The 56,346-nt window shown below is 67.4% G+C and carries 52 protein-coding genes and 1 other RNA gene (2 of these 53 running past the window's edge); 25 read left to right on the top strand and 28 right to left on the bottom strand.

Annotation, left to right across the window (positions count from 1 at the left end; genetic code table 11):
• The 11 genes from AC5RVS_RS14600 to smpB form a co-directional block, all read left to right on the top strand.
• On the top strand, positions 1-148 hold the 3' portion of the coding sequence (locus tag AC5RVS_RS14600) for an ABC transporter ATP-binding protein (RefSeq protein ID WP_494108667.1). It extends 782 nt beyond the left edge of the window; the window shows 148 of its 930 coding nt (coding positions 783-930); its start codon lies beyond the left edge, outside the window; its stop codon occupies positions 146-148.
• The gene (locus AC5RVS_RS14595) at positions 145-1,020 is read left to right on the top strand and encodes a branched-chain amino acid ABC transporter permease (protein WP_494000186.1); all 876 of its coding nucleotides are present in this window, start codon (positions 145-147) and stop codon (positions 1,018-1,020) included. Before AC5RVS_RS14600 ends, AC5RVS_RS14595 begins: the two co-directional genes overlap by 4 nt.
• Entirely contained in the window at positions 1,017-2,246 is a 1,230-nt protein-coding gene (locus tag AC5RVS_RS14590; protein ID WP_494108666.1) for a branched-chain amino acid ABC transporter permease, read from the top strand. Before AC5RVS_RS14595 ends, AC5RVS_RS14590 begins: the two co-directional genes overlap by 4 nt.
• Positions 2,243-3,838, top strand: coding sequence for a class I adenylate-forming enzyme family protein (locus AC5RVS_RS14585; RefSeq protein WP_494108665.1), 1,596 nt, complete (start codon positions 2,243-2,245; stop codon positions 3,836-3,838). Before AC5RVS_RS14590 ends, AC5RVS_RS14585 begins: the two co-directional genes overlap by 4 nt.
• Entirely contained in the window at positions 3,835-4,476 is a 642-nt protein-coding gene (locus AC5RVS_RS14580) for a TetR/AcrR family transcriptional regulator (RefSeq protein ID WP_493989190.1), read from the top strand. The genes AC5RVS_RS14585 and AC5RVS_RS14580 overlap by 4 nt, the downstream gene beginning before the upstream one ends.
• Positions 4,469-5,221, top strand: coding sequence for a 3-hydroxybutyrate dehydrogenase (locus tag AC5RVS_RS14575; protein WP_494108664.1), 753 nt, complete (start codon positions 4,469-4,471; stop codon positions 5,219-5,221). Before AC5RVS_RS14580 ends, AC5RVS_RS14575 begins: the two co-directional genes overlap by 8 nt.
• Positions 5,218-6,201: an alpha/beta fold hydrolase gene (locus AC5RVS_RS14570; RefSeq protein ID WP_494108663.1), complete on the top strand. Its 984-nt coding sequence runs from the start codon at positions 5,218-5,220 to the stop codon at positions 6,199-6,201. Before AC5RVS_RS14575 ends, AC5RVS_RS14570 begins: the two co-directional genes overlap by 4 nt.
• 88 nt (positions 6,202-6,289) lie before the next feature.
• Positions 6,290-6,991, top strand: coding sequence for a cell division ATP-binding protein FtsE (ftsE, locus tag AC5RVS_RS14565; protein WP_493979073.1), 702 nt, complete (start codon positions 6,290-6,292; stop codon positions 6,989-6,991).
• The gene (gene ftsX / locus AC5RVS_RS14560) at positions 6,988-7,902 is read left to right on the top strand and encodes a permease-like cell division protein FtsX (RefSeq protein ID WP_493989193.1); all 915 of its coding nucleotides are present in this window, start codon (positions 6,988-6,990) and stop codon (positions 7,900-7,902) included. Before ftsE ends, ftsX begins: the two co-directional genes overlap by 4 nt.
• 88 nt (positions 7,903-7,990) lie before the next feature.
• Entirely contained in the window at positions 7,991-9,382 is a 1,392-nt protein-coding gene (locus AC5RVS_RS14555) for a peptidoglycan DD-metalloendopeptidase family protein (RefSeq protein WP_494108662.1), read from the top strand.
• Positions 9,383-9,471: 89 nt separating this feature from the next.
• Positions 9,472-9,945 carry an SsrA-binding protein SmpB gene (gene smpB / locus AC5RVS_RS14550; protein ID WP_127511404.1) on the top strand — a complete coding sequence of 158 codons (474 nt, stop codon included), beginning with the start codon at positions 9,472-9,474 and terminating at the stop codon, positions 9,943-9,945.
• A 61-nt stretch (positions 9,946-10,006) separates the two neighbouring features.
• Here smpB and AC5RVS_RS14545 read toward each other — a convergent pair whose 3' ends face one another.
• The gene (locus AC5RVS_RS14545; RefSeq protein ID WP_494108661.1) at positions 10,007-11,146 is read right to left on the bottom strand and encodes a carboxylate-amine ligase; all 1,140 of its coding nucleotides are present in this window, start codon (positions 11,144-11,146) and stop codon (positions 10,007-10,009) included.
• Between the two features lie 136 nt (positions 11,147-11,282).
• On the opposite strand from AC5RVS_RS14545, the gene ssrA reads away from it, so the two are divergent.
• Positions 11,283-11,652, top strand: a transfer-messenger RNA (tmRNA) gene (gene ssrA, locus AC5RVS_RS14540).
• Positions 11,653-11,869: 217 nt separating this feature from the next.
• Here the strand turns inward: ssrA and AC5RVS_RS14535 are convergent.
• From AC5RVS_RS14535 to AC5RVS_RS14510, 6 genes are all read right to left on the bottom strand, one after another.
• Positions 11,870-13,063 (bottom strand): heparan-alpha-glucosaminide N-acetyltransferase domain-containing protein, encoded by a 1,194-nt coding sequence (locus AC5RVS_RS14535; protein ID WP_494108660.1) that lies wholly within the window; start codon positions 13,061-13,063, stop codon positions 11,870-11,872.
• Positions 13,064-13,421: 358 nt separating this feature from the next.
• Positions 13,422-13,814, bottom strand: coding sequence for a hypothetical protein (locus AC5RVS_RS14530; protein ID WP_494108659.1), 393 nt, complete (start codon positions 13,812-13,814; stop codon positions 13,422-13,424).
• Positions 13,814-14,029, bottom strand: a complete 216-nt coding sequence (locus AC5RVS_RS14525) for a hypothetical protein (RefSeq protein WP_494108658.1) — start codon at positions 14,027-14,029, stop codon at positions 13,814-13,816. Before AC5RVS_RS14525 ends, AC5RVS_RS14530 begins: the two co-directional genes overlap by 1 nt.
• 507 nt (positions 14,030-14,536) lie before the next feature.
• Positions 14,537-15,673: a sensor histidine kinase gene (locus AC5RVS_RS14520; protein ID WP_494108657.1), complete on the bottom strand. Its 1,137-nt coding sequence runs from the start codon at positions 15,671-15,673 to the stop codon at positions 14,537-14,539.
• Positions 15,670-16,392 (bottom strand): response regulator, encoded by a 723-nt coding sequence (locus AC5RVS_RS14515; RefSeq protein ID WP_494108656.1) that lies wholly within the window; start codon positions 16,390-16,392, stop codon positions 15,670-15,672. The genes AC5RVS_RS14520 and AC5RVS_RS14515 overlap by 4 nt, the downstream gene beginning before the upstream one ends.
• A 361-nt stretch (positions 16,393-16,753) precedes the next feature.
• Complete coding sequence (locus tag AC5RVS_RS14510) at positions 16,754-19,243, bottom strand: S8 family serine peptidase (RefSeq protein ID WP_494108655.1); 2,490 nt, start codon at positions 19,241-19,243, stop codon at positions 16,754-16,756.
• A 289-nt stretch (positions 19,244-19,532) separates the two neighbouring features.
• Between AC5RVS_RS14510 and AC5RVS_RS14505 the strand changes: the two genes are divergently transcribed.
• On the top strand, positions 19,533-20,171 hold the full coding sequence (locus tag AC5RVS_RS14505) for a hypothetical protein (protein ID WP_494108654.1): 639 nt from the start codon (positions 19,533-19,535) through the stop codon (positions 20,169-20,171).
• A gap of 151 nt (positions 20,172-20,322) precedes the next feature.
• Here AC5RVS_RS14505 and AC5RVS_RS14500 read toward each other — a convergent pair whose 3' ends face one another.
• From AC5RVS_RS14500 to AC5RVS_RS14490, 3 genes are all read right to left on the bottom strand, one after another.
• Positions 20,323-20,694: a hypothetical protein gene (locus tag AC5RVS_RS14500; protein ID WP_494108653.1), complete on the bottom strand. Its 372-nt coding sequence runs from the start codon at positions 20,692-20,694 to the stop codon at positions 20,323-20,325.
• A 170-nt stretch (positions 20,695-20,864) separates the two neighbouring features.
• The gene (locus tag AC5RVS_RS14495) at positions 20,865-21,938 is read right to left on the bottom strand and encodes a M28 family metallopeptidase (RefSeq protein WP_494108652.1); all 1,074 of its coding nucleotides are present in this window, start codon (positions 21,936-21,938) and stop codon (positions 20,865-20,867) included.
• Between the two features lie 83 nt (positions 21,939-22,021).
• Positions 22,022-26,167 (bottom strand): Pls/PosA family non-ribosomal peptide synthetase, encoded by a 4,146-nt coding sequence (locus tag AC5RVS_RS14490; protein ID WP_494108651.1) that lies wholly within the window; start codon positions 26,165-26,167, stop codon positions 22,022-22,024.
• 638 nt (positions 26,168-26,805) lie between these two features.
• On the opposite strand from AC5RVS_RS14490, the gene AC5RVS_RS14485 reads away from it, so the two are divergent.
• Positions 26,806-27,300 (top strand): AfsR/SARP family transcriptional regulator, encoded by a 495-nt coding sequence (locus AC5RVS_RS14485; RefSeq protein WP_494108650.1) that lies wholly within the window; start codon positions 26,806-26,808, stop codon positions 27,298-27,300.
• Positions 27,301-27,365: 65 nt separating this feature from the next.
• Here the strand turns inward: AC5RVS_RS14485 and AC5RVS_RS14480 are convergent, their stop codons facing one another.
• The 12 genes from AC5RVS_RS14480 to AC5RVS_RS14425 all read right to left on the bottom strand — a co-directional run bounded on the left by AC5RVS_RS14480 (position 27,366) and on the right by AC5RVS_RS14425 (position 37,597).
• Positions 27,366-28,466 (bottom strand): carboxylate-amine ligase, encoded by a 1,101-nt coding sequence (locus AC5RVS_RS14480; RefSeq protein ID WP_493989200.1) that lies wholly within the window; start codon positions 28,464-28,466, stop codon positions 27,366-27,368.
• Between the two features lie 123 nt (positions 28,467-28,589).
• Positions 28,590-28,994, bottom strand: coding sequence for a fluoride efflux transporter FluC (locus AC5RVS_RS14475; protein WP_494108649.1), 405 nt, complete (start codon positions 28,992-28,994; stop codon positions 28,590-28,592).
• A complete protein-coding gene (locus AC5RVS_RS14470; RefSeq protein ID WP_494108648.1) occupies positions 28,991-29,449 on the bottom strand; it encodes a fluoride efflux transporter FluC in 459 nt (152 codons plus the stop codon). The genes AC5RVS_RS14475 and AC5RVS_RS14470 overlap by 4 nt, the downstream gene beginning before the upstream one ends.
• Entirely contained in the window at positions 29,446-30,171 is a 726-nt protein-coding gene (locus tag AC5RVS_RS14465; protein ID WP_494108647.1) for a metal-dependent transcriptional regulator, read from the bottom strand. Before AC5RVS_RS14465 ends, AC5RVS_RS14470 begins: the two co-directional genes overlap by 4 nt.
• Positions 30,172-30,210: 39 nt before the next feature.
• Positions 30,211-31,104, bottom strand: coding sequence for a metal ABC transporter permease (locus tag AC5RVS_RS14460; RefSeq protein ID WP_494108646.1), 894 nt, complete (start codon positions 31,102-31,104; stop codon positions 30,211-30,213).
• On the bottom strand, positions 31,091-31,870 hold the full coding sequence (locus tag AC5RVS_RS14455; protein WP_494108645.1) for a metal ABC transporter ATP-binding protein: 780 nt from the start codon (positions 31,868-31,870) through the stop codon (positions 31,091-31,093). The genes AC5RVS_RS14460 and AC5RVS_RS14455 overlap by 14 nt, the downstream gene beginning before the upstream one ends.
• Complete coding sequence (locus tag AC5RVS_RS14450; protein ID WP_494108644.1) at positions 31,867-32,778, bottom strand: metal ABC transporter substrate-binding protein; 912 nt, start codon at positions 32,776-32,778, stop codon at positions 31,867-31,869. Before AC5RVS_RS14450 ends, AC5RVS_RS14455 begins: the two co-directional genes overlap by 4 nt.
• 64 nt (positions 32,779-32,842) lie before the next feature.
• On the bottom strand, positions 32,843-33,601 hold the full coding sequence (locus AC5RVS_RS14445; protein WP_494108643.1) for a class I SAM-dependent methyltransferase: 759 nt from the start codon (positions 33,599-33,601) through the stop codon (positions 32,843-32,845).
• Positions 33,602-33,626: 25 nt separating this feature from the next.
• Complete coding sequence (gene hisN, locus AC5RVS_RS14440) at positions 33,627-34,511, bottom strand: histidinol-phosphatase (RefSeq protein ID WP_494108642.1); 885 nt, start codon at positions 34,509-34,511, stop codon at positions 33,627-33,629.
• A gap of 67 nt (positions 34,512-34,578) precedes the next feature.
• The gene (gene rsgA, locus AC5RVS_RS14435; RefSeq protein ID WP_493989209.1) at positions 34,579-35,682 is read right to left on the bottom strand and encodes a ribosome small subunit-dependent GTPase A; all 1,104 of its coding nucleotides are present in this window, start codon (positions 35,680-35,682) and stop codon (positions 34,579-34,581) included.
• Between the two features lie 2 nt (positions 35,683-35,684).
• The gene (aroA, locus tag AC5RVS_RS14430) at positions 35,685-37,010 is read right to left on the bottom strand and encodes a 3-phosphoshikimate 1-carboxyvinyltransferase (protein WP_494108641.1); all 1,326 of its coding nucleotides are present in this window, start codon (positions 37,008-37,010) and stop codon (positions 35,685-35,687) included.
• A 5-nt stretch (positions 37,011-37,015) separates the two neighbouring features.
• Positions 37,016-37,597 carry a DoxX family protein gene (locus tag AC5RVS_RS14425; RefSeq protein WP_493989211.1) on the bottom strand — a complete coding sequence of 194 codons (582 nt, stop codon included), beginning with the start codon at positions 37,595-37,597 and terminating at the stop codon, positions 37,016-37,018.
• A gap of 327 nt (positions 37,598-37,924) precedes the next feature.
• Here AC5RVS_RS14425 and AC5RVS_RS14420 point away from each other — a divergent pair, with 327 nt between their 5' ends.
• Together AC5RVS_RS14420 and rsrA are read left to right on the top strand one after the other, a co-directional pair.
• Positions 37,925-38,629, top strand: coding sequence for a sigma-70 family RNA polymerase sigma factor (locus AC5RVS_RS14420; protein WP_493989212.1), 705 nt, complete (start codon positions 37,925-37,927; stop codon positions 38,627-38,629).
• On the top strand, positions 38,626-38,889 hold the full coding sequence (rsrA, locus tag AC5RVS_RS14415) for a mycothiol system anti-sigma-R factor (protein WP_493989213.1): 264 nt from the start codon (positions 38,626-38,628) through the stop codon (positions 38,887-38,889). The genes AC5RVS_RS14420 and rsrA overlap by 4 nt, the downstream gene beginning before the upstream one ends.
• Positions 38,890-39,016: 127 nt before the next feature.
• On the opposite strand, the gene AC5RVS_RS14410 is transcribed toward rsrA, so the two are convergent.
• The 5 genes from AC5RVS_RS14410 to AC5RVS_RS14390 form a co-directional block, all read right to left on the bottom strand.
• A complete protein-coding gene (locus tag AC5RVS_RS14410; protein WP_369299106.1) occupies positions 39,017-39,091 on the bottom strand; it encodes a 50S ribosomal protein bL37 in 75 nt (24 codons plus the stop codon).
• Positions 39,092-39,181: 90 nt separating this feature from the next.
• A complete protein-coding gene (locus AC5RVS_RS14405; protein ID WP_493989214.1) occupies positions 39,182-39,778 on the bottom strand; it encodes a PadR family transcriptional regulator in 597 nt (198 codons plus the stop codon).
• Positions 39,778-40,602, bottom strand: coding sequence for a DUF4097 family beta strand repeat-containing protein (locus AC5RVS_RS14400; protein WP_494108640.1), 825 nt, complete (start codon positions 40,600-40,602; stop codon positions 39,778-39,780). Before AC5RVS_RS14400 ends, AC5RVS_RS14405 begins: the two co-directional genes overlap by 1 nt.
• A 197-nt stretch (positions 40,603-40,799) precedes the next feature.
• Complete coding sequence (locus AC5RVS_RS14395) at positions 40,800-41,399, bottom strand: GDSL-type esterase/lipase family protein (protein ID WP_493989216.1); 600 nt, start codon at positions 41,397-41,399, stop codon at positions 40,800-40,802.
• Between the two features lie 85 nt (positions 41,400-41,484).
• A complete protein-coding gene (locus AC5RVS_RS14390) occupies positions 41,485-45,294 on the bottom strand; it encodes a multifunctional oxoglutarate decarboxylase/oxoglutarate dehydrogenase thiamine pyrophosphate-binding subunit/dihydrolipoyllysine-residue succinyltransferase subunit (RefSeq protein WP_493989217.1) in 3,810 nt (1,269 codons plus the stop codon).
• Positions 45,295-45,691: 397 nt separating this feature from the next.
• On the opposite strand from AC5RVS_RS14390, the gene guaB1 reads away from it, so the two are divergent.
• The 6 genes from guaB1 to AC5RVS_RS14360 all read left to right on the top strand — a co-directional run bounded on the left by guaB1 (position 45,692) and on the right by AC5RVS_RS14360 (position 53,031).
• On the top strand, positions 45,692-47,146 hold the full coding sequence (gene guaB1 / locus AC5RVS_RS14385) for a GMP reductase (RefSeq protein WP_494108639.1): 1,455 nt from the start codon (positions 45,692-45,694) through the stop codon (positions 47,144-47,146).
• 393 nt (positions 47,147-47,539) lie between these two features.
• Positions 47,540-48,883 carry a hemolysin family protein gene (locus AC5RVS_RS14380; protein WP_493989219.1) on the top strand — a complete coding sequence of 448 codons (1,344 nt, stop codon included), beginning with the start codon at positions 47,540-47,542 and terminating at the stop codon, positions 48,881-48,883.
• Positions 48,883-49,941: a hemolysin family protein gene (locus AC5RVS_RS14375; protein WP_493989220.1), complete on the top strand. Its 1,059-nt coding sequence runs from the start codon at positions 48,883-48,885 to the stop codon at positions 49,939-49,941. Before AC5RVS_RS14380 ends, AC5RVS_RS14375 begins: the two co-directional genes overlap by 1 nt.
• A gap of 273 nt (positions 49,942-50,214) precedes the next feature.
• Entirely contained in the window at positions 50,215-51,228 is a 1,014-nt protein-coding gene (locus AC5RVS_RS14370; protein WP_494108638.1) for a metal ABC transporter solute-binding protein, Zn/Mn family, read from the top strand.
• Positions 51,229-51,340: 112 nt separating this feature from the next.
• Complete coding sequence (locus AC5RVS_RS14365) at positions 51,341-52,135, top strand: metal ABC transporter ATP-binding protein (RefSeq protein ID WP_493989222.1); 795 nt, start codon at positions 51,341-51,343, stop codon at positions 52,133-52,135.
• Positions 52,136-52,137: 2 nt separating this feature from the next.
• Entirely contained in the window at positions 52,138-53,031 is an 894-nt protein-coding gene (locus AC5RVS_RS14360; protein WP_494108637.1) for a metal ABC transporter permease, read from the top strand.
• On the opposite strand, the gene AC5RVS_RS14355 is transcribed toward AC5RVS_RS14360, so the two are convergent.
• Positions 53,028-53,471, bottom strand: coding sequence for a Fur family transcriptional regulator (locus tag AC5RVS_RS14355; RefSeq protein ID WP_494108636.1), 444 nt, complete (start codon positions 53,469-53,471; stop codon positions 53,028-53,030). The two genes, AC5RVS_RS14360 and AC5RVS_RS14355, sit on opposite strands and share 4 nt — an antisense overlap.
• A 129-nt stretch (positions 53,472-53,600) precedes the next feature.
• Here AC5RVS_RS14355 and AC5RVS_RS14350 point away from each other — a divergent pair, with 129 nt between their 5' ends.
• The 3 genes from AC5RVS_RS14350 to AC5RVS_RS14340 form a co-directional block, all read left to right on the top strand.
• The gene (locus tag AC5RVS_RS14350) at positions 53,601-54,260 is read left to right on the top strand and encodes an MBL fold metallo-hydrolase (RefSeq protein ID WP_494108635.1); all 660 of its coding nucleotides are present in this window, start codon (positions 53,601-53,603) and stop codon (positions 54,258-54,260) included.
• Positions 54,261-54,369: 109 nt separating this feature from the next.
• A complete protein-coding gene (locus AC5RVS_RS14345; RefSeq protein WP_494108634.1) occupies positions 54,370-55,203 on the top strand; it encodes a sulfurtransferase in 834 nt (277 codons plus the stop codon).
• A 109-nt stretch (positions 55,204-55,312) separates the two neighbouring features.
• Positions 55,313-56,346, top strand: partial view of an NAD(P)-dependent alcohol dehydrogenase gene (locus tag AC5RVS_RS14340; protein ID WP_493989227.1) — the 5' portion only. It continues 127 nt past the right edge of the window; 1,034 of the gene's 1,161 nt are visible here — the first part of the coding sequence; the start codon lies at positions 55,313-55,315; its stop codon lies off the right edge, out of view.

Here is a 56,346-nt window from a genome sequence, read left to right as displayed (position 1 = left end):
CGAAGGCGGGCACGGCGACGAGGTCGCCCCCGCCGCCGGCGGACACCGCGGCGATGCCGACGGCGGCGCCCGGCACGGCCGGGACGCGGCCCCCGCCGCCGCCTCCCGCGCCGAGACCGGCACCGACCCGAACGGGGTGCACAAGTGAGTACCATCGTCCTGCTGACCGTCACCGGCCTGGGTTTGGGCGCGCTCTACTTCCTGGTGGCCTCCGGGCTGAGCCTGATCTACGGGCTGATGGGCGTGCTGAACTTCGCGCACGGCTCCTTCCTGACGCTGGGCGCGTTCGCCGGCTGGGAAGTGGCCCGCCGCGCCGGCGCCGACAACTGGTGGACCTTCCTCGGCTCCCTCCTGGTGGGCGCCGTCGTGGGGGCCCTGTTCGCCGCCTTCACCGAGTTCGTGCTGATCCGCAAGCTGTACGAGCGGCACATCGAACAGGTCCTGGTCACCGTCGGCCTCTCGCTGGCGTCGGTCGCGCTGTTCGACGGGATCTGGGGCACCGACCCGGTCTATATCTCCGGACCCGAATGGTTCAGCCAGACCACCAGAATCCTCGGCGCCGACATCGCGAACGACCGCTTCGTGGCCATCATCGCGGCGGTGTTCGTGCTGCTGGGCCTGGTGTTCTTCCTCAAGCGCACCCGCTACGGCATGATCATCCGCGCCGGCGTGGAAAGCCGCTCCATGGTCACCGCGCTGGGCATCGACGTCCGCAAGGCGTTCACGCTGGTCTTCGCCATCGGCGGCGCCGCGGCCGGCCTGGGCGGGGTGCTGGCCAGCCACTACTTCGGCTACGTCTCGCCGCTGCTGGGCGGGTCGCTGCTGATTTTCGCCTTCATCGTCACCGTGATCGGCGGCCTGGGGTCGCTCACCGGCGCGGCCATCGCGTCAGTGGTGGTGGCGCTGCTGCAGCAGTTCGCGAACTTCTACCTCAACGGCACCGGGGATTTTGTCGTCGTCGTGGCCCTGGCCCTTGTCCTGCTCTTCCGGCCCTCCGGCCTGCTCGGGAGGAAATCATGACCACCAGCAAGACCGACCCGCAGTCGGACGCGCAGCCGAATCCGGGCCCCGCAACTGCCGGGCACACCGAGACCCCGGGCGCCACCGGCGCTAGGACGCTGCGGCGCGGGCAGAACGGCAAGGACGACGGCGGCGCTGCCGCCGGCGGAGTCCGCGGGCTGCTCAAATGGGCCGCCGGGGGAGCGGCCGTGGTACTGCTGGCCCTGCTGCCGCTGCTGAACCTCTCCCTGCCCGGCGTGCTGCCCGGGCCCACCTACACCCCGGGGTCGCTGCAGCTGATCGCCATGTGCATGCTGATGGCCGCCGCGGCGCTCAGCTACCACCTGCTGCTCGGCGTCACAGGCCTGCTGTCCTTCGGCCACGCGCTGTACTTCGGCGCCGGGGTCTACGGCCTCGGCGTCATCCTGGACACGTTCGACCTCCCGCTGTTGCCGGCCATGGGCCTGACGCTGCTGCTGGTCATCGTGCTGGCCCACGTGGTCGGTGCGGTCGGCCTGCGCGTGACGGGCATCCCGTTCGCCATGGTCACCCTGGCCTTCGCGGAGGCCGGCCACCTGCTGGTGGGCCGCAACCCTGGCCAGGCCACCGGCGGTGAAGAGGGCCTGACCCTGGCCACGGAGAACCTGCCCGAGGCCCTGCTGGGCGTGGCCAACACCCGCAACCTGTACTGGCTGGCGCTGATCGTGCTGCTGGTGGTCTTCGCCGTCGTCAGCTGGGTGCAGTTCAGCCGGGCCGGCCATGTGGCCGCGGCGGTCCGGGAGAACGAGCTGCGCGTGCGGGTCATCGGGCTGCAGCCCTATCTGGTCAAGCTGCTGGTGTTCGTGGTCGGCGGCGTGCTGGCTTCGGCGGTGGGCATGGTCTACCTGTTGCTGCAGTCCGGTGCCGTCCCGCGCAGCCTCTCGGCCGACTTCACCATCACCCTGCTGGTCATGGTGGTGCTCGGCGGCGTGGGCTCGCGCTGGGGAGCGGTCATCGGCGGCGTCTTCTACACGCTGCTGGACCAGCGGCTGACCGCGCTGGCGCAGTCGGAGGCCATTGCCAACCTGCCGGACATCCTGCGGATCCCGCTCTCGGAGCCGCTGTTCATCCTCGGTACACTGTTCATCCTGGTGGTCCTGTTCCTGCCCGGCGGCATCACCGGCGCGGTGCAGAGGGCCACCCTCAGCCGCGGCCAGCGCCGCCAGGCAGCCGCCCGGCAGCGCGAAATCCTGGAGAAAGCCGAGTGAACCTGCACCCCCATCCGCCAGCCGGCGGTCTCCATACCCTCGGCCGCTGGACCGCCGACCGTGCGGTGTCCACCCCCGACCGGGTGGCGATTGACGACCGTGGGGTCAGCCTGCGCTACCGCGACCTCGATGCCCGGGCCGTCGCCCTCGCCGCGAAGCTGCGCGCCGCGGGCTACGGCGTGGGGGACCGGATCGCCACCCTGACCGGCAACTCCGCGGACCACGTGGTGCTGTTCTTCGCCTGCGCCAAGGCCGGCCTCGTGCTGGTCCCGCTGTCCTGGCGGCTGTCTCCAGGGGAGATCGCCGAGCAGCTGCAGCTGGCCGACCCGGCGCTGCTGCTGGTGGAGGATGAATTCGATGCGCTGGCCGCGGCGGCCGCCACGATGCTCCCGCTGCCGCCGCGCACGGCGGCGTTGGGGCCCTCGGGAGTGGAGCGGCACGTGCCCTGCCCTACCCGGCGGCTGGCCAGCGCCGTTGCACCCGTGCAGCGGGAAGTGCGCGACGACGATGCCCTGCTGATGATTTTCACCTCCGGTACCGAGGGGCCGAGCAAGGCGGCCATCCTGACCCACGCCAATTGCTTCTGGACCAACCTCTCGCTGTCGCGGACCATGGAGCTCTCCAGTTCCGACGTGGTGCTGGCCGCATTGCCGCAGTTCCATGTGGGCGGCTGGAACATCCAGCCGCTGCTGGGCTGGTGGACCGGCGCCACGGTGGTGCTGGAGCGAACGTTCGACGCGGGCCGGATGCTGCAGCTGATCGCCGAGCGCAGGGTCACCACCATGATGGGCGTCCCCACCCAGTACGCCATGCTGGCCGAGCACCCCGGTTTCGCGTCCGCCGACCTGTCCAGCCTGCAGCACGCCATCGTGGGCGGGGCGTCCATGCCCGCGCCGCTGCTGCGGATCTGGCACAAGCGGGGGGTGGCCCTGAGCCAGGGCTACGGCCTGACCGAAGCCTCGCCCAACGTGCTCTGCCTGCCCAACGAAGACGCGGCCTCCATGATCGGCTACGCGGGCAAGCCCTACCCGCACGTCAGCGTGGCCGTGGCGGACCCGGTCACCGGCCAGATCCTCGACGGCGCGGCCACCGGTGAGCTGCTGGTCTCGGGACCGGGCGTGTTCGCCGGCTACTTCCGGAACCCGGAGGCCACCGCGGCGGCGCTCGCCGGCGGCTGGCTGCGCACCGGCGACCTGGTGGAACGCACGGCGGACGGCTTTTTCCGCATCGTGGACCGGATCAAGGACCTCTACATCTCCGGCGGCGAGAACGTGGCCCCGGCCCAGGTGGAGCAGGTCCTGCTCTCGCACCCGGCAGTGGCCGAGGCCGCCGTCGTCGGGGTTCCCGACGAACGCTGGGGCGAGACCGGGCTGGCCTACGTGGTGGTCCGGCCGGGCCGGATCACCGATGCCGAGGAGCTGGCCGAACACTGCAGGGCGCAGCTGGCCGCCTTCAAGGTCCCCGGCCGTTTCGCCTTTGTTCCCGCGCTGCCGCGCACGGCATTGAACAAGGTGGTCCGGGGGAGGCTGCGGGAGGCCGCCGGCCGCCCCGGCCGCCACCCGCTGACTGCAGGATCGGAGCAGGAATCATGAGCGCTGCACCACGCACCGCCCGGGGTACCCGGACGCGGGCCAAGCTGCTGGAGGCGGCGGAAGCGGTGTTTGCGTCGGTGGGCTACCACGACGCCTCGATCGTCAAGATCACCGAGCAGGCCGACGTCGGGCTGGGCACCTTCTACCTCTACTTCCAGGGCAAGCAGGCCATCTTCGACGAGGTCGTCGAGGACCTCAACCGGCGGGTGCGCCATGCGATGACCGAGGCGGCCAAGTCGGCGGAGAACCGGCTGGAGGCCGAGCGGGCCGGGTTCAAGGCGTTCTTCCGCTTCACCGCCGAACACCCCGCGCTCTATCGGATCATCCGGCAGGCGGAGTTCGTGTCGCCCGGCGCCCTGCGGATGCACTACACGCGCATCGTCAACGGCTACATTGAGGGACTGAAGGCGGCGCAGGCCACCGGCGAGGTCCGTCCGATGGACCCGGACGTCGCGGCGTGGGCGCTGATGGGCATCGGCGAACTGATCGGCATGCGCTGGGTGCTCTGGGAGGACGACGCCGGTGCGCAGCCGGTCCCGCGGGAAGTGCCCGACCACGTATTCGAAGAAATGATGCAGTTCATTGAGCGGGCGCTGGCGCCCGGACAGCAGACGACGGAAGGACCCACCCATGGCTGACAAGACTCTGACGGGCCGCAGCGCCATGGTGACCGGCGGGGCCAGCGGCATCGGCGAGGCCTGCGCGCGGGCCCTGGCCGACCGCGGCGCGAAGGTCACCGTCGCCGACCTGGACGGCGCGTCCGCCGAACGGGTGGCGCAGGAGATCGGCGGCGTCCCGTGGCAGGTGGACCTCAGCGACACCCGGGCGCTGGAAACGGCCGCGGTGGACACCGACATCCTGGTCAACAATGCCGGGATCCAGCGGATCAACCCGATCGAGGAGTTCGATCCGGAGGCCTTCCGGCTGATGCTCCGGTTGATGCTCGAATCCCCGTTCCTGCTGATCCGCGCGGCGCTGCCGGGCATGTACCAGCGCGGTTTCGGCCGGATCATCAACGTCTCCTCGGTGCACGGGCTGCGGGCCTCCGCTTACAAATCCGCGTACGTCTCCGCCAAACACGGCCTGGAAGGCCTCTCGAAGGTCACCGCGCTGGAGGGCGGCGCGCACGGCGTGACCAGCAACTGCATCAATCCCGGTTACGTCAAGACGCCGCTGGTCGAGAAGCAGATTGCAGACCAGGCCCGGATGCACCAACTGCCGGCGGAAGAAGTGGTCGCCAAGGTGATGCTCACCGAGAGCGCCGTCAAGCGCCTGGTCGAGCCGCACGAAGTGGCCTCGCTGGTGTGCTGGCTCGCCGGCCCCGACGCCGGCATGGTCACCGGCGCGTCCTACACGATGGACGGCGGATGGTCCAGCCGATGAGCGCCGAACCGGCGGCCCTGCCTTACGCCGCACTGGACGTCCCCGTCCGCGGCGGCAGCCTGCGCACCGGCGTGTGGGGACCCCGGGACGCGCAGGCACCGGCCATCCTGGCCGTGCACGGGGTGACGGCCTCGCACCGCACGTGGGGCCTGCTGGCGCAGGAGCTCGACGGCGTGCGGGTGATCGCCCCGGACCTGCGCGGACGCGGGCGCAGCAATGGGCTGCCCGGCCCGTTCGGGATGGCCGCGCATGCCGACGACCTCGCGGAGGTGCTCGCGGCGCACGGCGTGGGCCGCGCCGTCGTCGTCGGCCATTCCATGGGGGCCTTCGCCTCCGTGGTGCTGGCCCGGCGCCACCCGCGGTTGGTGGAGTCCCTGGTGCTCGTGGACGGCGGGCTGCCGCTGCAGGTGCCGGCCGGGCTCAGCGACGAGGAGGTCATCCAGTCGGTGCTGGGCCCGGCGGCCGAACGGCTGGCCGCGACGTTCCCCAGCCGGGAAGCCTATCGGGACTTCTGGCGGGTGCACCCGGCCTTCGCCGAGCATTGGAACGCGCTGGTGGAGGACTACGTGGACTACGACCTCGCCGGCGAGCCGCCGCTGTTGCGGCCGGCGACGAATTACGAGGCGATGGCTCGCGACACCGCCGACCTGAACAGCGGCGCCGTCCTGATGGACGCGCTGGAATCACTCGATGTCCCGGCGGTGCTGATGCGGGCCCCGCGCGGACTGCTGAACGAAGACGCGGGCCTCTACACCCCCGGATACGTGGACGGCTGGGCGCGGCGGCTGCCCGCCCTGCGGGTCCGCGAGGTGGCCGAAACCAACCACTACACCATCGTCATGGACCGCCCCGGAGCGGCGGCGGTGGCGGAGGCCGTCCGCGACGCCCTGGCCGGCCGGGCGGCCAACCAAGCGGCCGGACAGGCTGCCAACCAAGCGGCCGGACAGGTGAAACGACACACCGGCGGAGCTGCAGGATAAACTCAAGACTGCGTGCCTATAGTCGAAAGGCTGAGGTTTCTTCCCCCAAGCACAAGCCCTCGTCCTCGGCCTGAGGCACAAAGTAGTCATGATTCGATTCGATAACGTCACCAAGATCTACGACCAGAACTCTCGTCCGGCCCTGGACAAGATCAGTCTGGAAATCGACCGCGGCGACTTCGCGTTCTTGGTCGGCTCGTCCGGGTCCGGGAAATCCACGTTCATCCGCCTGGTCCTGAAAGAAGACCGCGCCACCCGTGGCTCGGTCTACGTCGCCGGCCAGAATGTAGCCAACATTCCCAGCTGGCGCGTGCCCAAGCTGCGCCGCGGCATCGGCGTCGTGTTCCAGGATTTCCGGCTGCTGCCCAACAAGACTGTCTTCGCCAACGTGGCGTTCGCCATGCAGGTGATCGGACGCAGCCGGGCGGTCATCCGCGAGACGGTGCCCGAGGTGCTCAAGACCGTGGGCCTGGAAGGCAAAGACCACCGCATGCCGCACGAGCTTTCCGGCGGCGAGCAGCAGCGCGTCGCCATCGCACGCGCCGTCGTGAACAAGCCCGGGATCCTGCTGGCCGACGAACCCACCGGCAACCTGGATCCGACCACCTCGTTGGGGATCATGAAGGTGCTGGACCGGATCAACCAGAACGGCACCACCGTGGTGATGGCCACGCACGACAACGTGATCGTGAACGAAATGCGCAAGCGCGTGATCGAGCTGCGCGACGGCGTCCTGGTCCGCGACCAGTCCGAAGGCATCTACCTGGGCGAACCGGAGGAGGCCAAATGAGACTGGCTTTTATCCTCGGCGAAATCGGTTCCGGCCTGCGCCGCAACCTGTCCATGGTGGTCTCCGTGGTGCTGGTGACCTTCATTTCGCTCAGCTTCGTGGGCGCGGCCGGCATGCTGCAGATGCAGATCAACCAGATGAAGGGCTACTGGTACGACAAGGTCCAGGTGGCCATCTTCCTGTGCGTTGACACCTCGACGACGGCAAGCTGCGCGGCCGGCCCCGTGACCGACGAGCAGCGTGCGGAAATCGAGGCCACGCTGACCAGTCCGGCCGTGGAACAGTACGTGGACACCTACCTGTACGAGTCGCAGGACGATGCGCTGGGCCACTTCCGCGACCAGTTCGCGAACTCCCCGATCGTGGACTCGGTGACGGCCGACCAGCTGCCGGAGTCCTTCCGCGTCTCGCTGGTGGATCCGCAGAAGTACGAGGTCATCAACGAGATCTTCTCCTCGCTGCCCGGCGTCGAAGTAGTGGTGGACCAGCGCGAGATCCTGGAAAAGGTCTTCAGCGTCATGAACATCGCCTCGCTCGTGGCGGTGGGCATCGCCGTCGTGATGATCGTCTGCGCCATCCTGCTGATCGCCACCACCATCAGGCTTTCCGCCTTCAGCCGTCGCCGGGAAACCGGCATCATGCGGCTGGTCGGCGCCTCCAAGGCCGTGATCCAGCTGCCCTTTGTGCTGGAAGGGGTGATCGCCGCCGTGCTCGGGGCACTGCTGGCCTCGGTCACCCTGTGGGCCGTGGCGCACTTCTTCATCGGCGACTGGCTGGCCAGCCAGTACCCCGACACGGCCTTCATTTCCTCCAGCACCATGCTGGTGATCGGTCCCGCGCTGGTGCTGCTGGGCGCCGTCCTGGCCGGAATATCGTCCCTTTTGACCCTGCGCCGCTACCTTAAGGTCTAGACTCATGACACGTGCACAGAACTTGACATTGGGGAGCCAGGCTGTGAGCCGTACTAAGCCGCGGAAGAGATGTCTTCCGCAAGGGATTTTGAGCGCCGCCATGGCCGCCCTGCTCGCGTTCTCGCTGGGCTCCGCCGGCCCCGCCCAGGCAGACGACCTCGACGACCGCAAGGCCGCCCTCGACCAGGAAATCCAGCAGATCGAATCGTCGCTGGAGTTCCTCAACGCCGACATCATCGAGGCGGTCAAGGAACTGAAGCAGCACCAGAGCCGGCTGCCGGCGGCCCAGCAGAAGCTCGCCGAGGCAGAGGGCCGGGTGGACGCCGCCGCCAACAAGGTCGCCGCACTGGCCCAGCGCGTGGACCTTGCGCTGCAAACCAAGGACAAGATCAACCAGCAACTGGCCAGCGACGCCGCGGAGCTGAAAGAAACCAAGAAGGTCATCGGCCAGATCGCCACCCAGGCCTACAAGCAGGGCGGGGTGCCGTCCAACCTGTCGCTGTTCTTCGGTTCCGACGGCGACGCCGGCCTGGCCAGCACCATCGACTTGGCGGACCAGGCGCTGCGCAGCCAAAACGCGGCACTGGACAAGCTGGCCCAGCAGAACGCCACGAATGTGAACTCCCAGGCGCGGCTGGAAGCCGTGGAGGAGGAGATCCGGGACCTGAAGGCGCAAGCCGAGGAGGCGCTGGCGGCCGAGCAGGTCGCCCGCGACGAGGCGGCCGCCGAAAAGCAGAAGGTTGACCAACTGATCGCCGAGACCTCGGCGCTTTCGGACAGCCTGCAGGCCAAGAAGCCGCAGATCGAGCAGGAGCTGGCCAAGACCGAGCAGGCCCAGAACCAGGTGCTCTCGCAGATCAAGGAGCGGCAGGAACGGCTCCGCCGCGAGGCGGCGGAGAAGGCCAGGCGCGAGGCCGAGGAGCGGCGCAAGGCCCAGGAAGCCTGGGAGCGGGAACAGGCGCGGATCAAGGCAGCACAGCAGGCGGCGCGCAACAGCGGCCAGCCGGTGCCGCAGCTGGTCCCGAGGGTGCCGCCGCCCCCTCCGGCCAGCCAGGCGCCGTCGTCCTTTGGATTGATCTCCCCGGTGAACGGGCCGATCACCTCCGGCTACGGCTGGCGGCCCACTCCGGCGGGCACGATGGACTTCTACGGCACCGGAGGCTACATGCACAGCGGGATCGACTACGGTTCCGCCTGCGGCACGCCGGTCTACGCGCCGGCCGCCGGCACGGTGGCGCGCGCGGACAGCACGGTCTGGGGCGGCGGCAACAGCGTGACGATGAGCCACGGCGTGGTCGGCGGCAACGCGCTGGACACGAACTTCTACCACATGACCCGTTATGTGGTGTACGCCGGCCAGAGCGTCGGCCGGGGCCAGTTGATCGGCTACGTGGGCAGTACCGGCAACTCCACCGGTTGCCACCTGCACTTCGAAACCATCGTCAACGGCAGCTTCGTCAATCCGATGAACCTGCTCTAGGCGTCCGCCGCGGCACTTGGCGCGCTGCGGCGCACCCAAATGCCGCGGCGCCGCTATAATGGAACGTTCCGACGACGAAGGAGTACCCCGTGCCCAGAGAAAGTGGCCGAAAGGTAGTGGCCACCAATCGAAAGGCCCGGCACGACTACCACATCATGGATACCTACGAGGCTGGCATGGCCTTGATGGGCACCGAGGTGAAGTCTCTGCGCGAGGGCCGTGCGTCGCTGGTGGACGGCTTCGCCATCTTCTACAACGATGAGTTGTACCTGGAATCCGTGTACATCCCGGAATACCTCAACGGGAGCTGGACCAACCATGCCGCCCGCCGCCGGCGGAAGCTGCTGCTGCACCGGGCCGAGCTGGAGAAGATCGCCCGGCAGACCCGGGAATCGGGCTACACCATCGTGCCGCTGCAGCTGTACTTCAACGACGGCCTGGCCAAGGTGGAGATCGGCGTCGGCCGTGGCAAAAAGGACTACGACAAGCGCCAGACGCTGCGCGAGAAGCAGGACAACCGCGAGGCCCTGCGCGCCATGCGCGAAAAGAACCGCGGGGCCTGAGGCACTGCCGCTACACCGCTGTCCCACCCCATGCGGCGCAGGGGAAACCCGGTGCGTGGCATCAGTCCGCCGTCAGGGACCGGCGCACCAAATTCAGCCACCCCGGTAGGCCGCCGCTGGCCAGCGCCTTCCGCTGGCGCTGCGCACCGTTTCCCTCCAGCCGCAGCCGTGCGGCCTGCTCGCGGACCCAGCCGCGGTCCCCGTGTTGCTCCAACGCCTCATCGATGTGGCGCAGCAACAGCTCGAGGACATCGAACGCGGGCCAGAGGGTGGCCGAATCCAGATGCACCAGTTTCTCCGACAACCCGAACCGGGCCGCCTGCCAGAGCGCCACGTCCAGATGTTCCGGATAGAAGTTGGTGACGGGGCGACCGGCGACGACGGCGGCCTGCTCGGTGGCGACCAGCGCCCGGACCAGCCCGGCCAGCAGCACGCTGTCGGCCGCTGTGAGCTGGCTGTCGGCGGCCCGGATCTCGATGGTGGGGTAGTGGTCTGCCAGTCTGGCCAGCCAGGAGAGGTGCCCGGGATCGGGTACCACCCCGGAGGCGTACAGCTGCCGCACGCGGACGCCGTAGTCGTGCAGGTCCGCGAAGAACGGCGGGCAGCCCTGGACCTGCCAGCGGCGGTACAGGATGGTGCGCCAGCTGGCGAAGCCACTGTCCGCATGCCGCCAATACGGTGAGTTGGCGGCGACGGCGGTGAGCAGCGGGAGCCAGGGCCGCAGCCGGTTAAGGACCTGCAGCCGCACCTCCGGATCCGCCACTTCCACGTGGATGTGCATACCCGTCACGTACTGGTCGGCGATGAGGGCCGGGGCGCGCTCGGCAATGCTGCGGTACCTGGGGGTGTCGGTCACGGATGCCGGGCGCAGGTCGGCGTCGAAAATCACGCCGATGCCGGCCGCGGCCGACCCTGTTGCGGCGGCGCTGCGGGCCAGCTCGTGGCGGAAGTCCAGCAGGGCTTCTGCGGCCTCGGACAGCTGGCGGCACACCGGGGTCGAGGTTTCCACCTGGCAGTCGAGCAACTCGTAGCTGACCCATTCCGGGGCGGCTCCCAGGCGCAGGTTGGCCCGCACCGCCGGGCCGGTCGTCACCGGAAAGGCAGTGCGGGGGTCCATCAAGAGGAATTCTTCTTCGATGCCGAACGTTGCCGGGGTGAGCGCCGGCGTCGGTGGCGTGCCTTGGGCTCGGCCCACAACCATGGTTCGAGGGTAAATCCCGCGACCGCACGCTGGCTACGCCGGAGCGGCAGGAATACATCGGTGCCGGCATGGGTTACACTGGATGGTCCGGACAGGTAACTGCCCGGCACCAATGGTTATTTTGATAACTACATACGGGGATGACAGGTTTCGACGATGTTAGTCGCGCCAGGGGAAGCGGGCCGAGGATGCAGAGTTATCTCGGAAACGCTCTCTGCAAACCAATAAGTGCCGAATCTAAGCGCACTGACTTCGCTCTCGCTGCCTAAGTAGCATTGCAAGTCCGTCAGCCCGGGGTCGCTCTCGCCCCGGATGCTGGCGTCATTAAGAGGGCCACTGCTGAATACCTTCGCCGTTGGGGTATTCGGGACATTTAGACGGCTGGGCCCGGGTCAACCACCTGTTTGCGGGATGGTTGGGGCCAAGAAAACCCGAAGCAAACTGCGCCCGGAGAAGTCCTGGCAACACAACATCGGACGGGGGTTCAATTCCCCCCATCTCCACTGATTTGGCCCCGGTTCTCCGGGGCTTTTTCTTTGCCCGTTGACACGGGGCCGGTTTTCGTTGACACGGAGAAAGGGGCAGGAAAGGCATACTGCATCATCTGCTGCTCCTCCATGAAGGCCGGGTCGATGATGAGAGCCCAGGCTGCGAGGGCCTGGCTTGGTATTGCACCGCGCTCTGGCCCTGGTTCGGTATGCGCCCCGGGCAAAAGGTCTCGAATCACCGGGGAACCGTTCCCGATGCTCCGGTGGTCCCGGACGATCCATCGTCCACGAGCTGCCGGAAGTTTTTGGCGGCCGCAGCAACCGGTCTTTCCAAGGGGCCTTGTCCCAGCCACCGGCTCCAGATCAGGCCGAACGCCATGGCGACTGCAATATGGATGATGAACCACAGGACGGGTTCCTCGTAGTGCACCTTGAGGCTGAGCGCGAGCAGGTGCGCGGAGTAGAGGGTTAGGGTCATCGACCCCATCGCGGCGAGGGGTGTCAGCCAGCGTGCACCCGCCAGCTCGACCAGGAGGAACACACCAGTCACCATCAGGCCGATGCCGAGGCTGCTGGCGATCGCCAGCGGCGTGTTGGTGTGCGGTGTCGCAATGGCTAGCCACCACGAGGACGAATCCGGAATGGTCCCGAATCCCCACACGATCTCATGGTCCAGTTCTTCCCCCGACATCCCGCTGGCAGCCACCAACTGCTGAAAGCCTCCCATTGCATACAGCAGGAGTGCCGAGGCCACATTGGCCAGGATCGCCAGCCCGGCGCCGATCCCGGCGAGATAGCCTTGCACCTTGGGCTTTCGCAGATCCAGTCGTCCGATTCCCAGCCCGGTCAGGATGTAGCACATGTACATCAGTGCCGGATATGAGCCGGTCAGCAGTAGATCCGAGGCCACACCGGCCGGCTCGAAGAAAAGATGCTCCACCGAGGGGTTGAACGTCGACGATGTCGGAAGCATTGGATCCAGCTTCTGCAGCAGGATCGGTGAGACGATGCCGAAGGCCGCTGCACTGATGAACAATATTTTGGGCCGCAGATGGAGGAACGGAATGGCCAGCAGGAAGAACACGGAATAGTAGAGCAAAATGCCGTAGGCCGGGGGGTCCTCCTGCGGCATGAAAGCCCCGATCACCAGGGCTATGACTCCGATCAGGAGGGCCCGCACGAACAGTCCCAGGCGGTTCCCCACCATCCTTCGCCCCGGGTGCGGTTTGTGCCCGCCGGTGGACAGGGCCAGGCCCACTCCGGCCAGGAGGGCGAACAGCGCAGCGGAGTCGCCGGAGAACAGAAGCCACGACAGTGTCGGCTCGTGGGTTTCCTCGTCCGCCGCTGGCAAGATGTGAATGGCGATGAGCCCGATGAGGGCCAGGCCGCGGGCCGCGTCGACGCCGATCAGCCGCCGCCTGTTCTGCATCAACTTAGCGTCTGCAGGACCAACGTAGCGTCCCTGCCTGTCCGGAATAGAGCCCATCTTCGTCCTTCTCTCTTTCGGTGTGTCCACCGCGGGGTGCTCGTGTCTTCCGCTCTTCGCAAAACGGTCGCAGATGGCCTCGAACAGCTGTTCCAGGCGTTCCCCCGGCTGCCGGCGAACACCTCGGTCGCCGCGCAAGGACGAGGAAACCACCGTCCCGGTTCACCGGCCTGTCGGGAGACGTCGGGGACACGGGCTGCGGTGGCCGGCCTCTTAGAACCTCTTCGTCATTCGTTTCTCGTTCACTTCCTCGTGGGGTGGAGTGCGGCACCCTTCAGCGAGGCGCGCCTCCTGCGGGGTCCTACGGATCCAGTCCACCGTGGCGGGAGAGAAACACTCTGGCCCCGACCACCGGGATCCAGCCCCCGACCATCGGCACGACAGTGGCCTCGGTGCCGTTCACCGCTACCACCTCGGCCTCGACACGGGGCTCGAAGCAACCAGGCCGCCGGGGGCCGGGGACGGTTTCCCAGCCGGAGATAGCCACCACGTCCCCGACGATGACGTCGAGCCCCCGGATGATGGCGTGCCGCCCTTGGGAGGAGACGACGGTGCCGTGGGCGGCCGGGGCGGCCAGACCGTGGCCGGCCGGCGCGACAAGGCCGTGGGCGACCCGGGCGGCTAGATCGGCGGCGGCGTGGTCCTCGTGGATGCGACGCTCCGGCAGCAGGGAGCCGATACTGAACGCGGCCATCAGACGGCCCACCCGTCAGGATGGGGGGAGATTGAGGCCGCAGACTGGGCAGTGGCGTCGTCGATGTCCCGGCGCAGGAATCCCTCGATCTCGGCGCGCGCGGCGTTGACGCCCGCCGGAGGCAGACCGACGGCTAGGCCGCCGACGTTGCCCTGGGTGCGGGAGTCGGCGGCAGCGAGTCTTTCTCCGGCACCGACGATTGCGATAGTGGACATGCTCTGCGCTCCTTCTATGAGGGGTCTCACTGAGAGCCCGCATGCGGTCCTGGCTGTCACATTCGTGCGCACCGGTGCGCAGGGTGAAGGTCATTACTCGGGTGACCCACACAGTCCGAGTGGACGAGGCCGGCAGGTCCTGAACGGGACCCGCATCATCAGAATGGCAAAGGCACTTTGCGCTGGCGTTGCGTAATTCTCACAATGCTCTCAAGGATGACCGCGATGTAAGCAGTCATGGATCTGCCGCCCTGCTGGTCACGCTGATGTCTTATGGACACGCGCGAAGAGCCGGCCATGATCCCGCCTCAAGGCGGTGTTCACGGTGACGCTCTGGCGCATACGTCCGTGACGAGGGGCGCCAGACAGTGCTGATAGCGGACTCGCTCACGTGACGTGATGGCCGAGCACTACGCGTCCATCGAGGTGCTGAGCTTCTTCTCCGGACGCCGAGGAGCCCATGGGCCTCGGCCTAGGGGGCCGGATCGTCGAGGAGGTTGTGCTGGCTCAGGAACGCACGGAGCGGGGCAAGAGCAACTCGAAGCGCGCTCCACGGCCCACGCCTGCGCTGTTGGCCTGAAGTCTCCCGCCATGGGCCTCCACCAGTGCCCTGCTGATCGACAGACCCAGGCCCGATCCGGGACCGGATTCCCTCCCGGCACGGGCTCGATAGAACCGGTCGAAGACATGGGGCAGATGTTCAGGCGGAATCCCGTCCCCGGTGTCCGTCACGGCGATCGTTACCGCGTCCTGGGCGTAGTCGGTGTGCACCGTAATCCTCCCTTTAGCAGGGGTGTGGCGCAGTGCATTAACCAGCAAGTTACCCAGCACCTGGCCGATCCGCTCCCGGTCCATAAGCACTGGCCCTGTGTCCGGTCCGGACGTAGTGATGCTGAGCGTGATGTCCTTAGCCGCGGCTTCGTGCTGTACCGAGGCGACTGCCTCGGCGACCACCTCCGCCGGATACTGCGGAACCAATTGGAGATGGACGAGACCTTCTTCGGCCTGGGCCAGCAGTCGGATGTCCCCGGCCAATCGTTCGAGCCGGCCAGTTTGTGAGTACAGGATGCGGGTAGTCTCCTCATCCATCTCCAGCACCCCGTCCTCGATCGCCTCCACATGGGCCTTGATGCTGGCGAGCGGGGTGCGCATCTCATGAGCCAGATCGGCCAGCATCTGGCGCCGCGTGGTGTCCACCGCCGAAAGCCGGGCGGCCATGTCACTGAAAGAGGACGCCAGGGTATCGAACTCCGGGCCCAATCCTGGCGATGTGAGCTGGACCTGGTAGTCGCCCGAGGCCACCTGCTCGGCGGCAGAGCTGAACGCCGTCAGTGATCGGCCTATCGTCCGGTACAGGTAGACGCTGAGCCATACAGCGATAAAAAGGGCCGGAAGCCCCCCGACAATCACGGCACTGAGGCTGACCTTGCGGAAGGCGCCCTGCAGGATTTCCTCACCGACACGCGCCGCCTCCCGGGCATGGCCGGACACCGCCAGCTCATGGGAGAACATCGACGGGCCGAACCACAGGACCGTCAGCAGCGTAAGGACCAACCCCACCAGCAGCACCAAGGCCTGCGCCAGCATCAACCTCAGCGTCAGCGGTTGCCAGGAGGTCACAGTAGGCGTTGGTGCCCTCTTCATAGTCCATCTCCCATCCGGTACCCGACCCCGCGGGCCGTATGGATGAACCGGGGGGCGGCGGCGGGATCGCTGAGCTTCTTGCGGATCCGCCCGATGTGAACGTCCACGAGGTGCTCGTCCCCGTTCCACTCTGCGTTCCAGATCATGTCGACCAGCTGCCGACGGCTGAGCACCTGCCCGGGATGCTCCACCAAGGTGGTAAGCAGATCGAACTCGATCCGAGTGAACGGTACCGGTTCCCCGTCCACGTGGACCTGGCGTGCGGCACGGTCCACAACAAGATTCCCGATCGTCACGGTCCGATCGACCGACGTTGGCTCGGCTCTGGGTGCCGAGTCGAGTTGGTACATCCGGCGCAACCTCGCCTGCACCCGGGCCAGTAGTTCACGCTGGCTGAACGGTTTTGTCATATAGTCATCGGCCCCCACCGACAGCCCCATGACCTTATCCACCTCATCATCCCGGGCCGTGAGCATCAATACGTGGCAGTCGGAGAACATACGCACCCGTCGACAGACCTCGATACCGTCCAGCCCCGGTAGTCCCAAATCCAGTACCAGAACATCCGGTGCGAAAGCCCGAACCGCCTCCACCGCCTCCGCCCCGTCATGGCACACCGTCACCTCCAGCCCGAACTTGCGCAGGTACTTTTCCACTACACGGGCCAAAGTGACCTCATCATCGACCACCAGTACGCGGCCTGCTCGAACTACAGACATAAAAGACTCCTTAGCGTGCAGCAGGCCCAATAGCTGCTCAGGCGCAAGAACCGCTCGTTGCCGCTCCGCGTGTACGACCATTGTGCTGGAGAATCGAGGACCAAGACAGCAATGACCGAAACCGACCTGGCGGTGATTGATTTCCGACATTGACTGATACGCGACAGAGCCCATTACCTACACTGATTTAGTCCGGTTTGCCGGGGCTTTTCTTTGCCCGCATGGACCGGCACCTGCCGACGACGGTGAAGCCCGCCTGAGTAAGGTAAGCACGGGATGAACCGGTCCGGCCTGGGATTTCCGGAGCCGGATTGTTCCGCGTGGTGGCTGGTACATGCTTCCTGGCCTCGGCTGTCTCGCGCTATCGAAGGCGTGCGGTGGAGAGCGAGTACCTGTTGGCCGTGTTGTACCCGGTCTTGGATCCGGTGACCCGCACCTTGATCGTGTCGTACCGGTCCGTGGCGGTGAGCCGGTAGGTCTTGCCGGTGGCGGCGCGGATGGCCGTGCCGGAGCGGTACCACTGGTACTTCAGCGTGGTGCCCGCCGTCCAGGTGCCTGGATACGCGGTCAACGTGTAGCCGGGCCGCAGTGTGCCCTTGATTACCGGTGTGGACGTGCGCAGGGTGCCCTTTGCAATCACGGACGTTTTGGCCGAGTTACGGCTGAGGCTGGTGTAGCCGCTCTTGGATCCGGTCACACGGACGGCGATCTGCTTGCCGGCGTCGGCGCCGGTGAGCACATAGGTGCGTCCCGTAGCCCGTGAGATCGCCGTCGTACCGCGATACCACTGGTACCTCAGCGTGGTGCCCGAGGGCCATGTCCCGGCATTGGCGATCAAAATGTGGCCGACCTTCTTCGTGCCGGTAACAGTGGGGGTGGCCCCGGCGAGGGTGCCGTAGGCGATGGTCCCGCTGGGGTCGGAGGCCGTGGCGACCGGTGTGTAGCCCGGGGCGGTGCCGGTGACGCGGACGGTCAGGTATCTGCCGGCGTCGGCCGCGGTCAGGACATACCGGCTGGCGGTGGCCCCACTGATGGCTGCACCGGACCGGTACCACTGGTACGCAAAAGTTGTGCCGGCAGTCCAGTTGCCCGGGACTGCGGTCAATGCGTAGCCGACCTTGCGGGTTCCGCCGATCGCGGGCGGGGAGCTGGCCAGCAATCCCGAGGCGATCTTGGGCGTCGTGGCGGAGGTGTTGCTGCCGGCGGCGTAGCCGTCCTTGGTCACGTGGACCTTCAGGGTGAACGTGTGCCCGGCGTCGGCACCGGTCAGGGTGTACGTGCGGCCGGTGGCCCCGGGGACAAGGTTTCCGCTGCGGTACCACTGGTAGGCGACGCTGACCGGTTCCGGCCCCCAGTCTCCCTCAGTGCCGTACAGGACGTTGCCGACGCGCATGACTCCTGAGATTTTCGGGGGACTATAGGGGACGGGGCTGAAGTCGAGGGACGAGGTGGCGTCGACAAGCCCGGCTCCACATCCTTCGGCACACGTACCGGGAAGCGGGCGGGACTTTCTTTTGAGCTGTTCCTCGATCTGCGCCGACGTCCAATTCGGACGTGCGGCAAGGATCAGGGCCGCCACCCCGGCGACGTGCGGTGCGGCCATCGACGTGCCCTGAAGGTAGGAGTAGCCCTCGGCGCCCGGGGTGGTCGTGCCTTGGTTGTATGTGGAGGCGATACCGTTGCCCGCTCCGGTGCTCCTGTCGCCGCCGGGGGCGGTCACGTCGATCAGGGTCCCGAAGTTCGAATATGGGGCCCGATCGCCTTCGCGCCCGCTTGCGGCCACCGTAATGACGTTCTTGCAGTTCGCCGGGGTGGACAGGGACGCATCCTTGTTCTCGTTGCCGGACGCCACCACGACGGCGGAGCCGGCATTCACGGCGATGTTCACAGCTGACTGGAAGGTGGCGGAGCACAGTCCGGAGCCGCCGAGCGAGAGGTTGATGACGCGGGCCGGGTTGCCATTGAGCGCGAGGTCTGCGACTTTGCCACCTGCCGACCAGATCACGGCGTCGGCGATATCGGACATGTAACCGCCGCACGCTCCGAGCGCGCGGACTGGGAGAATTTTCGCACCGGGGGCGACACCGGCCACGCCCTGACCGTTGCCGGCGACGGCGGCGATGGTGCCGGCGACGTGGGTGCCGTGCCAGGAGGAGTCGGAGGAGTCGTTGTACCCGCAATCACCGGCGCCGTACCAGTCGCCTTCATCCCGGGGGTCCGGGTCCCGGCCGTTGCCATCGCGCGCAGAGGCCGGGTCGGAGATCATGTCGTAGCCGGGCAAGACGTTCGCGTTGAGGTCGCTGTGGTCGGTGATGCCCGTGTCGACGACGGCGACGGTGACGCCATCGCCGCGGCTGACGTCCCAAGCTCCCGGCACGCGCATCCCGGCCTTGTCCTCGAAGAAGCTCCACTGCAGGCCGTAGTGCTCGTCGTTTGGGGCCGCTGCCGGTTGCATGCGCTGATCCGGTTCGGCGAATTCAACGGCCGGGTCCGCCTCAAGCCCGGCGACCAGTTCCCTGGCCTCGGTGTCACTGAGGGCCTTGCCGGTGGTGATGACCCGGGCCCCGGTGGCCGTGGCGCGCAGTTCCTTCACACTGACGCCCAGTTCCTTGGCGGTACGCCCGTAGGCCTTCCCGCGGCTGGCGGAGCTGCTCCCGGCCCTGTCCCTGAACTTCACGACGAACCGGTCGGTTGGCATGTCGCGGGGGGGCAGGTACTTGGACGTGGAACCGGCCAGTTCCGATTCATTGGAGGCCGAGGCCGGCAGTGCGGAGAACGTTGCGCCGAGGACCGCGGCCGCGGTGAACGAGGCCAGTCCGGCGAGGAGGCGGCGGGGCAGGGGCGAAGGCATGGGTGTCATCCTTACGGGCTGGGTCCCGGGAAGTTGGTGCAGGACAGACGGGATGCGACGTTGCGCCCACGAGTAGTGTAACGATTATCCGAGGGTTTGCAGCGCCCCCTGCCAAGGGCTCATTGGTCACCACACGGTCGTGGCGGAGTGTGACGGACTCCCGAAAGCCTGTAAAGACCTCAGTCCGGTTTGGAGGCCAATAGGTGGTTATTCACCCCTTCCGCTTGCAGGCCCCTCCGCTCCCGATGTAACGATTGAGTTGCAACATCCCCAACGATTGGAGCAACACATGTCATCGTTTGCTAAGACCAAGGCCCGGCAGTTGGCCGCTGGAGTTTTCGTGGCAGGCGTGGTGACTGCCGGAGGCGCAGGAGCCGCTTCTGCTGACGAACCACAGGATTCGTTGGTTGCCATCACGGCCGAGGACGTAACCATCGTGCCGGCCCCGGTCGAGGAAGCTGAACCGGTCGTCGAGGACGGTCCCGCGGAGGAAACCCCGGCTGAGGAGCCGGCTGCCCCGGCACCGGTCGAGGACGAAGCCCCGACCCCGGACGAGGGTGAAGAGCCCGTCGAGCCTGTGCCCGGGGAAGACCCGGTAGAGGAACTTCCGGTTGAGGAACCGGCTCCGGTGGAGGAAGAGCCTGCACCGGCACCTGTTGAGGAGCCGGTTGTGGAAGAACCGGCACCCGCTCCGGTTGAGGAACCGACCCACGCCTGGAAGGCCGTCAAGGCCGAGACCGACGCCGCGTGGAAGTCGGCAAAGACCGAGGCTGACGCCGCGTGGAAGTCCGCAAAGGCGGAGGGAAGCGCGGACTGGAAGGCCGTCAAGGCCGAAGGAAAGGCCGACTGGAAGACAGCCAAGGCTGAAGGAAAGGCCGTGTGGAAGGCGGCCAAGGCCGCCGAGAAGGGCACCGGCGAGACCGAGTAAGCCCGCCCGGCTCCGCCATCCGGGGCGGCCTCCCTGCGGGGAGGCCGCCCCTTTGCGTGCCGGAAGGAATGCCGGCCGGGTTCGGCGCCGGTTCCGGTGGCGAAGCGCTTTTTCTTAGCCTCTCGGCCGGCCGATGGCCCGCCGTCAGGGGTCAGTCGCCGGGAAGCGCCACGTCGACGATCCCGATGAACCTGGTGCCGATGCCGTCATACTCGCTGCGGACCCATCCTGCCGGCGCCCCGGGGAGCTCCCCGGGATCATGGTGCCGACAGTAGACAAAGGTGAATTCCGGCCACCATTTCTTCGGCCGGACAGACTCGGTAAGGCCGCATATGGTGCACTGCAGCGCTGTCCAGACAGGCCGCCCGCCGGTGCGGTTGGCGCGCGACTGGGCCAGCCAAGCCGGTGGGTTAGCGTCAATCGCGGCGAGTTCCTCCTCGGTTATGCGCGACGGGATGCCGTGGCGTTTCGCCATCTCCGGTGGAATATCGAGGAACTGGGCTGCTTCACGTCTGGTAATCATCACCTACCACCATGGACCGGGAGCCCAGCTGCAGCAACTTCGTACCGTGCGCCGGCGCCCACCGCACCGGTCCGCGCCGCAGTATCACCGGGTCGCCGTAGTTGCCGGAAGCAGAACATGTTGCAGCCCGTTGACGGCTACCGGACTGCGCGCTCCTTCAGGGCCAAAGCTCATTCCGTTTCCAGAAAGGCCGTACTTGGTTGCGGCTGGAAGGCCTGGGCGGACCCCGCCTGCGCCAGCGTCTGCGTGGCGTGCGCAATGGCGTCTGACATCAAAATGAGGACGTCCTCGTCCACGTTCTCGACCGTGTCGCAACTGGCATGGTAGCACGGGTCATACGCTTCGCCGGACGTACCGCCATACAAGGCAGCTTCCTCCGCTGACTTGATGCCGACGTCGCCTGTGAACAGCCCGCCGACCGGGATGCCCTGTTCCATGAACGCCGCATAGTCGGACCCGCCATCGAACCGCGTGGGCGCGGCAGGCAACCCCTCGGCCGCAAAGTAATCCAAAAAGACGTCCTCGATTTGTGCTGAACCTTCTGGGCCCGCCTCCCCGAACTCCGAGCCGTCGCCGTCGTACACGAAGTTCGCGGCATTGGGCGAGGCGACCATGTCAAAGGTCAGGTTGGCGGCATGGTCGGCGATCTCGGCCGATGAAAGCTGTTCCACGTAGTAGTCGGAGCCCAGCAGACCTTCTTCCTCGCCGCCCCAGAACGCAAACCGCACACGGTTCAGCGGGGTGATTCCCGATTGCGCCAGCCGGACGGCGGCTTCGAGGAGGGCCGCAACGCCGCTGCCATTATCATTGATGCCTGGGCCCTCCATCACCGAGTCAAGGTGGGCACCGACGACGACGGTGCGGTCAGTTCGCCCTCCGGTATCGGCCAGGATGTTAAAAGTTTCCCCGCTGCTGTCGTCGAGGGAATCCTCAAGGGAGAATCTTTGCCGGACAGGATGGTACCCGGCAGCCTTCAGTTGCTCCTCAACGTATGCGGCGGACGCCTCATAGCCGGACGTGCCGGCCGCGCGGTTACCGTCGTTGGCGTCAGCGATCGTCTGCAGGGCCTTCAAATGTGTGATGACGTTCCGGGCGGTGACGGACTCGCGAAGGGCCTTGGTATCGGGGCCGCCGCTGCCCAGATCCAGGGGCGCGGAGCCGGAGCAGGCCGCCAGCAGCACGATGGCGGCAAGTTTCGTCGCGGCCGCGCCTGCTGCCCGGCGGCTATTGGTCCGGCGCGTCATGGTGGATTCCCGTGAGGGGCTTTTCACGCCCACGCGGCGCTTACCGCCAGGGACACCCTGCGGCAAACCACGTGCACGCTTCATCACCCTTGCGCCGCGCCCGTCATCCGCCTGTGCCTGGCGGTGCCCGTCGTGTCGCGGGCCGGGTTGCCGGCATAGATGGCGTTCTCCGGCACGTCTTCTCCTTTCATGAGCAACGAGTCGGCCTCGAGTGAGACGCCATCGCCCACCACGGCGCCGTAATTGACGAAGGACTCGACGCCAAAGGAACACCGGTTTCCCACCGTGATGTAGTCCGACTTGAACGTACCGTCTTCCATCGAGTGGCCTTGGAGGGCTGTGCCTTCGTTTAAGGCACAGTCGTCGCCGATTGAGACAAGTGTTTTCTCCGGGATGTTGCAGCCGGCATCGTAGAGACGCTTGCCCACCTTGACGCCGAGCATCCTCCAGACAATTGATTTGAAGGGCGTGCCGTTAAAGGGCGGAGTGGCGAGCATCTTCCACAGACGTTCGTGGTGCCAGAAGTACGGGTCGTAGATCGAACAGTACTGCGGTTTCAGCCTCCGGAAGCCCATCACCAAGCGCTCGACGAGCACGGTGAGCAGGACAAGGTATATAGCGAAGCTCAACGTTCCGACGGCGATCGCGAACGCGCCGAACTCATCGTAGATTGTTGCGGATGCTGCGGCGATCAGTGTTCCGGAGAAGAACACGAACCAGCGCACACCGAGGAAGATTCCCATGGACGCGATATTGTGCCGGTTCTTGGCCGGCAGGCGCTGGCTCTTCGCCTCTTCAATCTTCAGTTCATCGAACCGGCTGTCCCGCTGAACGGACCGCGGAATCTCGAACGGCGGCGATCCCAGCAGGCCGGTATTTGTCCGGACCGGGCCGTCGATCGGAATCATTACCTTCGTAGCCAACAGAACGTTCTCTCCAACCCGGGCCTCGATGGGGAAGGTGAGGTCGTTTCCCAGGAAGTTGCGGCCCTCGATCCTGACACGAGACAGCCGGAACGAGGTGCTGGAGTAATCGGCGTTCATCATATTCAGGCCGTCGGAGACCATGGTCCCGTATCCGATCGTATTCAGGTAGGGCGAATCGTGAGACACCTCGGGGCCGAAGTTCGAGCCTGTCTGCTCCACCTTCTTGCCGAGGTCGTAGCCCAGCGCCTTCAGAAAATGCACGATGTACGAACTGTCGCCGAAAACATCCTTGTACAGCTTGGCGTTTGTCATCCCGGCAACCATCCGCTGGAGCGTGAAATGCACGCCGTACAGCGGGTAGACCTTGTCCGGCTTGATGGCGAGGTTCAAGAGCCGGGGGACGGTCAGGACCGCGATGAGACCGCCGACGAAGGAGGCAAGGAACAAGGTAAGGGTGATGAGCAGGGTATCGACGTAGAAGGACGGGTTGTCCATTCTCAGGTGTTCGCTATCCAGATACGGCGGCAGCAGCGCTGACAAGGCGACGAGTCCGACCGGCATGACCAGGACCAACCGGTTGAAAAGCTGCAACAGGGTGAAAATGACCCTGCGGCGCGTGCTGCAGCGTACGGGTGGAACCCTGAGGTAGTTCGTTTCCGTAGGTACTGCAGGCGAGCCGTGCCAGCGCTGACCGTCCGGTATGGCCTGGCCCGTCTGCAGCGAGGATGCATGTCCCAGTTGAGCGCCGTCGCCCATGGACGTGTCGATGTCCAGCGTCGTCTTTTGCGACACAAGGACGTCGCGGCCCAGCGTTACCGTTCCCGTCTCGATGACGCCGCTGCGGGCGCGGTAGGCGAGGAAGAATGAATTCTTATGGATGACCGTGCCGTCGCCGATGGTGACGAGGTCGGTGCACACCGGCACCATGCGGGAGAAAATGGCGACGCCCTTGCCAATTCTGGCCCCCAGCGCCCGAAGGTAAAGCACGTAAAGAGGTGAGCCGGCGAACAAGACGAGCGGATTGCTCCGGTTGAGTGTCTTGACGACCCAGAACCGGACGTAGGTCCAGCTCCACAGGGGAATGTCCTGGCGCTTCCAGCGGCCAATGAGAATCCACTTCAGGACGATCGGGGTGATGGACAGTACGAAGAACATGGCGACACCGAATGCGACGGATCGCAGCCACATGTCGATCAAGGAGGTTCCTTCGGAAACCCACACGAAGGATATGACGAGCAAAGAGGCAGCGTAGGTCGTGTAGCCCAGGAAGAACGTCAGCTGCGCCACGCCGCACAAGATGTGCCGGCGCGTGCTCGGTGCCGGCGGCGCGGGCCGCAGGACCGGTTCCGTCTCGTCCGCCCCGGATCCTGACAGTTTGGCGGCAGCCTGTGCAGCGGCGAGGACGACGGCAAGCTGGCGGACAGTCGGATGCTGGTAGATATCCTGCATGGCCACCGGCGGCAGCGCGGCCCTGCGCCGGACGGCGGCCGAAAAGCTGGCCATGAGCAGCGAGTTCGCTCCCAGATCGTTGAAGAAGTGGGCCGTGGCGGAGACTTTCTCCACGCCCAGGACCCCCGCGAGGCAGCCGGCCAGAATTTCCTCTGCCTCCGTATCTGGTGCGCTGTACTCGTGAGTACCGCCGGTGAGCCGTGGTTTGCTGGGCAGCGGCAGTTTCTTCCGGTCGGCCTTGCCGCTGGGCATGACGGGTATTTCAGTGCAGCGTTCGAGGTAGGCCGGGACCATGTAGCCGGGCAGCGTCTCGCTCAGTTTCTCGGCGATGCTGGCCTCGTCGACTTCCGCGGTGTCCCGGCGCAGCGTGTAGTAGGCAACCAGTTCCACGAGTCCGGGGGTTGGCTCGTAGGTGCTCACTACCGCCTGGGCGATTCCCGGCACCTGCAGCAGGACGGACTCGATTTCAGCAAGTTCGATGCGGTAACCGCGGATTTTGACCTGGGTATCGATCCGGCCGTGGTACTCGATGGTTCTGCTCTCGCTGAACCGCCCCAGGTCACCAGAGCGGTAGATCCGGCCCGAGGGATTGTTGTCGATGCCGAGGAAGTCCTCGATGAAAACCCGCTCGGTCAGATCGTCACGGTTGACGTACCCGCGGGCCAGCCCGATCCCGGCGATCCCGATTTCGCCCAGTTCCCCCGGTGGCAAGGCGCGCGGCTCATCCGGATCAAGGATCACCGCCGAGTACGTCGGCAGCGGACTGCCCAGGGTCACCGGTTTGTCCGGATGGACCACATCCCAAGTCGCAGTGACGGTTGCCTCCGTTGGACCATAGACGTTCAAAAACCTGCGGCCCGGACGGTGCCATCGGGCAATGAGGTCACGCGGACAGGCCTCGCCGGAAACCAGTAGGAACCGCAGGTCGGGCAGGTCCTCGTCGAGGGTGGCCAGCAGCGTTGGAACACAGCACATGGCGCTCACCCGCTGGTCCCGCAGGAACTGGCCCAGTTCCATGCCAAGCAGGCTGGCGCCGGCGGGTTTGGGCACCAGCGTTGCACCCACCATCCACGGGACCCAGGTCTCCTCCACCGAGAAGTCGAAGGCGATCGTCATGCCTTGGTAGACGCGGTCCGTCGGCTGGTAGCCGTACACTTCGGCCGCCACGAGCACGAAGTTGCAGATGCTGGGGTGGTCGATGGCCACACCCTTGGGGCGGCCGGTCGAGCCGGACGTGTAGATGATGTAGGCCAGATCGCCTGCGGGACCCGCCTGTTCTCCCCGGGTCAAGCGCGAGGAATCCTGCGTGGCCACCAGCGGTTCCGCCTCGTCGAGGCCGAGGATGGTCGCAGCCGTTTCGGGCATCCGGTCACGCAGGTGGGAGAGCGACAGGACAAAATTCACGCCCGCATCCTCGACAATGTACGCGAGACGCTCGGAGGGGTATCCGGCGTCGAGGGGAACAAATGCCGCACCGGCCTTCAGAACTGCCAGGATGGCCGTGTAGGACCGGATTGGCTGGTCAAAGAGCAGCGCAATCCGGTCGCCCGGCCGCGCGCCACGCGAGATCAGGTACCGCGCCAGCTGGTTCGCCCGGGCGTCGAGCTGATCGTAGGTCAGCGACTGCCCGGCGCTGTCGACGGCGAGCCTTCCCCCCTCGCCGTCGCGCCGCAGCTCGTCGCAGCGGTCCTCGAAGAGCCGTTCGAGCCTGTCCCCGTCGTGCCAACGTGCCGCGCCGTTGCCGGGGGCGCCGGTGAGGATGGTGCTGGCGGCCCCGGCGGGGCCGGAGCGTTTCGGTGTGTGGTCTGTCTCCCGCTGCCGATGCCGGGCGCTGCGGTCTGCAGGAGCGCTCATGCCGCTTCCTGCTGCGCGCCGACCAACGCCTCCTTGGCAGGCGGCCCCAGCAGTTGTGGGGTCATGAACTCGAGTAAGTCCGAATATGCCGCCATGGCAGTCCTCCTAGCCTCAGGAACCGGCAGGGGCCTGACAGTAGTGTCGATCAATTCGCCGATGACGGGCCTCTAGACGACATTGGACGATGTCCGGTGTTACGCGGGCGTTATTGGACTGACTGCCATCGACCAAGGCCCCGGCTAGACACCAGCTTTCATCCGCAGGCCGAAGCCCGTCAGCGACCGGGCCGCTGTCACCGGGGCCAGGTCCCTTTTCAGATGCATCCTTTAGCCGCGTTGACAAGGCGGTACACGGTGGGAACCTAGAATCGGGGAGTCGTTCGGCAGTGGCTTGGGGGCCATTCAATGCCCTTGGGGGGCACGAAAATGAATGCAACAGAACGCATGTGGGAAGTTCAGTTACTGGGAGGGTGGCAGATTCGCCATGGAAAACTTCCCGTCAGGGTAACCATCCGACAGCAGCGCCTGATTGCCGTCCTGGCCCTTTTCGGCAGCGAGCCACGCGCTTTCCTGGCGGGGCTGCTCTGGCCGGACAGTTCGGAGAGGCAGGCAACGGGTAGCCTGCGGGAGACGATCTGGATGATTTCCCACCAGCTGCCTGGGCTGCTGGCGGAGCGCAGGGATCCGCTGGCACTCGCTCCGGAGGTGGCAGTGGACGTTCACGAAGTCCGCCGGCGACTCGCCGCCCTCGACGGGGACCGCGGGGTCCGCCTTCGGCCGGCCATGCTTGACCTGCTGCGCACGGCCGAACTGCTGCCCGGGTGGTACGAGGACTGGGTCACGGCCGAGCAGGAACGGTGGAGGCAGTTAAGGCTGACGGCCCTGGAACGTCTCGCCAGCCAGTATCTCGAACGCGGCGAGACCAGCCAGGCTACGGACGCAGCGAGATTAGCCATCGCCATTGAGCCGCTGCGCGAAAGCGCGCAGCGGCTGCTGCTGGAAACGCACATCGCCGATGGCAATTATGCGCAGGCGCTGCAGTCGTTCGAGGTCTTCAAGTCCCGGCTTTGGAAGGAATTTGGGGTGGAGCCTTCGGCCCAGATCATGAAGCTCATGGCACCCCTGCTCACGTAGCCGGCTGCCGCGGGCAGCAGGCCAAGCCGGGCAGCAGGCCAAGCCGGGCAGCTGGCCGCCGCCGACTACGGCTCGGCGGTCAGGGACGAGGCATACAGGTCCATCAGCGCCGGCAGCCCGCCGGATTCCATGGCCCTGCGCTGCCGGTCGGCGCCGGTTCCCGTGGCGAAGAGCCGTTCGATGCTGGCATCTACCCACGCCGAGTCGCCTTCCTCCTCGAGTGCCGGCCGAATGTAGCGCAGCAGCATGCCCACCACATCCCGTGCGGGCAGCAGGACGCCGGACTCCGGATCCACCAACCGGTCGGACAGGCCCTGGCGTCCCGCCTGCCAGACGGCAGCATCCAGAAGCTCCGGCTCGGGCTGCAAAAGGGACCGCGAGGAAGCTTCATCGGTCAGCACCGTGGATATCAGTCCCCGGACCACCGCAGCGATCAGCACGGAGTCCTGGGCCTCGAGCTGCACGTCGGCGGCACGGACTTCCAGGGTGGGGTAGCGGTCGGACAGCCGTGCCAGCCACGTGATGACGCCCCGGTCGATGACCACGCCGGAGTCGACCAGGCGCTGGATCCGGCGCTCGTAGTCGGCCGCGTCGCGGAAGACCGGCGCGCAGCCCTGGATCGGCCAGCGGCGGTAGTGGACGATCCGCCAGCTGCCGAACCCGCTGTCGCGGTCCAGCCAGTAGGGCGAGTTGGCACCCAGCGCCACCACGGCCGGCAGCCACGGCCTGATCCGGTTCAAGGCCTGCACCCCGGCTTCCTTGTCGGGGACGGACACGTGCACGTGTTGGCCGTTGACGAACTGGTCGGCCACAATGCCCTTCGCACTGGCCTTGAGCTCGTGGTAGCGCTGCTTGTCCGTGACCTCCGGATAGTCGTCCTGGATCCGTGGTGCCGTGCCGGTGGCCGCGGCCCGCACCCCGGCCTTCCGGGCGGCGGCATCCAGCTCGCGGCGGAAGTTGAGCAGCGACTCCTCGGCCTCGGTGAGCGTGGCGCAGACTGCGGTGGCAGTTTCGATCTGGCAAGTGAGCAGCTCCCGCTGGATGTCATCCCTGGCTACTTGCAGTGAGCCTTCCAGGTTTTCGGCGACCGTGTCCGCCACCGGGGCGGGTAAGCCGGTGGCCGGATCCAGCAGCAGGTATTCTTCCTCAATTCCCAGAGTTGCCATGGGGCACCTTTCTTCTGCCGACGCTCAGACAAGCCGAGCCTAACCGATCGGCAGGCGGTTATGCTCACGGCCGGGACCGCCCGCGCCCTGCCGGATCGACCTCTGGCGAGGCCTTCGGAGGCCTCAGGACAGCGGCACGGTCAGGCCGGCTGCCGCGAGTCCGAGCGCGGCGGCGGCGGTGCCCAGCAGCAGGTTCGCCGCAAGATTGACGACGGCGGCGCCCGCGCGGCGCTCTGCCCACAGCTTAACCGTGGCGACGGCGAAGGAACTGAAGGTCGTCAGTCCGCCGGCCAGGCCGCTGGCCACGGCCATGCGCCAGGGCTCCGGCATGCCCGGCTCCTGGCCAGCCACCCCGCCGGCGACGAACCCGAGGATGAGCGAGCCGGTGACATTGACCAGCAGGGTAGCCCAGGGCCAGTGCTGCTCCGGCCGCCGGCGGGCAGCCTGCAGGCGGGCCAGCCAGGTGTCGGCGGCGAAGCGCAGCAGGGCGCCGCCGGCGCCGAACAGCCCGACGAGCAGCGCCGTCACGCGGCAGCCCTCAGGGTAATCCGGCGTCCCAGCCTGCGGCCGGCGTACAGCCCGGCGACGGCGGCGGCCAGGCCCGCGGCCAAGCACAGGCCCAGATACAGCAGCCAGTCGGCGTGGCGGCCCTGCGCCGCCAACCGGTCGATGGCCAGCGCCACGGCCGAGAACGTGGTGAAGGACGCCAGCAGCCCCGGCCCCAGCGCTGCCCGGAGCCAAAACGCGGTGCCGGGGCGCTCGGTCCAGAGGGCCGTGAACATGCCCAGCAGCAGGCTGCCGGAAACGTTGATGGCCAGCGTGGTCCATGGAATGGAGCCGTCTTCAGGGAAGGCGATGCCCAGCAGGTAGCGTGCTTCGGCGCCCGCGAAGCCGCCCACCGCGACGGCGGCCCAGGCGCCCCAGCCGGGCAGCGCGGACGGCGCCGCCGCGATCCGAAGCCGCGCCCGCGGCGTCGTGCTCACGAAGCGAGCCGGCAGCCGGGATGCGGATCGCTGTGCACCCACAGGGCAGCGGCGGCCTGGTCGCCCAGGTCCAGCTCCCGGGCCGCCCCGTCCGGGCCGAACCGGACCACCAACGCACCGCCGAAGGGGCGCCGGCCGACGACTTCCACGCGGTCGTCGAGTCCGATCTGTTCGGCGCTGAAGAAGCGCAGGAGGTCGGCATTGGCGTCGCTGATCCGGGTGATCCGGCCGGTGTGTCCGCCGTCGAGCTCTTCAAGCTGCACGGCGCTGGGCACGTGGACGGTACCGTCCGCCGTCGGGATGGGGTCGCCGTGCGGATCGCGCTGCGGGTTGCCGAGCTTGGCCGCCATCCGGTCGATAAACATGTCGGAGACGGTGTGTTCGAGCAGTTCGGCTTCGTCGTGGACTTCGTCCCAGGCATAGCCGAGTTCCTGGACCAGGAAGGTCTCCAGGATCCGATGCCGGCGGACCATGGTCAGGGCGAGCCGGCGACCGGCGTCGGTCAGATCGATGGCGCTGTACGGGCGGTGGTCCACCAGCTGCAGCTCCACCAGCTTGCGCACCATCTCGGAGACCGACGAGTTGGCCACGCCGAGCCGGCCGGCCAGCTGCGAGGACGTGATGGGCTTGTCCTGCCACTCGGTGAAGGCATAGATGACCTTCACGTAGTCCTGCACGCTGGACGAGCCGCTGCTCAGCGCGGTCTTCCTGGCCGGGGGCATGCGTCTCACTCTCTCGTCGAACCTCTGCCAACAGGCAGGCTACCTGGTGGCGGCGCCGGTGCCGGGCTGCACGGCGGAGCCCTGCCCTGCGCGGCGCCGGGCCAGCTGCCAGATTACCCCGGTCCGCGGCGCGCCCAGGTAGACCACGAGGAAAACCAGGGCCTGGGCCAAAACCACCGCAGCGCCGGTGGCGACGTCCAGGTAGTAGCTGGCGTAGATGCCGGCGACCGAGGCGGCGGCCGTGAGGGAGGCGGCAATCGCCAGCATGGCATCGAACCGCCGGGTCAACAGGAACGCGGTGGCTCCCGGGGTGATCAGCATGGCCACCACCAGCACGATGCCGACCGCCTGCAGTCCGACGACGACGGTGAGCGCCAGCAGCCCGAGCAACAGCACCGACAGCCAGCGGGTGTTGAGCCCGATGGCGTGGGCGTGAATGCGGTCGAAGGCGAACAGCGTGAGGTCGCGGCGCTTGAACAGCAGCACGCACAGCGCCACGGCGCCGAGGATGAGCACCTGCAGCAGTTCGCCGTCGCTGACGCCCAACACGTTGCCGAACAGGATGTGCTGCAGGTCGGTCTGGCTCGGCGTCTTGGAGATGATGGCCAACCCTGCCGCGAAGAACGCGGTGAACACCACGCCGATCACGGTGTCGCCCTTCAGGCGGGTGGAGGACCGCACGCCGCCGATCAGCGCCACCGCCGCCGCGCCGAAGATGAAGGCGCCGAGCGAGAACGGCACCCCGACGATGTATGCCAGCGCGACACCGGGGAGCACGGCGTGGGAGACCGCATCGCCCATCAGCGACCAGCCCATCAGGATCAGCCAGCAGGACAGTACTGCCGACACCACGGAGGCGGCCAGCGTGACCACCAGGGCGCGGGTGAGGAACCCGTACTGCAGCGGTTCCAGCAGCCAGCTAAACAACTCCACTGCGTGTTCCTTCCCCTGGGCCGGCCAGCGCGGAGCCAAAGGCCAGGGCCAGGTTTTCGTTGGTGAGCACGTCTGCCGGCCGGCCGTGCGCCAGTATTTTCTGGTGGAGCAGGATGGCCTCGTCGCACAACTGCGGGATGCCGGCCAGATCATGGGTGGAGATCAGGATTGTCCGGCCCTCGTCGCGCAGTTCCTTCAGCAGGGCGATCAGGACCGCTTCGGAGGCCTTGTCCACTCCGGCGAATGGCTCGTCGAGCAGCAGCAGGCCGGCGTGCTGGGCTATGCCGCGGGCAACGAAGGCGCGCTTGCGCTGGCCGCCGGAGAGTTCGCCGATCTGCCGGTGCTGCAGGTGGCGCAGGCCGGTGCGTTCCAAGGCTGCGTCGACTGCCTCGCGGTCGGGGCGGCGGGGGCGACGCATGGGTCCGAGCCGGCCGTAACGGCCCATCATCACCACGTCGCGCACGGAGACCGGAAAAGTCCAGTCGACGTCTTCGGACTGCGGCACGTAACTGGCCAGGTTCAGCTTTCTCGCCTGCCGGGGCGACAGCCCAAACAGTTCCACCTTGCCCGACGCCGGGTGGACCAGTCCCATCAGCGACTTGAACAGCGTCGACTTGCCGGACCCGTTGACCCCGATCAACCCGCAGATGGTTCCCCGTGCCACCATGGCGGAAACGCGGTCCAGGGCGACGACGTCGTTGTAGGCCACGGTGAGGCCGAGCACCGAGATGGCGGCGGCGCCGGCCGGGATATCGGGTGTGCTCACGGCGCCAGTCCTTCCTTGATCAGGGAGATGTCGTGCCGGATCAGCTCCAGATGGGTGGGGACCGGGCCGTCCGGTCCCGAGAGGGAGTCCACATACAGCGGCGTGATGAGCCGGGCGCCGGTGGCGGCGGCGACCTGCTGCATCGATTCCGGGTTGACGGTCGATTCGCAGAACACCGACGGGATCCGGTGCTCGGCGACCTGTCCGATCACGTCCTTGATCTGCCGGGGCGTCCCCTCGGCGTCGGAGTTCACCGGCCAGAGGTAAGCCTCACGCAGCCCTGCGTCGCGGGCCAGATAGGAGAAGGCGCCTTCACAGCTGACCAGGGCAGGAACGGCCGACGGATTGGCGAAGGTCGACTCCAGGTCGGCCATCAGCACATCCAGTTCCCGTCGGTATTCCGCGCCGTTGCGGCGAAAATCGGCGGCGTGTGCCGGCAGCAAGCGGGTGAAGGCGTCCACGATGTTGTCCACGTAGACCTTCGCTGCCTTCGGAGACATCCACGCGTGCGGGTTCGGCTTGCCGGCATAATTCCCGGCGGTGATGCCCACCGGCTCCACGCCGTCGCTGAGGACCACATGCGGGGCCGGCACGGCATTCAGGAACCGTGCGAACCAGCGTTCGAGGCCCAGCCCGTTGTCCAGGATGAGGTCGGCGTCCTGCGCCCTCACCAAGTCCGACGGCGTGGGCTGGTAGCCGTGGATTTCCGCGCCGACTTTGGTGATGGAGGCGACCTCCACGTGGCCGCCGCCGATCGTGTCGGCCATGTCGGCCAGCACGGTGAACGTGGTCAGCACCAGGGGCCGCTCGGCCGTCGCGGCGGCGGAACCCGGCGGCGGGGCGCAGCCGGTCACCGCCAGCACGAAGGCAGCGGCCAGCACGAACCCCCTCGCGCAAAGTTTCGGCATGCCTAAATATTGCAGGACGGCCAGCCTCAAAACAAGCGCCCGAGGGGAATTGTCCGGGACCGGATCAGATTTTTCTCGCCCGCCAGCTGTGGGTCAGGTAGGGCAGGTCGATCAGGTCCCCGGGGGAGTGGCCCAGATGGTCGTGGAGGTACCAGTCGAGGTTGCCCAGGACTTTCGCCCGGGTGGCCTCGTTTGCGCGCAGGTAGTAGCTGCGGGTCTTGACCAGCTCCATCACGTCGCCGGTGCTGAGGGGGTCCCGCCACCGGGTTTCATGCCCTTCCAGCGTGCCGAACTCCGGGCCGACGCGGGGGCGGAAATCGGGCTTGAGCACGTCGCCGGCATGCATGATGCGCGAGAGGCGGTGCACCCACGGCACGCCGGTATCCAACTGGTTCCACACCAATCCCAAGGTCCCGCCGGGCTTGAGGATGCGGGCGGCTTCCGTGCTCGCCCGCAGCGGATCGGTCCAGTGCCAGGCCTGGGCCACGGTCACCACGTCCAGGCCTGCGTCGGGGAGGCCGGTTTCCTCGGCGGTCCCCACCACGGTGGTCACGCCCGGAAGGTTGCGCTCCAGCTGCGCGAGCATGTCCGCCGAGGGATCCACCGCAACCACCCGCAACCCGCGGGCGGCCAGGGCGGCGGTGTACTTTCCGGTGCCGGCTCCAACGTCGGCGGCGTCCCGGGCGCCGGCCGGCAGCAGCCAGTCGACGGCGTCGTCGGGGTAGCCGGGGCGGATGCGGTCGTAGTGTTCGCCGCCCTGCTGGAAGGTGCCGGCGTAGGCGCGCCGCTGCTCGTCGTCCATGCGGGGGCCGCTGTGTGCCACGTGGTGCTCCTCGTGCGGCGGCGCGCTACCGGCCCTCGCCGGCAGCTTCGACGCTGCCGGCCGCTTCGTCGCCGTACGCCGCCGCGGCCGACCCGGCGGGACGCTGTCCGCGCAGTTCGGGGTTCAGGCGGTGCAGGGCCTCCGCGTGGAGCAGGCCGTTGGTGGCCAGCGCGTTGCCGCCGAACGGGCCGTCTTCGCCCTCCAGCGAGCTGAACCGCCCGCCGGCTTCGGTCACGATCGGCACCAGGGCCGCCATGTCGTAGAGGTTCAGTTCCGGTTCGCAGGCGATGTCCACGGCGCCTTCGGCCACCAGGCAGTAGGACCAGAAGTCTCCGAAAGCGCGGGTGCGCCAGACGGATTCGGTCAGGCCAAGGAAGTCGTCCAGGTTCCCGCGTTCCTTCCAGCCGCCCAGGCTGGAGTAGGACAGCGACGCGTCCTCCAGCCGGTCCACGGCGGAAACCTGGAGCCGGGCCGCGGTGGCCAGCGAGCGTCCCGTGTAGGCGCCGGTTCCCTTGGCGGCCCACCAGCGCTTGCCCAGTGCCGGCGCGCTGACCAGGCCGACGACCGGCTGCCCCTCGTCCACCAACGCGATCAGCGTGGCCCAGACCGGCACGCCCCGGACAAAGTTCTTGGTGCCGTCAATCGGGTCGATGATCCAGCGGCGGGCGCCGTGGCCGCTGCTGCCGAATTCTTCGCCGAGCACGGCGTCGCGCGGCCGGGAGCGGGAGAGCTGCCCGCGGATTGCTTCTTCGGCCGCACGGTCGGCGTCCGTGACCGGAGTCAGGTCCGGTTTGGTCTCCACCTTCAGGTCGAGGGCCTTGAAGCGGGCCATGGTCTGCGCATCCACGGAGTCGGCCATCACGTGGGCCAGGCGCAGATCGTCGTTGTAGCTTTGCGAAGCGTGGGTCATAGGTTTCAACCTATCGGTAAGTGAAGTGCGGACGCGGGAGGCGGAGCCTCCAGCCGGGCAGGAGGCCTCAGACGGTGCCGAGTTCCTTGGCCTCGGGGCGCTCTTCGGCCCCCAGCAGGCGGCGCAGCGACGCGAGCCTCGCCGCCCCCGCGTCGCCGGCCCCGCCGTCCGCGACGTAGGGGCCCAGCCCGCAGCCGATGGCGGCCGCGTCGTGTTTGCAGCCGCGCGGACAGTCGGCGGTGCCCGGCTCCAGGTCCGGGAAGGCGGACAGGATCCGGTCGGGGTCCACGTAGGCAAGCCCAAAGGAACGGATGCCCGGGGTGTCGATGATCCAGGTGCCGGCCGGCGAGTCCTGGACCTTCAGTGCCAGGGCCGACGACGACGTGTGCCTGCCGCGCCCGGTGACGGCGTTGACTCCGCCGGTGGCGCGCTGAGCACCGGTGAGCGCGTTGACCATGGTGGACTTGCCGACGCCCGAGTGGCCGAGGGTGACGGTGACCTTGCCATCGAGATAACCGCGCAGCTGGGCCACGGCCTCGGTATCGAGCCGCGCCGACAGGCCCTCGTCGGAGGCGGTGTCCACGCCGTGAGCGTCGGCGGCCGCGGTGCGGCTGACGATGACCGGCAGCTCCAGGTGCTCGTAATTGGACAGCAGCTCGGCGGGATCCTTCAGGTCAGCCTTGGTGACGCACAACAGCGGGCGGATCCCGGCGTCGTACGCGGCCACCAGCGCCCGGTCGATGAACCCGGTGCGGGGTTCGGGGTTCGCCGCGGCCACCACGATGACCAGCTGGTCGGCATTGGCCACCACCGCGCGTTCAACCGGGTCGGTGTCGTCAGCGCTGCGGCGCAGCAGGGTGCGCCGTTCCTCCACCCGGACCAGCCGGGCGAGGCTGTCGGGTTCGCCGGAAACATCGCCGACCAGGGCCACGAAGTCTCCGGTGACCACCGGGGTGCGGCGCAGCTCGCGGGCCCGGGCGGCGACGACGATGCGCTCGCGGGGAGTGTCTTCATCGACGACGGCGGTGTAGCGGCCGCGGTCAACGGTAACAATCCGCCCGAGCTCTGCATCCTCGTGGGCCGGGCGGTCCTTGGTGCGCGGACGGGAGCCGCGCTTGTTCGGGCGGATGCGCACATCCGATTCGTCCCAGCTGCCGGTGCTGCGCGACACCGTCAGCCCTCGGTGGCCGAGGCGGCCGGAGCAACGGTGAACATGTCCTGCCACAGCTGCGGGAATTCGGGCATGGTCTTCGCCGTGGTTTCGATGTCCTCGACCTCCACGCCGCGCACGGCCAGGCCGAGGATCGCGCCCGCGGTAGCCATGCGGTGGTCCTCGTAGGAGTGGAACAGGCCGCCGTGCAGCGGCCTTGGCCGGATCAGCAAACCGTCGTCCGTCTCCTCGGCGTCACCGCCCAGCCGGTTGATTTCCGCCACCAAGGCGGCCAAACGGTCCGTCTCATGGCCACGCAGGTGGGCAATGCCGCTCAGGCGGGACTCGCCGTCGGCCAACGCACACAGCGCTGCCGCGGTCGGCGCCAGCTCGCTGGTGTCGGCGAGGTCGGCGCCGGTGATCGACGCGCCGCCGGTGACGGTCAAGGTGCCGCCCTGCAGCGTGACGGTGGCGCCGAGCCGCGGCAGGATGTCCCGCCAGGCGTCGCCCACTTGGGTGGTCGCGGTGGGCCAGTTGGGGATCCTGACCCGGCCGCGCGTGGCCAGGGCCGCGGCCAGGAACGGGCCGGCGTTGGAAAGATCCTGCTCGATCCGGGTGTCGAAGGCACGGATCGGGCCCGGGGAGACCACCCAGTGGTTGGGGGTGGAGTCGTCGACGCTCACGCCCAGGTCCCGCAGCAGCTGGACCGTCATCGAGATGTGGTCCAGGCTGGGCACGCGATCGCCGGTGTGCTCGAGGTGCAGTCCGTCGCGGAAACGGGGACCAACCAGCAGGAGGGCGGAGACGAATTGCGAGGAGGCGCTGGCATCGATCGCCAGGTGGCCTCCGGCCACTTCACCGCTGCCGGTGATGCGGAACGGCAGGCTGCCGTGTCCGCCATCATCCACCGCCACGCCCAGCTGGCGCAGTGCATCGATGGTGGGGGACATGGGCCGGCGCCGCGCCGCCGGGTCGCCGTCGAACTCCACTGCTCCGCTGCACAGCGCCGCCAGCGGCGGCACGAACCGCATGACCGTGCCGGCCAGTCCGCAGTCGATGGCGGCAGCGCCCAGCGGACGCGACGGGTCGATCGGGTCCACCAACAGATCCGGGCCGAACCTGCCATCGCCCTCGGTCTCGGTGATGCCGGCTCCCAAGGACCGCAGCGCCTCCACCATCAGAACGGTGTCCCGCGAGTGCAGCGGGGAGCGTAGCCGGGAGGGGCCGTCGGCCAGCGCGGCGAGAACCAGGTAACGGTTGGTGAGGGACTTGGAGGCCGGAACCTCTACTGTTGCATCGATCGGCCGCTCCGCGAAGGGGGCGGGCCAGTGGTTGGCAGCGTGGGGCATTACGTTCAGGATGCCACCACGTCCGTCGTGGCTTCGCGCACCGCGCGCTCGGCCTTCTTCAGCTGCTTCCGTGCGTCATGGCCGATCGAACCGGCATTGCGGCGGGCGTCTTTTCCGATGGAGCGGACGTTGCGCCGGGCGTCAGCGGCAAGATGCTCGGCCCGCCACACCAGGCCGGGCCGGCCATTGGTATCCACGGCGGCGAGCAGGACCGCCCCGATCAAGGACAGATTCTTCAACAGGTGGTTGCGGCGGGTGCGCCTGGCTTCCGGCGTTGCGGAATCGGCGGCGCGGTAATCCACCACGGTATTGAGGGCTGTGGTGCCGGCCAGTACGGCAGCCGCGAGCCGCGAGAACTTGCCCATGCCCAAGAGCACACCTGCTCCCACCTGGGCCGCGCCGATAGCGCGGGCCATCAGCTTCTCCTGCCCGGCCAGGGCGCCAGCCGCGGGAAGGACGGATTCCGTCTGCTGGACCAGCGGCCGCAGGGACACCGCCGTTTCGTCGGTGTGGCGCAGACGGTCTATGCCGGTGGCTACAAAGCTTGTGGCCAGCAGCGGGCGGGCGGCAAGGCGGACGATTGACATGGAAGCCTCCTGGCTGTCAGCGTGCGTCGAAGGATCTGCGCCTTTCCCGGAGCCAGGCCCCGGGAAGGTGGCACTGGACACTAGTCTGGCACTTTTGTTGCCACTGCACACCTTGCAGGGGCGTTTGTCGGGGTCGGCGGGGAATAGTTGCGGGGCATCGGCGGTTACCCATGGGAGGAAGGCCGGTGCATTGTCTCCGGCCGACGAGGTGTCGGAACGGAGGGAGATCCTGTGGCTACAGCGCTTGCCGAACGGGGCCCTGCAGGTCCGGTTGCGGGCGCAGCGTCCGCCCCGGCGTCTGTGCGGCTCAGCGTAGACTGGGAGCCAATGACGACTGAGAATTCGGACGCCACCCAGGACCGCGTTATCCCCGCCACAACGGGGGAGCCGGACGAGGTCGACGTCCAGACGGAAACCGCCGACCAGCGCCGTGCCCGGTTCGAACGCGACGCCATGCAGTATGTGGACCAGCTCTATTCGGCAGCGATGCGGATGGCACGCAATCCCAGCGACGCCGAGGACTTGGTGCAGGAGGCCTATACCAAGGCGTTTTCGGCCTTCCACCAGTACAAGCCGGGCACCAATTTGAAGGCCTGGCTGTACCGGATCCTGACCAATACGTACATCAACCTCTACCGGAAGCGGCAGCGCGAGCCGCAACAGTCCAACACGGACCAGGTAGAGGACTGGCAGATGTTCCAGGCTGCCGCGCACACGTCCTCCGGGCTCCGGTCGGCGGAAGCGGAGGCACTGGACCACCTGCCGGATTCGGACGTGAAGAACGCCCTCCAAGCTATCCCGGAGGAATTCCGGCTGGCCGTCTACTTTTCGGACGTGGAGGGCTTCGCGTACAAGGAAATATCGGAAATCATGAACACGCCCATCGGCACCGTGATGTCCCGCCTGCACCGGGGACGCAAGTTGCTGCGTGAACTGCTCGCAGATTATGCGCACGAACGTGGCATGTCAGGCACCAAGGACAAGAAAAACGCCGCGGCGGCGGTGGGGACACAACAGGAGAACGGTAAATGAGCGACTGCCACGGACTGGGCGACTGCGAAGACGACCGGATGCAGCGGATCTACGAGTACGTCGACGGCGCACTCTCCCGCGATGACCTAGCGGAAATCAAGGCGCATCTCGACAGTTGTCCCGAATGCGCCGAAGAACACAACCTGGAGTGCCTGATCCGCTCGGTGGTGAAGCGCTCCTGCCAGGAGCACGCGCCCCAGACGCTGAAGGAACGGATCCTGGACAGGATCAGCCACATCAGGGAAGCCGACACCGTGTAACGGGCCTGCCGGCGGCGCTCATCCTGCAGGGAACGTGCCGGGCACAACGAAAGAACCCCCGCGGCCCGATTGGGCGCGGGGGTTCTTCTTGCAGCAGCTTCAGCCGCGCGGGCTGTTGTCCGACTGCTTAGGTGTTGGGGCGCTTGCCGTGGTTTGCGCCGCCGCGCTTACGGTCACGGCGCTTGCGTGCTCGCTTGCTCATGGCTGCCTCCTTTGCTGGGTGAAAAAGAACTGCGCACCAGTCTGTCATATGCCCGCCCCACCTCCTAACCGGAGGAGGGCCCCGGCGAGGTCAGCGCAGGGCCGCGGTGATAGAGGCCCTGGCCTGCTCCAGCACGGTCCTGATGGTCTGCACGGCGACTTCGTCCACGGTGCCGGCCGCCATGCGCCGGCGCAGGTGCACCCTCACGTCGTCGCGGAAGTCGTTGAGCAGGTGTTCCAGTTCCTTGACCGTGCGCTGTCCGGCGGCCTCGGCTGCCCGCGGGGACTTCCTGGCGTTGGTGCGGGCGGCCTCGGCCGAGGCGGCGAGGTCGGCCCGCAGTCCTTTCATCGAACTGCGCAGTTCCTCCCGCAGTTCGTCCGCCAGGCGCCGCACCGATGCGGAGATGTCGGCTTCGACGCCGGCCAATTCTTCCCGGCGGGCAGCCAGTTCCGCCCGCCCGGCAGCGGTGATGCTGTATACCGTGCGCCGCCCATCGGACGAGGTGGCGACCAGCCCTTCGTCCTCGAGTTTGGCCAGCCTGGGATAGACGGTGCCCGCGCTGGGGGAGTAGGTGCCGCCGAACCGGTCGCTGAGGGCGCGGATGATGTCGTAACCATGCTTGTCGCCTTCCGCCACCAGCGCGAGCAGATAGAGCCGCAAGGCGCCGTGGGCGAAGACCGGGGCCATCAGCCGACCTGGCTTCCGGCATTGTCCCGGTGAAAGACCGCCAAGGTGCCCGAAACCGTGGTGGACCGGATGGTGAGCCCGCGGCCTTCGGGTCCTATCCGGGTTTTCACCTTCTCGGAGAGGCCGAAAAACTTCTGGTCGTTCACCGTGATGCTGCCGGTGGCCGACGAAGCAGCCACTTCCACGCCGCATTCGTCCGGGACGCGCACCGTGACGTCGCCGGAGACGGAATTGACGGCCAGGTCCTCCGGGGCGCCGTGCAAATCAAAACCCAGGTCCCCGCTGACCGTGCTGGCCCGGACGTGGTCCAGGAAGCCGGAGGCGGTGATTTCGCCGGAGACGCTCTTGGCCACCAGGTTCCCGCTGTGCCGGCGGACGATGATGTCGCCGCTGACCGTATTGACGGTGAGCATTCCGGCGGTGTCGTCCGCCATCATGGATCCGGAGACCGTGCTGACATCCGCCCCGGCCGCCGTACCGCACACCAGGCCGTCGCCACTGACAGTGGCGGCCTTGGCCGGCAGGTCCCGGGGAACGCCAATACTGATGACTGCTTCGTCCCGGGCTCCGGGAAGCACCAGGTTGACGTGCCGGGCGAGGAAACCCAGCGGACCGTCGCCGGCCCTGCCGTGGCTGATGTCCAGCGTGCCGTTGCGCAGGGTCATTTCCAGGGGCGTCCCGCTGACCTCGGAGACCTCCACGCGGACCGTCGGCTCGTCATGGACGATGATATCCAGGCGCCCCTTGACGATGGATGCCCTCAGGGAGCGGACATTGTCGACGTCGATCGTCCGGGGACCGTCGATGCTCCAGGTCTCGTTCATGGCCCTGTCCTGCCTGTGGCGATACACCGCCCCAAACGCGATATATCTCGTGTTGCAGGACACGATATATCGCGTATCTCGTGCCCGCAAGGGGGAGCACGCACGTCCTTAACTGCAACGGCGGAACCGGAGCATCCTCCGGTCCCGCCGTCGCGGTGTATCAGCCCTGTGCGGCACTCGCGTGCCCTTGCGCGCCGCTAGAAGGGTTCGGGCAGGTCCAGCCAGGGGTACCAACCGCGGTGCAGCACCAGCCAGGCCAGCAGCCCGTAGCCCGCTTGGCCGGGGCCTCCGCCGTTGCTGGCCAGGTCGGTGCGCCACTGCTCGTGGTTCAGCAACGGCGTGAAGGTGTCGACGAAGACGTGCTTGCGCCGCGTGGTGACATCGCCGAAGGCGGTCGACAGCTCGGCCAGCTGGATGTTGCGGTCGGGGTCCAGTCCCGGCGGCGGACCCACGACGAAAACCTTGACGCTCAGCTGCGCCGCGCCGTCGAGGATGTTCGCCAGGTTGAGCCGGCTGCGGGCTGTGGACAGTCCGAGCTCGAGGTCGCGGCCGGACAGCCCAATGACGAGCCGGTTTTCGAAGCCGTCATCGAAACGCCGGCCTGCTTCCTGCAGCCAGCGGCCGGCCAGTTCCTCGGTTCCTTCGTTGGGCGAGGCCAGCACGAAGGACTCCAGGGTGGCTGGATCCGGGTTGGTCCGGGCCAAGGTGCGGCCGAGCCAGCCGAGGGCGCGCGGGTCGCCCACACCGGCCAGCAGTTGATCACCCACGGCGGCGATCCTGATTCTGCGTTGCTCCACGGGTAGCTTTCTGGTTCGACGGATTGGAAGCGGGCTTAAACGAAAGTGGGCGGGGCGCCCTGCGGCACCCCGCCCACCATCTTACTTAGCGGCGTTCAAAGGCCTTCGTGACCAGAACATCCTGCTCCGCGGCGTGGCGCTTGGCCGAGCCGGTGGAGGTGGCAGCGGATGCCGGGCGGGACACCAGGCGCAGCGGACGGTCCAGGGCCTCGGGCAGGTACAGGCCCATGAAGGGCCACGGGCCCTGGTTGGCAGGTTCGTCCTGCGCCCAGACGATGTCCGCGTTCGGGTACTTGGCCAGTTCCGCCTTGATCTCTTCGACCGGCAGCGGGTAGAGCTGCTCCACGCGGATCAGCGCGGTCTTGGTGTCGGAGTTCTTCTGGCGCGCAGCCAGCAGGTCGTAGTAGAGCCGGCCGGAGACCAGCACCACCCGGTCGACGTCCTGGCCGTTCAGGTCCTGAACGTCCCCGATGACCGGCTGGAACGTGCCGCTGGTGAAGTCCTCCACCTTGGCCGCGGCGGCCTTCAGCCGCAGCAGTTGCTTCGGCGTGAAGATGATCAGCGGCTTGCGCGGCCGGCTGTAGGCCTGGCGGCGCAGCAGGTGGAAGTGCGAGGCCGGGGTGGTCGGATTGGCCACGATCATGTTGTCCTCGGCGCACATCTGCAGGAAGCGCTCGATCCGGGCCGACGAGTGGTCCGGGCCCTGGCCTTCGTAGCCGTGCGGCAGCAGCAGCACCAGCGACGACCGCTGGCCCCACTTCTGCTCGGCCGAGGAGAGGAACTCGTCGATCACGGTCTGGGCGCCGTTGACGAAGTCGCCGAACTGGGCCTCCCACAGCACCAGTGCGTCCGGGCGCTCGACCGAGTAGCCGTATTCGAAGCCCATGGCCGCGTACTCGGACAGCAGCGAATCGTAGATCCACAGCTTGGCCTGGTCGTCGGACAGGTGGCTCAGCGGGGCCCACTCTTGGCCCGTAACGCGGTCGTGGAAGACCGCATGGCGCTGCACAAAGGTGCCGCGGCGGGAGTCCTGACCGGCCAGGCGTACCGGCACCCCTTCCATCAGCAGCGAGCCGAAGGCCGCGAGTTCGCCGAAGCCCCAGTCGATGTTGCCCTCGCGGGACATCTGCTCGCGGCGCTCCAACAGCGCCTTAAGCTTCGGATGGACGGAGAAGCCTTCCGGTACTTCCACGTGCGCCTTGCCGATCCTCGCCATCACTTCGGCGGAGACGGCGGTGCCGGCCGGCACGTTGGCCCTGTCCTCGGTCTGCTGCGAGAGCGGGCGCTCCAGGTCGGACACAGCCTCGGAGTCCTTGGTGATCACCGGGATCGGCGACGTCTGCGCCGCATGGGTCTCGGCGAAGACGCGCTCCAGCCGTTCCTGGTAGTCGCGCAGGGCCTGGTCGGCTTCGTCCTGGGTGATGTCGCCACGGCCCACCAGGGCCTCCGTGTACAGCTTGCGGGTGGAACGCTTGGCCTCGATGAGGTTGTACATCATCGGCTGCGTCATCGAGGGATCGTCACCCTCGTTGTGGCCGCGACGGCGGTAGCAGACCATGTCGATGATGACGTCCTTGTGGAAGCGCTGGCGGTACTCGTAGGCCAACTGTCCCACGCGGACCACGGCCTCGGGGTCGTCGCCGTTCACATGGAAGACCGGGGCTTGGATCATCTTCGCCACGTCGGTGGAGTACACCGAGGACCGCGAGGCATGCGGCGAGGTGGTGAAACCGACCTGGTTGTTGACCACGATGTGCACGGTGCCGCCCGTGCGGTAGCCGCGCAGCTGCGACAGGTTCAGGGTTTCGGCCACCACGCCCTGGCCGGCGAAGGCGGCGTCGCCGTGGATCATGACCGGCAGCACCGGGAACTCGTCGCCCCTGTTCAGGCGGTCCTGCTTGGCGCGGGCGATGCCCTCGAGCACCGGGTCGACGGCCTCCAGATGGGAGGGGTTGGCGGCAAGGTAGACCTTGGTCTCGTTGCCGTTGTCGGAGGTGAATTTCCCTTCCGTGCCCAGGTGGTACTTCACGTCGCCGGAGCCTTGGACGCTGCGCGGGTCCTGGGTGCCCTCGAACTCGCGGAAGACCTGTGCGTAGGTCTTGCCGGCGATGTTGGTGAGCACGTTCAGCCGGCCGCGGTGTGCCATGCCGATGGCCACTTCGTCCAGGCCGTCGTCGGCGGCGTCGGAAATCACTGCATCCAGGAGCGGGATCAGGGATTCGCCGCCCTCCAGCGAGAAGCGCTTCTGGCCCACGAACTTGGTCTGCAGGAAGGTCTCGAACGCCTCGGCGGCGTTGAGCTTGCCCAGGATGCGCAGCTGCTCTTCGCGGCTGGGCTTGGCATAGGGGCGCTCCAGCTCGTTCTGGAACCATTCGCGCTCGGCCGGATCCTGGATGTGCATGTACTCGATGCCGGTGGTGCGGCAGTAGGCATCGCGCAGCACGCCCAGGATGTCGCGCAGCTTCAGGCGGTCCGCGCCGCCGAATCCGCCGGTAACCCACTCGCGGTCCAGGTCCCACAGCGTCAGCCCGTAGGTGTTGATGTCCAGGTCCGGGTGCTTGCGCTGGACGTACTCCAGCGGGTTGGTGTCCGCCATCAGGTGGCCGCGGACGCGGTAGGCGTGCACCAGTTGCTGGATGCGGGCCACCTTGTTGATCTGCAGGTCGACGTCCACCTGGTTGTCCGGCCGCCAGCGGACCGGCTCGTACGGGATGCGCAGTGCTTCGAAGATCTCATCGTAGAAGCCCTGTTCGCCCAGCAACAGCGATTCGATCAGGCGCAGGAACTCGCCCGAGCCGGCGCCCTGGATGACGCGGTGGTCGTAGGTGGAGGTAAGCGTGATGATCTTGCCGACGCCTTGCGCGGCGATCGTCCGTTCGCTGGCGCCGCGGAACTCGGCGGGGTACTCGAGGGCACCGACGCCCACAATGGTGGCCTGGCCCTTGGATAGGCGGGGGACGGAGTGGACCGTGCCGATGCCGCCCGGGTTGGTCAGCGAAGCCGTGGTGCCGGCGTAGTCGTCGGCGGTGAGCTTCCCGGCGCGGGCCCGCTTGATCAGGTCCTCGTAGGTGTGCCAGAACTCGGAGAAGTTCATGGTTTCGGCGCGCTTGATGTTCGGCACCACCAGCAGGCGGGTTCCATCCGGCTTGGGCATGTCGATCGCGATGCCGAAGTTCACGTGGGCCGGCTGGACAGCGGCGGGCTTGCCGTCGATCTCGTCGTAGTGGACGTTCTGGCTGGGGAACTGGCCCAGCGCCTTGACCACGGCGTAGCCGATGAGGTGGGTGAAGGAGACCTTGCCGCCGCGGGCGCGGGCCAGGTTCGAGTTGATCACCAGGCGGTTGTCGATCAGCAGCTTGGCGGGAACCGCGCGCACCGTCGTCGCGGTTGGCACGCTCAGGCTGGCGTCCATGTTGGTGGCGATGGCCTTGGCCGGGCCACGCAGCACGGAAACGGTGTCTTCTTCGGCCAGTGCGCTAGGCGCGGATTTGGGCAACTGGGCGGGGATCGGGGCAGGCTTCGCCTCCGCCTTTTCGGCCGGCTCAGCCTTTGCCGCCGGCTTGGCCGGGGCGGCGGTGCTGCTCGTGGAGGTGTTGGGAGCAGGCTCATTGTCGGCGGGAATCGGTGTGGGTCCTGCCTGCTCCGTGGCCGTGCTCTCGCCCGAGGCCTTGGGTGCGGCATTTGCCGTGGTGGGGCGGGACGGCGCGGCGGTGCCGGCCGAGGAAGCTGCAGTGTCGTTCGAGTTGCCGTCGCCGCCGTTGGCCGCCTCGAAGATGCTCCACCATTTCTTGTCCACGGAATTCTTGTCTTGGAGGTACTGCTCGTAGATTTCGTCAACGAGCCATTCGTTACCGCCGAATTCTTCGGGTAGACGAAGGTTGGGATGCTCTGGCACTTGTGATACGCCTCTTCCGTGAATTGCCGCTTGCCCTGCAGATCACACGCTTCCTTGGCTGCCTTCCGAACCTCCCGGCCAGCAGCGGAAATGCGAGTACGCATCTGCCGCGCACTAGATCTGGACCAGTAGCCAGTCTAATGACACTTTCGCAACGCAGGCTAATCTTTAGCGTTTAAGCGGGCGAACTTCGTGCCGATTCGTTCCGCGGCGCGGTGGCCCTAGACTCTCAGGGGAGCAGGAGATTTTCAGGCGGCCGGGCCGCCCTCCGCTGTGCAGCGCCGCCAGCGCACGGACAGAACGGATCCGGCCACCGACCCGCAGCCCCACCCACCTGACCGACCGCCGCGCCACCTGGCCGCCCCGGCCTGCACGGCGACGAGGAAAGAGAGCAGCCATGCGCCTGATCAACGAGCCGATGACCGACTTGACCTACTCGGACGTTTTCCTGGTGCCGTCGCGCTCGGATATCACGTCGAGGCTGGATGTTGACCTCTCGGCCGGCGACGGCACCGGGAGCACGATTCCCCTGGTCGTGGCGAACATGACCGCCGTGAGCGGCCGTCGCATGGCTGAGACGATGGCGCGGCGCGGCGGGTTGGCCGTGCTTCCGCAGGACGTCCCGCTGAACGTCCTGGCCGAGGTCACCGGTTGGATCAAGGACCGCCACGTCGTTTTCGACACGCCGTTGGAGCTTGCCGCGGGCAACACCGTGATCGATGCCGTGCACCTGATGGACAAACGCGCGCACGGTGCGGTTGCGGTGGTGGACGACGCCGGCAAGTGCGTGGGCGTGGTGCGCGCCGAGGACTGTGAGGGCGTGGACCGCTACGCGTCGCTGGAGTCGGTGATGGCTGCCCACCCGCTGCTGCTGGATGCCTCCATGTTCAACGCCGGGGCGGACACCGCGCTGCGGCAGGCCTTCGACCTGTTCGACTCGGCCTCGGCATCCTTTGCGCCGGTCGTGGACGACGACGGCGTGCTGGTCGGCGCGCTCACCCGCGCCGGCGCCTTGCGCTCGACCATCTACACCCCCGCGCTGGATCCGCAGGGCCGGCTGAAGGTCGCCGCCGCCGTCGGGATTAATGGCGACGTCCGCGCCAAGGCCGAGGCGCTGCTGCAGGCCGGCGTGGACGTCCTGGTGGTTGATACAGCCCATGGCCACCAGCGCAAGATGTTCGACGCCCTCGAAGCAGTACGCAGCCTGGATCCGCAGGTTCCGGTGGTCGCCGGCAACGTGGTCAGCGCCGACGGCGTGCGCGACCTGGTGGAAGCCGGCGCGGACATCGTCAAGGTCGGCGTGGGGCCGGGGGCCATGTGCACCACCCGCATGATGACGGCCGTGGGCCGGCCCCAGTTCTCCGCCGTGCAGGAATGCGCGGAGGCGGCCCGGGAGCTCGGTGCCCACGTATGGGCCGACGGAGGGGTCCGCTATCCGCGGGATGTCGCCCTGGCGCTGGCGGCCGGCGCCAGCCAGGTGATGATCGGCTCCTGGTTCGCCGGGACGCATGAGAGCCCCGGAGACCTGCTCACGGACAGCAACGGCCGCAAATACAAAGAGAGCTTCGGCATGGCGTCCGCCCGCGCCGTGCAGAACCGGACCCGGCGGGAGGACGCCTTTGAGCGGGCGCGCAAGGCGCTCTTCGAAGAAGGGATTTCGTCCTCGAAGATGTACCTCGACCCGCTGCGCCCCGGCGTCGAGGACCTCCTGGACGAGATCACCGCCGGCCTGCGCAGCTCGCTGACCTACGCCGGAGCACAGAACCTGGTGCAGTTCCGCGAACGTGCCATTGTGGGAGTGCAGTCGGCCGCCGGCTATGAGGAAGGCCGGCCTCTGCCGGAGAGCTGGTAGGGGTGCTTGCAGCCGGTGCCGCCTGCGCCCCGCCCGCACCGGCGGAAGAGGGTGGCTGTCGCGCGGCGCGCCGGTACGCCGGCGGCAGAACGGCCACCGGGGACTGCCCGCTGCGTAAGCCTGCCTGCTACGCTATAGCCCATAATGGACAGCTATTCTAGGAGCCGGTCCGTGACGCGCCCCGCAGGGCAGGCAGCATGCCAGACCGCGGGAGCACAGGCAGCCCAAGCGGGCGCCGCGTGCGAGGCGTCACCCAGCACCGGCAAATCCCGTGCACGTGCCCATCACACACTTGCCGCCCGCGCGGCCGGTCAGGAGCCTCCTAGTCCGGGCTCGGACGAACCCCCGCCAGGTCCATCGGACCGCCTGAAGTCCAGGGCGGTGGCGAGCTAGATGGAATGGATCCAAATCGCCGCCGGCATGCTGCTGATCCTCGGCACCGGCTTTTTTGTCGCCGTGGAATTCGCTTTGGTGGCCCTTGACCAGCCCACTGTGCAACGCGCCATCGACAAAGGCGACCGCGGCGCAGTGCCGCTGATGAAATGCCTGAAGTCCCTCTCCACGCAGCTCTCCAGCTGCCAACTCGGCATCACCCTCACCACGCTGCTGACCGGTTTCCTGATGGAACCGGCCATCAGTTCGCTGCTGCGTCCGTCGCTGACCGCGCTGGGACTGGCCGACGCCGTCATCCAGCCGGTCGGTGCGGTGATCGCCATGGTGATCGCCACCCTCCTCTCCATGCTGCTGGGCGAACTGGTGCCCAAGAATGCGTCCATTGCCCTGCCGATGGCAGTCGGCAAGCTGGTGGCCCGTCCGCAGCTGATCTTCACCGCGGTGTTCAAGCCTTTCGTGCTGATGCTCAACGGCTTCGCCAACAAGGTGCTGCACCTGTTCGGGCTGGAGGCCAAGGAAGAGCTTTCCGGTGCCCGCACGCCGTCCGAGCTGGCATCGCTGGTACGCCGCTCCGCGGAAATGGGCACCTTGGATGCCGGGACCGCGAACTTCCTCGCCAAGACCTTGTCGTTCTCCGGCAGAACCGCAGCCGACGTGATGACGCCGCGCATCCGGGTGGAGTTTATCGACGCGGACCAGACCGTGGCCGACCTCATCGCCGCTGCCCGCCGAACCGGCTACTCCCGGTTCCCGGTGCTCGGCGATTCCCCCGACGACGTCCGCGGCGTCGCGCACATCAAAAAGGCGATCGGCGTGCCGCGCAGGAAGCGTCCGCATCTGGCCGCGGCCACCATCATGACCGACGTGCTGCGCGTGCCCGAGACGGTGCATCTGGATTCGCTGCTCTCGGAGCTGCGGGCCGCAAACCTTCAGTTCGCCGTGGTGCTCGACGAGTACGGCGGCACCGCCGGGGTGGTGACGCTGGAAGACCTGGTGGAAGAGATTGTTGGCGAAGTCGCTGACGAGCACGACCGGGTGAAGCCGGGCGTGCTGCAGAGCGCGACCGGAAACTGGTACTTCCCGGGCCTGATGCGTCCGGACGAGGTCAGCGAGCAAATCCCGGAGCTGACCGTGCCCGACGGGGCCAGCTACGAAACGGTCGGCGGCTTCATCATGGCGCAGCTGGGCAGGATTGCGGTGGTTGGCGACACGGTGCCCGTGGACGGCGGCACGCTGGAAGTCGAGCGGTTGGACGGACGGCGGGTGGACCGCGTCCGTTTCATCCCCAGTCCGGCAACGGGTGCCGTGCTTCCTGAGACCGGCATCGCGGGAGGTGCGCTCTGATGGCCGCCATGGGTATTTTCTGGCTGGTAGTGCTGCTGCTCGCGAATGCGTTCTTCGTGGGCGCCGAATTCGCCGTCATGTCCGCCCGCCGCAGCCAGATCGAGCCGCTGGCCGACAGCGGATCCAAGCGCGCCAAGACCACGCTCTGGGCCATGGAGCACGTCTCCCTGATGCTGGCCTGCGCGCAGCTGGGCATTACCGTGTGTTCGTTGCTGATCCTGAACGTGGCCGAGCCGGCGATCAAGGAGCTGCTGCTGCTGCCGCTGGAGGGGTGGCTGGGCATTCCGCACGAGATTTCCTACGGCATCTCGTTTGCCGTGGCGCTGTTGCTGGTGACGTTCCTGCACGTGACCTTCGGCGAGATGGTCCCGAAGAACATGTCCGTGTCCATGGCCGACAAGGCCGCGCTGCTGCTGGCTCCGCCGCTGGTGGCGGTCTCCAAGGTGGTGCGGCCGGTGATCTCCACCCTGAACTGGACCGCGAACCACTTGCTGCGGGCCGTGCGGATCGAGCCGAAAGACGAGGTCTCTTCCACGTTCACGCTGGAGGAGGTCCAGTCCATTGTGCAGGAGTCCACCAGGCACGGACTGGTCGACGACGACGCCGGGCTGATCTCCAGTTCGCTGGAGTTTTCGGCAGTGACCGCTGCCGCCGTGATGGTGCCGCTTGACCAATTGGTCACCATCGGGGTCGACACCACGCCGGAGCAGTTCGAACGCGCGGTGGGACGGACCGGATTCTCCCGCTTTGCCGTGGCCGATGCCAACGACAACCTCACCGGGTACCTGCACCTCAAGGATGTGATGACCATCCCGGAGGACAGGCTCAACAAGACGATTCCGGTCACCAAGGTCCGCACCCTGGCCAATCTGGCGCTCGATGACGAAATCGAGGACGCGCTCGCCGTCATGCAGCGCACCGGATCGCACTTGGCCCGCGTGCTGGGATCCGACGGCAGTACGCACGGCGTGCTGTTCCTCGAGGACGTCCTGGAAGTGCTGGTGGGCGAGATCCGCGATGAAACGCAGGCCCAGGGACTGCGCCGGACCGGCGAATAGCCCCCGCGGGCGCGGGGCGGGAAGATTGCCCCGCGTCCGTGCCCGCGCCCGCGCCCTGCCGCGTGGAGCGGAAGGGTGGTGCTCGTGCCCGCGCCCGCGCCCGCGCCCTGCCGCGTGGAGCGGAAGGGTGGTGCTCGTGCCCGCGCCCGCGCCCTGCCGCGCGGAGCGAAAGGGTGTCCCGCGCCCGAGCCGAATGCGAACCGTTCGCAACTGCGCTAAGCTGAAAACCCTTATTGTTACTGATTCTCATTATGAGTAGAACCGAGGTTGCCCGTGAGGCACTCACGTACCGCTCCTGTATTGGCAGGACTGGCCGCCGCGGCGGTGCTGCTGTCCGGCTGCGCCGCTGCAGGGGGAGAGACCGAAGGTGACGGCAAGCTGAGCGTGGTCGCTTCCACCAATGTCTACGGCGACGTGGCCCAAACGATCGGCGGCGAGCACGTCGACGTCACATCGATCATCGATCGAATGGCCCAGGACCCGCACTCCTATGAAGCAACGGCTCGGGACAAGCTGGCGATCTCCCAGGCCGACCTGCTGCTGGAAAACGGCGGGGGCTACGACACCTTCATGCACACGCTGGCGGACGAGACCGGCGTCGACCACAACTACGTCATCACTGCGGTGGAGTTGTCGCCGCTGTCTGGAGCAGAGGGTGCCGAAGCAGGGCATGCCCACGGAGACGACGCGGACGCGGAGCGCACGAACGGCGGCGACGCGGGGCACGCGGAGGACGGCAGCCACGCGGACCACAGCCATGGCGGCTTCAATGAACACGTTTGGTACGACCTGCCCACCATGGCCGCCATTGCGGAGGCCATCGCGGAGAAGCTCTCGGCATTGGACCCGGAGCAGGCCGAAACCTTCCGGGCCAATGCCGAGCAGTTTCGTACCGGGATCGAGGGCCTCCAAAACGACATGGACGAACTTGCTTCCACGGCGGGCGGGGAAGCCGTAGCGGCCACAGATCCTGTGCCGCTGCACTTTTTCGATGCGCTGGGACTGGAGAACAAGACCCCGGCCGGCTTCATGGAGGCGGCCGAGGAAGGCAGCGATGCCGCCCCGGCAGCACTGAGGGAAGCCGAGGAGTTGATCACCGGCGGGTCGGTCCGGTTCGTCGCCTACAACGAACAGACCGAAGGCCCACAGACACAGCGCCTGCGCCAACTGGCGGAGAAGGCGGGCATCGACGTCCTAAACTTCACCGAGACCCTGCCCGCAGATCAGGACTACCTGGCCTGGATGGCGGAGAACCTGGAATCGGTGGACCAGGCGCTGCGCGCGTGACCGGCCAGGCCGCCGGGATGTGGTTAACTGAGGCAGTCCAAGCCGGATGCCTCAAGTGCCCCCGCGTCCCCTTTGCGCGCTGCGCAGCACGGAAGCTTCAAGGAACACTGCCATGACCCCCGCCGTCCGCTTGCAGGGTGCCTCGCTGTCCTTCGGCCAGCGCGTGCTGTGGCATGACCTCGACCTGACCATCAACCCGGGGGAGTTCTTCGCGGTGCTGGGCCCCAACGGCTCCGGCAAGACCAGCTTCCTGCGCGTATTGCTGGGCCTGCAGCCGCTGAGCCATGGCATGGCCGAGGTCAACGGCCGGCCGCTGGAACGCGGCAGCCGGGACATCGGCTACATTCCCCAACAAAAGACCTTCGCGCCGGAGACTCCGCTGCGGGCCCGCGACCTGGTGGGCCTGGGCCTGGACGGACACCGGTGGGGCATGCGGCTGAACGGCCGCAAGCATCGCCGGCGGGTGGACGAACTGCTGCAGATGGTGGGCGCCTCCGGTTACGCGGAAGCCCCGGTAGGACAGCTGTCCGGCGGCGAGCAACAGCGGCTGCGCGCGGCCCAGGCGCTGGCCTCCGATCCCCGGGTGCTGCTCTGCGACGAGCCCTTGCTCTCGCTGGACCTGCACCACCAGCAGGCCGTGAGCTCCATGATCAACAGGCAGTGCCATGAAAGGAACAGCGCGGTCGTCTTCGTCACGCACGAAATCAACCCGATCATCGACTATGTGGACCGGGTCCTCTACCTGGCCGGCGGCCAGTTCCGCGTTGGCACGCCGGAAGAAGTGATGACCACCGAGGTGCTGTCGAACATGTACAACAGCCATGTCGAAGTGATCCACAACCAGGGCCGGATCATCGTGGTGGGCCTTCCCGACGCCACCACCCACCGCCACGGCGAGGTGGTGTAGGCATGGATCCATCGGAGCTGCTGGATGCGGTCTTCAACTTCAACGACTACGGTGACCTGCTGCCGCTGGTGCGCAACTCGCTGATTGCCGGCGCCGTCCTGGGCCTGGTCGGCGGCCTGATCGGCGTGTTCGTGATGATGCGGGACCTCGCCTTTGCCGTGCACGGCATCGCCGAACTGTCCTTCGCCGGGGCGGCATTCGCATTGCTGATCGGCGCCAATGTGGTGTTCGGTTCGCTGGTGGGCTCGGTGATCGCGGCCGTGGTCCTGGGCATGCTGGGCATGCGGGCGCGGGACCGGAATTCGATCACAGGCGTGATCATGTCCTTCGGGCTGGGCTTGGGGATCCTGTTCCTCTCGCTCTATGAGGGCCGCTCGGCGAACAAGTTCGGCCTGCTGACCGGGCAGATCGTGTCCGTGGACACGGTGCAGCTGAACCTTCTCACCGCAGGTTCAGCCGTGGTCGTGCTGGGGCTTATGGCCATCTGGCGTCCGCTGACCTTCGCCAGTGCCGACCCGGACCTGGCCGAGGCCCGCGGAGTGCCGGTGGGTGCCCTGGCGATCGTGTTCATGTTCCTGCTGGGACTGGCCGTGGCGCTGTCCATCCAGGTAGTCGGTGCCCTGCTGGTGCTGTCCCTGGTCATCACGCCGGCGGCCGCGGCGCTCCGGGTGAGCAGTTCGCCGCGCGTGGTCGTGCTGTTGAGCGTGGCGTTCGCGGTGACCGCTGTGGTTGGCGGGATCCTGCTGGCCCTGGGCGGCAGCCTGCCCATCAGCCCCTACGTCACGACGATCTCGTTCCTGATCTACGTGGTCTGCCGGATGGCCGGGGCGCGGCGGCAACGGCGCGGCAAGGTGGGGCGGCGCGACGTGGCCGCGGTAAGGGTTACCGCCGGTTAAGCGCTGCCGGGGGCGGCGCTGCATTCCGGGCACAGCCCGTACATTTCCACGGTGTGGGCAACCTGGGTGAAGCCGTGCTCCGCCGCCATCCGGGCCGCCCATTGCTCCACCGCCGGAGCTTCAATTTCCACGGTCTTGCCGCAGGTCCGGCAGAGCAAGTGGTGATGGTGGTGCTCGACGGCGCAGCGCCGGTAAACGGCTTCGCCCTCGCCGCTGCGCATCACGTCCACTTGCCCGTCGTCGGCCATGGCCTGCAAAATCCGGTACGTGGTGGCCAGCGAGACCGAATCGCCGCGGTCCTGCAGCAACCGGTGCAGTTCCTGCGTGCTGACGAAGTCCTCCAGGCTGTCCAAGGCGGCGGCCACGGCCACGCGCTGGCGGGTTACCCGCTGTTCCGTACCGCGGCGCTGCGCCTGCGGTTTCGCTGAAGGAACGGACATGTCCGCTTCGGCTCCTCGCTGTTGATACTGGCACCCGTAGGCTGCATCCCAGCCTACCAGCAGGCCTGATTGCCGGGGCAGGCCGGACCGCCGGGACGCCGGCCGCCGCGCGCGGCTAGGGTGTGTTCCATGAAGCTGACAAAATTCACCCACGCGTGCGTCCGGCTTGAGCAGGACGGCCACGTCCTGGTGATCGATCCCGGCAACTTTTCGGAAGTGGAGCAGGCCCTCGAAGGGGCTACCGCCGTCCTGGTGACCCACGGGCATGCGGACCACATCGACCAGGACCGGGTTCCGGGCCTGCTGGCAGCGGCGGACGGTATGCAGTTGTATGCCCCGGACTCCGTGGCTGCCGACCTCCGGGCGCTCGCCCCGGGAGCATCCGGGCGGATCCATACCGCCGAACCGGAGACGGAGTTCGAGGTGCCCGGGTTCCGCATCCGCACCTTCGGCGGCCAGCACGCCCTGATTCATCCGCACATCCCGGTGGTCGCCAATATCGGCTACGTCATCAATGACAGCCTGTACCATCCGGGCGATTCCTTCATCGTCCCGCACGGGCTTGACGTCAGGATAGTCCTGGTGCCCGTGCACGCGCCCTGGTCGAAGACCGGCGAGGTGATCGACTTCGTGACCGCGATGCGGGCGGAGTATGCCTACCCAATCCATGACGCCGGGCTGAGCGACCGCGGCCTGCCGTTGGTGGAGAAGCACGTGGAGCGGATCGGCGGCCACTACGGCACCAGTTACCGGCACCTGTCGCCGGGGGACAGCGTGGAGCTGGACTGACCGCCGGGTGAAGGTTGGGCGGGGCCGCTTGGCCCAATACCTGCTGCTGTGATGGACTGTCGGGACACCGGCGGGCAACGACGCCCGCCAGCAGTCAGGAGGAGATCTCATGAGGACTCTGATGGACGTGCAGACACTGCGTGAACGGATGATCTCCGGACAGCGCACCGTACTGCTCGATGTGCGCTGGAAGCTCGGCGACGACGCCGGCCACAGCCACTACCGCCAGGCCCACATTCCCGGTGCCGTCTACGTGGACCTGCCCTCGCAGCTGGCGTCGGCGCCGACGCCGGCCGGCGGGCGCCATCCGCTGCCGGAGCCGGAGGCCTTCCGTGAGGCCGCACGCGATTGGGGCATCAACAACGACGACGTCGTCGTTGCGTACGACGACAACGGCGGCATGTCCGCGGCCCGCGTGTGGTGGCTGCTGCGCGACGGCGGCTTCGACTCCGTCTACCTGCTCGACGGCGGGCTCGCCGCCTGGCGCGGCAAAGGGTATGAACTGGACAGCGGCGACGAGCTGGCCTGCCTGGGCAACGTCGAACTGGGCAGCGGCAGGATGCCCAGGCTTGAACTGGACGACGTGCTGGATTTCGCGAGTACCTCGCTGCTGCTTGATGCCCGGGCAGCCGAGCGTTACCGCGGCGAGCTGGAGCCGGTGGACCCCCGGGCCGGCCACATCCCCGGCGCCGTCAGCGCACCGACCACGGCCAACCTGGCCCCGGACGGGCGCTTCCTGCCGCCCACGGAACTCGCGGCACGGTTCAGGGAACTGGGGGCGGAAGGACGGAAGGTGGCCGTCTACTGCGGCTCGGGCATCACCGCCGCCCATCAGGTTGCGGCTTTGGCCGAGGCTGGCATCGACGCAGCCCTTTTCCCGGGCTCCTGGTCCCAGTGGTGCGGACATCCGGAACTGCCGGTAGCTACCGGGAGCGTGCCGTAATCGGCCGCCGGATCAGCCGCGGCCAGGCGCCGTGCACCTACGCACCCGAAGCGTCACACTCGGTGTGCCGTGGTGGCATGGCGAAGCAGCAAACGGTAGCGTCAGGCCCATGACACTTGGCCGTCCGGCACCGCCGCCGCTGGGGAAACCGCTTTCACCTGAGCAGGAGCAGCAGGCCCTCGCGGCAGCAGACCTGCAGACACCGAGGAGCAGTATGAGGACGGCGGCGGCCTATGGAGTGACGGGGCCCGGTTCCGGAATGGTCGCGCTGCAGATTGAACGCCGCGCCGCCGGACCGCACGACGTGGAGATCGCCGTCGCCTTCTGCGGCCTCTGCCACTCGGATGTCCACACGGTCCGCGGCGAGTGGCGCGAGATCGAATACCCGCTTGTGCCCGGCCACGAGATCGTTGGGCGGGTCACGGCCATCGGCCAGGACGTCACCCTGCATGCCGTCGGCGATCTGGTGGGCGTGGGCTGTATGGTGGATTCCTGCCGCGACTGCTCCGCCTGCGGGGAAGGACTTGAACAGTACTGCGACAAGGGCGCGGTGGGCACGTACGGCGCCCGCGACCGGCGCCATGGCGGCGAGGTGACGCAGGGCGGGTACGCGACGTCCGTCGTCGTCGACGAAAACTTCGTGCTGCGCGTGCCCCCGGAACTCGACCCCGCCGCCGCAGCCCCCTTGCTCTGCGCCGGCATCACCACGTACTCACCCATGCGCTACTTCGGCGTCGAAGCCGGCGACTCCGTGGGCGTTGTGGGCCTGGGCGGGCTGGGTCACATGGCGGTCAAACTGGCGAAGGCCATGGGGGCGTCGGTGACCGTCTTCACCAGTTCGGCTAACAAGGCCGACTCGGCCCGCGCGCTCGGTGCCGACCACGTGGTGGTGACCGGCGACGCCGAGGCGCTCGCGGCAGCCCGGCGCAGCGTTGACTTGGTCATCGACACGGTGGCCGCAGCCCACGACCTGGCCCCGTACCTGCGGGCAATCCGCCGCGACGGCGCGCTGATCCAACTGGGCGTGCCGCCCGAGCCGATGCCGCCGGTGCCGGTCAACCTGCTGATGCGCGAGCGTGTTGCCTACGGCGCCTCGAAGATCGGCGGTATAGCCGAGACCCAGGAGATGCTGGACTTTTGTGC

It is taken from the genome of Arthrobacter sp. Y3221048 (assembly GCF_059092685.1).
This window is presented reverse-complemented; position numbering and strand designations above follow the sequence as displayed.

Bases quoted from the DNA above. Each gene is read 5' to 3' on its own strand.
- AC5RVS_RS14590 (WP_494108666.1), top strand. From the start codon at position 1,017: ATGACCACCAGCAAGACCGACCCGCAGTCGGACGCGCAGCCGAATCCG.
- AC5RVS_RS14580 (WP_493989190.1), top strand. From the start codon at position 3,835: ATGAGCGCTGCACCACGCACCGCCCGGGGTACCCGGACGCGGGCCAAG.
- AC5RVS_RS14575 (WP_494108664.1), top strand. From the start codon at position 4,469: ATGGCTGACAAGACTCTGACGGGCCGCAGCGCCATGGTGACCGGCGGG.
- AC5RVS_RS14570 (WP_494108663.1), top strand. From the start codon at position 5,218: ATGAGCGCCGAACCGGCGGCCCTGCCTTACGCCGCACTGGACGTCCCC.
- ftsE (WP_493979073.1), top strand. From the start codon at position 6,290: ATGATTCGATTCGATAACGTCACCAAGATCTACGACCAGAACTCTCGT.
- ftsX (WP_493989193.1), top strand. From the start codon at position 6,988: ATGAGACTGGCTTTTATCCTCGGCGAAATCGGTTCCGGCCTGCGCCGC.
- AC5RVS_RS14545 (WP_494108661.1), bottom strand. From the start codon at position 11,146: ATGGTTGTGGGCCGAGCCCAAGGCACGCCACCGACGCCGGCGCTCACC.
- AC5RVS_RS14535 (WP_494108660.1), bottom strand. From the start codon at position 13,063: ATGCAGAACAGGCGGCGGCTGATCGGCGTCGACGCGGCCCGCGGCCTG.
- AC5RVS_RS14530 (WP_494108659.1), bottom strand. From the start codon at position 13,814: ATGGCCGCGTTCAGTATCGGCTCCCTGCTGCCGGAGCGTCGCATCCAC.
- AC5RVS_RS14525 (WP_494108658.1), bottom strand. From the start codon at position 14,029: ATGTCCACTATCGCAATCGTCGGTGCCGGAGAAAGACTCGCTGCCGCC.
- AC5RVS_RS14520 (WP_494108657.1), bottom strand. From the start codon at position 15,673: ATGAAGAGGGCACCAACGCCTACTGTGACCTCCTGGCAACCGCTGACG.
- AC5RVS_RS14515 (WP_494108656.1), bottom strand. From the start codon at position 16,392: ATGTCTGTAGTTCGAGCAGGCCGCGTACTGGTGGTCGATGATGAGGTC.
- AC5RVS_RS14510 (WP_494108655.1), bottom strand. From the start codon at position 19,243: ATGCCTTCGCCCCTGCCCCGCCGCCTCCTCGCCGGACTGGCCTCGTTC.
- AC5RVS_RS14505 (WP_494108654.1), top strand. From the start codon at position 19,533: ATGTCATCGTTTGCTAAGACCAAGGCCCGGCAGTTGGCCGCTGGAGTT.
- AC5RVS_RS14500 (WP_494108653.1), bottom strand. From the start codon at position 20,694: ATGATTACCAGACGTGAAGCAGCCCAGTTCCTCGATATTCCACCGGAG.
- AC5RVS_RS14495 (WP_494108652.1), bottom strand. From the start codon at position 21,938: ATGACGCGCCGGACCAATAGCCGCCGGGCAGCAGGCGCGGCCGCGACG.
- AC5RVS_RS14490 (WP_494108651.1), bottom strand. From the start codon at position 26,167: ATGAGCGCTCCTGCAGACCGCAGCGCCCGGCATCGGCAGCGGGAGACA.
- AC5RVS_RS14485 (WP_494108650.1), top strand. From the start codon at position 26,806: ATGATTTCCCACCAGCTGCCTGGGCTGCTGGCGGAGCGCAGGGATCCG.
- AC5RVS_RS14480 (WP_493989200.1), bottom strand. From the start codon at position 28,466: ATGGCAACTCTGGGAATTGAGGAAGAATACCTGCTGCTGGATCCGGCC.
- AC5RVS_RS14465 (WP_494108647.1), bottom strand. From the start codon at position 30,171: ATGCCCCCGGCCAGGAAGACCGCGCTGAGCAGCGGCTCGTCCAGCGTG.
- AC5RVS_RS14450 (WP_494108644.1), bottom strand. From the start codon at position 32,778: ATGCCGAAACTTTGCGCGAGGGGGTTCGTGCTGGCCGCTGCCTTCGTG.
- hisN (WP_494108642.1), bottom strand. From the start codon at position 34,511: ATGACCCACGCTTCGCAAAGCTACAACGACGATCTGCGCCTGGCCCAC.
- aroA (WP_494108641.1), bottom strand. From the start codon at position 37,010: ATGCCCCACGCTGCCAACCACTGGCCCGCCCCCTTCGCGGAGCGGCCG.
- AC5RVS_RS14425 (WP_493989211.1), bottom strand. From the start codon at position 37,597: ATGTCAATCGTCCGCCTTGCCGCCCGCCCGCTGCTGGCCACAAGCTTT.
- AC5RVS_RS14420 (WP_493989212.1), top strand. From the start codon at position 37,925: ATGACGACTGAGAATTCGGACGCCACCCAGGACCGCGTTATCCCCGCC.
- rsrA (WP_493989213.1), top strand. From the start codon at position 38,626: ATGAGCGACTGCCACGGACTGGGCGACTGCGAAGACGACCGGATGCAG.
- AC5RVS_RS14405 (WP_493989214.1), bottom strand. From the start codon at position 39,778: ATGGCCCCGGTCTTCGCCCACGGCGCCTTGCGGCTCTATCTGCTCGCG.
- AC5RVS_RS14400 (WP_494108640.1), bottom strand. From the start codon at position 40,602: ATGAACGAGACCTGGAGCATCGACGGTCCCCGGACGATCGACGTCGAC.
- guaB1 (WP_494108639.1), top strand. From the start codon at position 45,692: ATGCGCCTGATCAACGAGCCGATGACCGACTTGACCTACTCGGACGTT.
- AC5RVS_RS14380 (WP_493989219.1), top strand. From the start codon at position 47,540: ATGGAATGGATCCAAATCGCCGCCGGCATGCTGCTGATCCTCGGCACC.
- AC5RVS_RS14375 (WP_493989220.1), top strand. From the start codon at position 48,883: ATGGCCGCCATGGGTATTTTCTGGCTGGTAGTGCTGCTGCTCGCGAAT.
- AC5RVS_RS14365 (WP_493989222.1), top strand. From the start codon at position 51,341: ATGACCCCCGCCGTCCGCTTGCAGGGTGCCTCGCTGTCCTTCGGCCAG.
- AC5RVS_RS14360 (WP_494108637.1), top strand. From the start codon at position 52,138: ATGGATCCATCGGAGCTGCTGGATGCGGTCTTCAACTTCAACGACTAC.
- AC5RVS_RS14355 (WP_494108636.1), bottom strand. From the start codon at position 53,471: ATGTCCGTTCCTTCAGCGAAACCGCAGGCGCAGCGCCGCGGTACGGAA.
- AC5RVS_RS14350 (WP_494108635.1), top strand. From the start codon at position 53,601: ATGAAGCTGACAAAATTCACCCACGCGTGCGTCCGGCTTGAGCAGGAC.
- AC5RVS_RS14345 (WP_494108634.1), top strand. From the start codon at position 54,370: ATGAGGACTCTGATGGACGTGCAGACACTGCGTGAACGGATGATCTCC.